Source organism: Aeromonas aquatilis (assembly GCF_054052405.1).
This window is the reverse complement of record NZ_JBSTYP010000001.1, coordinates 114,576-157,945: the sequence shown is the minus strand read 5'-3', so window position 1 is coordinate 157,945 and position 43,370 is coordinate 114,576. Positions and strand designations below refer to the sequence as shown.

45 protein-coding genes (1 of these 45 only partly in view) are annotated in these 43,370 nt (G+C 60.8%); 19 read left to right on the top strand and 26 right to left on the bottom strand.

Annotated features, from left to right (window positions below; all coding sequences use genetic code 11):
• The coding region (locus ACW5W8_RS00785) for a transposase (RefSeq protein ID WP_498625964.1) at positions 1 to 584 on the top strand (584 nt) is incomplete at its 5' end.
• Between the two features lie 116 nt (positions 585 to 700).
• On the opposite strand, the gene ACW5W8_RS00780 is transcribed toward ACW5W8_RS00785, so the two are convergent.
• The 3 genes from ACW5W8_RS00780 to fldB form a co-directional block, all read right to left on the bottom strand.
• Positions 701 to 2,041, bottom strand: a complete 1,341-nt coding sequence (locus ACW5W8_RS00780; protein ID WP_498625963.1) for a TldD/PmbA family protein — start codon at positions 2,039 to 2,041, stop codon at positions 701 to 703.
• A gap of 58 nt (positions 2,042 to 2,099) precedes the next feature.
• Positions 2,100 to 3,500, bottom strand: a complete 1,401-nt coding sequence (locus ACW5W8_RS00775; protein WP_498625961.1) for a TldD/PmbA family protein — start codon at positions 3,498 to 3,500, stop codon at positions 2,100 to 2,102.
• A 202-nt stretch (positions 3,501 to 3,702) separates the two neighbouring features.
• Positions 3,703 to 4,221, bottom strand: a complete 519-nt coding sequence (gene fldB / locus ACW5W8_RS00770) for a flavodoxin FldB (RefSeq protein WP_498625960.1) — start codon at positions 4,219 to 4,221, stop codon at positions 3,703 to 3,705.
• Positions 4,222 to 4,471: 250 nt separating this feature from the next.
• On the opposite strand from fldB, the gene xerD reads away from it, so the two are divergent.
• Complete coding sequence (xerD, locus tag ACW5W8_RS00765; protein WP_498625959.1) at positions 4,472 to 5,371, top strand: site-specific tyrosine recombinase XerD; 900 nt, start codon at positions 4,472 to 4,474, stop codon at positions 5,369 to 5,371.
• A gap of 71 nt (positions 5,372 to 5,442) precedes the next feature.
• On the opposite strand, the gene mscL is transcribed toward xerD, so the two are convergent.
• A complete protein-coding gene (gene mscL / locus ACW5W8_RS00760; RefSeq protein WP_498625958.1) occupies positions 5,443 to 5,853 on the bottom strand; it encodes a large-conductance mechanosensitive channel protein MscL in 411 nt (136 codons plus the stop codon).
• A 316-nt stretch (positions 5,854 to 6,169) separates the two neighbouring features.
• Here mscL and ACW5W8_RS00755 point away from each other — a divergent pair, with 316 nt between their 5' ends.
• From ACW5W8_RS00755 to nqrE, 4 genes are all read left to right on the top strand, one after another.
• Positions 6,170 to 6,817 (top strand): disulfide isomerase DsbC N-terminal domain-containing protein, encoded by a 648-nt coding sequence (locus ACW5W8_RS00755; protein ID WP_498625957.1) that lies wholly within the window; start codon positions 6,170 to 6,172, stop codon positions 6,815 to 6,817.
• Complete coding sequence (gene recJ / locus ACW5W8_RS00750) at positions 6,783 to 8,513, top strand: single-stranded-DNA-specific exonuclease RecJ (RefSeq protein WP_498625956.1); 1,731 nt, start codon at positions 6,783 to 6,785, stop codon at positions 8,511 to 8,513. Before ACW5W8_RS00755 ends, recJ begins: the two co-directional genes overlap by 35 nt.
• Before the next feature lie 256 nt (positions 8,514 to 8,769).
• Positions 8,770 to 9,162 carry a hypothetical protein gene (locus tag ACW5W8_RS00745; RefSeq protein ID WP_498625955.1) on the top strand — a complete coding sequence of 131 codons (393 nt, stop codon included), beginning with the start codon at positions 8,770 to 8,772 and terminating at the stop codon, positions 9,160 to 9,162.
• Between the two features lie 199 nt (positions 9,163 to 9,361).
• A complete protein-coding gene (nqrE, locus tag ACW5W8_RS00740) occupies positions 9,362 to 9,961 on the top strand; it encodes an NADH:ubiquinone reductase (Na(+)-transporting) subunit E (protein WP_043822505.1) in 600 nt (199 codons plus the stop codon).
• 64 nt (positions 9,962 to 10,025) lie between these two features.
• Here nqrE and lnt read toward each other — a convergent pair whose 3' ends face one another.
• The 5 genes from lnt to miaB form a co-directional block, all read right to left on the bottom strand.
• Positions 10,026 to 11,570, bottom strand: a complete 1,545-nt coding sequence (lnt, locus tag ACW5W8_RS00735) for an apolipoprotein N-acyltransferase (protein ID WP_498625954.1) — start codon at positions 11,568 to 11,570, stop codon at positions 10,026 to 10,028.
• A 148-nt stretch (positions 11,571 to 11,718) separates the two neighbouring features.
• Entirely contained in the window at positions 11,719 to 12,603 is an 885-nt protein-coding gene (gene corC, locus ACW5W8_RS00730) for a CNNM family magnesium/cobalt transport protein CorC (protein ID WP_005354092.1), read from the bottom strand.
• A 95-nt stretch (positions 12,604 to 12,698) separates the two neighbouring features.
• A complete protein-coding gene (gene ybeY / locus ACW5W8_RS00725; RefSeq protein ID WP_498625952.1) occupies positions 12,699 to 13,163 on the bottom strand; it encodes an rRNA maturation RNase YbeY in 465 nt (154 codons plus the stop codon).
• On the bottom strand, positions 13,160 to 14,203 hold the full coding sequence (locus ACW5W8_RS00720; protein WP_201946311.1) for a PhoH family protein: 1,044 nt from the start codon (positions 14,201 to 14,203) through the stop codon (positions 13,160 to 13,162). Before ACW5W8_RS00720 ends, ybeY begins: the two co-directional genes overlap by 4 nt.
• A 54-nt stretch (positions 14,204 to 14,257) precedes the next feature.
• Positions 14,258 to 15,691, bottom strand: a complete 1,434-nt coding sequence (gene miaB / locus ACW5W8_RS00715) for a tRNA (N6-isopentenyl adenosine(37)-C2)-methylthiotransferase MiaB (RefSeq protein WP_139494107.1) — start codon at positions 15,689 to 15,691, stop codon at positions 14,258 to 14,260.
• Between the two features lie 265 nt (positions 15,692 to 15,956).
• On the opposite strand from miaB, the gene ACW5W8_RS00710 reads away from it, so the two are divergent.
• The 4 genes from ACW5W8_RS00710 to ACW5W8_RS00695 all read left to right on the top strand — a co-directional run bounded on the left by ACW5W8_RS00710 (position 15,957) and on the right by ACW5W8_RS00695 (position 19,606).
• Positions 15,957 to 17,120: an FAD-dependent oxidoreductase gene (locus ACW5W8_RS00710; RefSeq protein WP_498625950.1), complete on the top strand. Its 1,164-nt coding sequence runs from the start codon at positions 15,957 to 15,959 to the stop codon at positions 17,118 to 17,120.
• Between the two features lie 49 nt (positions 17,121 to 17,169).
• The gene (locus ACW5W8_RS00705; RefSeq protein ID WP_498625948.1) at positions 17,170 to 17,736 is read left to right on the top strand and encodes a cysteine hydrolase family protein; all 567 of its coding nucleotides are present in this window, start codon (positions 17,170 to 17,172) and stop codon (positions 17,734 to 17,736) included.
• Between the two features lie 132 nt (positions 17,737 to 17,868).
• Complete coding sequence (locus ACW5W8_RS00700; RefSeq protein WP_498625973.1) at positions 17,869 to 18,549, top strand: excalibur calcium-binding domain-containing protein; 681 nt, start codon at positions 17,869 to 17,871, stop codon at positions 18,547 to 18,549.
• A gap of 199 nt (positions 18,550 to 18,748) precedes the next feature.
• Complete coding sequence (locus ACW5W8_RS00695) at positions 18,749 to 19,606, top strand: sensor domain-containing diguanylate cyclase (protein ID WP_498625947.1); 858 nt, start codon at positions 18,749 to 18,751, stop codon at positions 19,604 to 19,606.
• A 91-nt stretch (positions 19,607 to 19,697) separates the two neighbouring features.
• On the opposite strand, the gene ACW5W8_RS00690 is transcribed toward ACW5W8_RS00695, so the two are convergent.
• Positions 19,698 to 20,606, bottom strand: coding sequence for a LysR family transcriptional regulator (locus tag ACW5W8_RS00690; RefSeq protein WP_498625946.1), 909 nt, complete (start codon positions 20,604 to 20,606; stop codon positions 19,698 to 19,700).
• 116 nt (positions 20,607 to 20,722) lie between these two features.
• Here ACW5W8_RS00690 and ACW5W8_RS00685 point away from each other — a divergent pair, with 116 nt between their 5' ends.
• Both ACW5W8_RS00685 and ACW5W8_RS00680 read left to right on the top strand, forming a co-directional pair.
• Positions 20,723 to 20,968 carry a hypothetical protein gene (locus tag ACW5W8_RS00685; RefSeq protein ID WP_064340815.1) on the top strand — a complete coding sequence of 82 codons (246 nt, stop codon included), beginning with the start codon at positions 20,723 to 20,725 and terminating at the stop codon, positions 20,966 to 20,968.
• 20 nt (positions 20,969 to 20,988) lie between these two features.
• Positions 20,989 to 21,636 carry an HAD-IA family hydrolase gene (locus ACW5W8_RS00680; protein ID WP_498625972.1) on the top strand — a complete coding sequence of 216 codons (648 nt, stop codon included), beginning with the start codon at positions 20,989 to 20,991 and terminating at the stop codon, positions 21,634 to 21,636.
• Between the two features lie 107 nt (positions 21,637 to 21,743).
• Here the strand turns inward: ACW5W8_RS00680 and ACW5W8_RS00675 are convergent, their stop codons facing one another.
• Positions 21,744 to 22,346 (bottom strand): nitroreductase family protein, encoded by a 603-nt coding sequence (locus ACW5W8_RS00675; RefSeq protein ID WP_498625945.1) that lies wholly within the window; start codon positions 22,344 to 22,346, stop codon positions 21,744 to 21,746.
• Between the two features lie 487 nt (positions 22,347 to 22,833).
• On the opposite strand from ACW5W8_RS00675, the gene ACW5W8_RS00670 reads away from it, so the two are divergent.
• A complete protein-coding gene (locus ACW5W8_RS00670) occupies positions 22,834 to 23,310 on the top strand; it encodes a YMGG-like glycine zipper-containing protein (RefSeq protein ID WP_071913044.1) in 477 nt (158 codons plus the stop codon).
• Positions 23,311 to 23,376: 66 nt separating this feature from the next.
• Here ACW5W8_RS00670 and ACW5W8_RS00665 read toward each other — a convergent pair whose 3' ends face one another.
• The 5 genes from ACW5W8_RS00665 to ACW5W8_RS00645 form a co-directional block, all read right to left on the bottom strand.
• Positions 23,377 to 24,333, bottom strand: a complete 957-nt coding sequence (locus ACW5W8_RS00665; protein ID WP_042029806.1) for a D-2-hydroxyacid dehydrogenase — start codon at positions 24,331 to 24,333, stop codon at positions 23,377 to 23,379.
• A gap of 132 nt (positions 24,334 to 24,465) precedes the next feature.
• A complete protein-coding gene (locus ACW5W8_RS00660) occupies positions 24,466 to 25,230 on the bottom strand; it encodes a DUF3530 family protein (RefSeq protein ID WP_236763800.1) in 765 nt (254 codons plus the stop codon).
• 134 nt (positions 25,231 to 25,364) lie between these two features.
• Positions 25,365 to 25,931, bottom strand: a complete 567-nt coding sequence (gene efp, locus ACW5W8_RS00655) for an elongation factor P (protein WP_005335100.1) — start codon at positions 25,929 to 25,931, stop codon at positions 25,365 to 25,367.
• A 45-nt stretch (positions 25,932 to 25,976) separates the two neighbouring features.
• Entirely contained in the window at positions 25,977 to 27,185 is a 1,209-nt protein-coding gene (earP, locus tag ACW5W8_RS00650) for an elongation factor P maturation arginine rhamnosyltransferase EarP (RefSeq protein WP_498625944.1), read from the bottom strand.
• Between the two features lie 95 nt (positions 27,186 to 27,280).
• Positions 27,281 to 28,324: a GMP reductase gene (locus ACW5W8_RS00645; protein ID WP_498625943.1), complete on the bottom strand. Its 1,044-nt coding sequence runs from the start codon at positions 28,322 to 28,324 to the stop codon at positions 27,281 to 27,283.
• 381 nt (positions 28,325 to 28,705) lie between these two features.
• Here ACW5W8_RS00645 and rloA3 point away from each other — a divergent pair, with 381 nt between their 5' ends.
• The 3 genes from rloA3 to ACW5W8_RS00630 all read left to right on the top strand — a co-directional run bounded on the left by rloA3 (position 28,706) and on the right by ACW5W8_RS00630 (position 31,141).
• On the top strand, positions 28,706 to 29,200 hold the full coding sequence (rloA3, locus tag ACW5W8_RS00640) for a retropepsin-like aspartic peptidase RloA3 (protein ID WP_498625942.1): 495 nt from the start codon (positions 28,706 to 28,708) through the stop codon (positions 29,198 to 29,200).
• Between the two features lie 138 nt (positions 29,201 to 29,338).
• Positions 29,339 to 29,815, top strand: a complete 477-nt coding sequence (locus ACW5W8_RS00635) for a CesT family type III secretion system chaperone (RefSeq protein WP_498625940.1) — start codon at positions 29,339 to 29,341, stop codon at positions 29,813 to 29,815.
• Between the two features lie 33 nt (positions 29,816 to 29,848).
• Positions 29,849 to 31,141: a Tle-like phospholipase domain-containing protein gene (locus ACW5W8_RS00630; RefSeq protein ID WP_498625939.1), complete on the top strand. Its 1,293-nt coding sequence runs from the start codon at positions 29,849 to 29,851 to the stop codon at positions 31,139 to 31,141.
• 94 nt (positions 31,142 to 31,235) lie between these two features.
• On the opposite strand, the gene ACW5W8_RS00625 is transcribed toward ACW5W8_RS00630, so the two are convergent.
• The 7 genes from ACW5W8_RS00625 to ACW5W8_RS00595 form a co-directional block, all read right to left on the bottom strand.
• A complete protein-coding gene (locus ACW5W8_RS00625) occupies positions 31,236 to 32,678 on the bottom strand; it encodes an ATP-binding protein (RefSeq protein WP_498625938.1) in 1,443 nt (480 codons plus the stop codon).
• Positions 32,675 to 33,361: a response regulator gene (locus ACW5W8_RS00620; RefSeq protein WP_005335091.1), complete on the bottom strand. Its 687-nt coding sequence runs from the start codon at positions 33,359 to 33,361 to the stop codon at positions 32,675 to 32,677. Before ACW5W8_RS00620 ends, ACW5W8_RS00625 begins: the two co-directional genes overlap by 4 nt.
• Before the next feature lie 130 nt (positions 33,362 to 33,491).
• Positions 33,492 to 34,124, bottom strand: a complete 633-nt coding sequence (locus ACW5W8_RS00615; protein WP_498625937.1) for a tetratricopeptide repeat protein — start codon at positions 34,122 to 34,124, stop codon at positions 33,492 to 33,494.
• 1 nt (position 34,125) lies between these two features.
• The gene (locus tag ACW5W8_RS00610; protein ID WP_498625936.1) at positions 34,126 to 34,995 is read right to left on the bottom strand and encodes an SDR family oxidoreductase; all 870 of its coding nucleotides are present in this window, start codon (positions 34,993 to 34,995) and stop codon (positions 34,126 to 34,128) included.
• Between the two features lie 42 nt (positions 34,996 to 35,037).
• Entirely contained in the window at positions 35,038 to 35,691 is a 654-nt protein-coding gene (locus ACW5W8_RS00605; protein WP_005362310.1) for an iron-containing redox enzyme family protein, read from the bottom strand.
• On the bottom strand, positions 35,688 to 37,199 hold the full coding sequence (locus tag ACW5W8_RS00600) for an AMP-dependent synthetase/ligase (protein WP_498625935.1): 1,512 nt from the start codon (positions 37,197 to 37,199) through the stop codon (positions 35,688 to 35,690). The genes ACW5W8_RS00605 and ACW5W8_RS00600 overlap by 4 nt, the downstream gene beginning before the upstream one ends.
• Positions 37,196 to 37,870 carry a thermostable hemolysin gene (locus ACW5W8_RS00595; protein WP_421298835.1) on the bottom strand — a complete coding sequence of 225 codons (675 nt, stop codon included), beginning with the start codon at positions 37,868 to 37,870 and terminating at the stop codon, positions 37,196 to 37,198. The genes ACW5W8_RS00600 and ACW5W8_RS00595 overlap by 4 nt, the downstream gene beginning before the upstream one ends.
• A gap of 144 nt (positions 37,871 to 38,014) precedes the next feature.
• Between ACW5W8_RS00595 and ACW5W8_RS00590 the strand changes: the two genes are divergently transcribed.
• A complete protein-coding gene (locus ACW5W8_RS00590) occupies positions 38,015 to 38,662 on the top strand; it encodes a class I SAM-dependent methyltransferase (protein WP_498625933.1) in 648 nt (215 codons plus the stop codon).
• 39 nt (positions 38,663 to 38,701) lie between these two features.
• Here the strand turns inward: ACW5W8_RS00590 and ACW5W8_RS00585 are convergent, their stop codons facing one another.
• Together ACW5W8_RS00585 and ACW5W8_RS00580 are read right to left on the bottom strand one after the other, a co-directional pair.
• The gene (locus ACW5W8_RS00585) at positions 38,702 to 40,090 is read right to left on the bottom strand and encodes an NAD(P)/FAD-dependent oxidoreductase (RefSeq protein ID WP_498625932.1); all 1,389 of its coding nucleotides are present in this window, start codon (positions 40,088 to 40,090) and stop codon (positions 38,702 to 38,704) included.
• Between the two features lie 28 nt (positions 40,091 to 40,118).
• Positions 40,119 to 41,042 carry an ABC transporter six-transmembrane domain-containing protein gene (locus ACW5W8_RS00580; RefSeq protein WP_139433304.1) on the bottom strand — a complete coding sequence of 308 codons (924 nt, stop codon included), beginning with the start codon at positions 41,040 to 41,042 and terminating at the stop codon, positions 40,119 to 40,121.
• Positions 41,043 to 41,149: 107 nt separating this feature from the next.
• Here ACW5W8_RS00580 and ACW5W8_RS00575 point away from each other — a divergent pair, with 107 nt between their 5' ends.
• Both ACW5W8_RS00575 and ACW5W8_RS00570 read left to right on the top strand, forming a co-directional pair.
• Positions 41,150 to 41,743 carry a TetR/AcrR family transcriptional regulator gene (locus tag ACW5W8_RS00575; protein ID WP_498625930.1) on the top strand — a complete coding sequence of 198 codons (594 nt, stop codon included), beginning with the start codon at positions 41,150 to 41,152 and terminating at the stop codon, positions 41,741 to 41,743.
• A gap of 107 nt (positions 41,744 to 41,850) precedes the next feature.
• Positions 41,851 to 43,056 (top strand): winged helix-turn-helix domain-containing protein, encoded by a 1,206-nt coding sequence (locus ACW5W8_RS00570; RefSeq protein WP_498625929.1) that lies wholly within the window; start codon positions 41,851 to 41,853, stop codon positions 43,054 to 43,056.
• Positions 43,057 to 43,205: 149 nt separating this feature from the next.
• On the opposite strand, the gene ACW5W8_RS00565 is transcribed toward ACW5W8_RS00570, so the two are convergent.
• Positions 43,206 to 43,370 carry the final stretch of a M20 family metallopeptidase gene (locus ACW5W8_RS00565; protein ID WP_498625927.1) on the bottom strand. Its footprint extends 960 nt past the window's final position, so only the last 165 of its 1,125 coding nucleotides appear in the window; its start codon lies off the right edge, out of view; its stop codon occupies positions 43,206 to 43,208.

Below are 43,370 nucleotides of genomic sequence, written 5' to 3'. Positions count from 1 at the left end.
GCGTCATTGGCTACTGCCGCCCCTCGAAAAGGAAGGGCATGCTGGCCAAACGTGAATATCGCTACGATGCGCAGCAAGACTGCTACCACTGTCCGCAAAACGAAATCTTGCGCTACCAGACCACCAACAGAGAGGGTTACCGGCTGTATGCCAGCGACCCGGACAAGTGCCGGGAATGCCCGCTACGCGCGCAATGCACGCGCAGTAAAAAGGGCATCAAGCAATTAAGCCGGCATGTCTGGCAGGAAGACCGGGAACGGATAGCCCAGAACCGGCTGAGCGAAGTGGGCAAACAGATTTACAAGGGACGGCAAGAGACGGTGGAGCGCAGTTTTGCGGATGCGAAACAGCATCACGGGCACCGGTATGCGCGTTATCGGGGGCTGGGCAAAGTGCAGATGCAAGGACTGCTGGCCGCCGCGTGTCAGAACATGAAGAAGATAGCGTTGGTGCAGAGCAGGAAGGGGAGTAAGGGCCCGAATTCGCCCACACCTTCACCAGAGGGGCTTTTTGGGGCGATAGCGCGGTCTCTGATGCCTTTTTCGTGGCGAAGATGGCCAATATGGCGGCTTGTCAGTCAGTGAGTGGCCCCCTGGTGCCGAGCTAAAAAAGAACCCCCTCTTTGAAAAAGAGGGGGTTCTTCAGCAATCTGAGGCGCCATCAGGCGCCTTTTTCTTACTTGCAGGTTTCGTCGGGACGTTTACTTGCCCGCGACTGAGAGGCCACCAAAACGGATCTGCGGGGCGTAGAAGCCCTTGCCGTCGTTGTGGTGCAGAGTATCGCCGACCGCTTCCAGCTCGCCCAGCAGGCGATAGAAGTTGCCTGCTACCGTGATGCCGCGCACCGGTTGCAGGCGAACTCCATCGTGACAGAGAAACCCTGATGCGCCAAAGGAGAAGTCGCCGCTCACCGCATCGGCACCGGAGTGCAGGCCGTCCAGCTTGACCAGCTCCAGATAGTCGCCGCTCTGCACCTCCGCTTCACAGTGAGGGCCCGCGCCAAACACCAGATGGCGAGCAGTCACATCGAGGGCGCTGCGGGCGCCGCGGGAGGCCGAGCCGTTGCTGGCGACGCCAAAGTGGCGGGCTGTGGCGCTGTTGTGGAGCAGGGTTTTCAGCTCACCGTCGCCAATCAGCAGCAGATCCGAGCTGGCCGCCCCCTCACCATCAAATGCCTTGATGTTCATGCCGCCCGGCATGTAGACCCGGCTCTCCAGAGTGAGCCAGCGTGACGCCACGCTTTGGCCGACCTTGCTGCGCCAGGGGTTGATCCCCTGCTGGGCCCACTTGCCCGACAGCACCCCCTGAAAGCAGCCAAACAGGCTGGCGAAGCAGTTGGTGCTGAAGATGACGCTGTAGCGACCGCTCGGCACTGTTTCACCGGGCAGCAGGCCATCGGCGATGGCGTAGATCTGCTCGATCAGGGCCTGGCTATCCAGCTCGTCGAAGCGACGGCCATACTGCCCCTGCGAGTGCATCGACTGGCGGCCATCCCGTTCCACCAGCGCCGAGGTGTAGCAGCCGACGCTGAACTCGCCGTGCTGGCAAAGGGTACCCTGACTGTTGGCGAGCCAGAGCTGGCTCCCCCCTTCAAAGAAGCTGTTGTAGGGGGCGCCGCTCACATCGGGCATGGCCAGCATGTCAGATTCGAGGCGCAGGGCCAGGGCGATCTTCTCCTCAACCGGCGTGGTATCGGGCTGGTTGATCTCGGCGCAATCTGTGGTGATCCGGCTATTGGCCACCGAGATGCGCTGATCCGGATCCACCTTGGCAAAGCGGCTGGCATCGAGGGCATCTTGCAGCATGGCATCCAGCGCCAGCTCATCGAGGGATTCCGAGTAGGCGATGCCGACCCGACCCTCTTTGATCAGGCGAATGCCGAGCTGCTGGCTGCTGGTGACCTTGTATTCACCCAGCTCGCCCTTGTCTGCCTTGAGGGAGAAGGCCTTCTCCTGATTGGCGATGATGTCTGCCTCGGCGCCGAGGTCGGCCACTTTATTCAGCAGGCGGGTGAGCAGTTGATTCATGTCGATGGTGCTCATCAGGCGTTCCCCCCGATCAGCATAAGGTCCACTTTCAGGAGCTTAAGGGTGTCATTCATCAGGAATTACCTCCCACCAGGATATTGTCCACTTTCAGCGCCGGCTGGCCCACCGAAGTGGGGACCGAGCCCGAGACCGAGCCGCACATGCCGGCGGCCAGCGCCAGATTGCGGCCCACCATGGAGATCTCTTTCAGCACCTGCGGGCCGGTGCCGATCAGGGTGGCCGACTTGAGCGGTTTGGTTACCTTGCCGTGCTCGATGAGGTAGGCCTCCTGCACGTTGAAGTTGAACTCGCCGGTGCCGGGCTGTACCGAGCCGCCCCCCATCTTCTTGGCATAGATGCCGTGTTCGACGGTGGCCAGCATGTCGTCGAGGCTATGGTTGCCTGGTTCGATATAGGTGTTGCGCATGCGTGAAGTGGGGGCGTACTTGTAGGATTCGCGCCGCCCGGAGCCGGTGCGGGCGTAGCCCGTTTTGAGGGCGCCCATTCTGTCCACCAGAAAGCCGGTCAGAACGCCGTCCTTGATGAGCTGGGTATGCTGGGTCGCCATTCCCTCGTCATCGACGTTGATGGAGCCCCAGGCGTTGCCTTGCAGTCCCTCGTCCACCGCATTGACCACCGGATTAGCGATAAGCTGGCCCATCTTGTCGTGGAACACCGAGGCCTTTTTGGCCACCGAGGTGGTCTCCAGCAGATGGCCGCACGCCTCGTGGAAGATGACGCCGCCAAAGCCGTTCTCCATGATGACCGGCAGGGTGCCGCTCGGGCAGGGGGCAGCCCCCAGTTTCACCAGTGCCTGACGGGTGGCGGTGAGGGCTAGCTCGCGCGGATCGATGCGATCGGCATGCTCCCAGCCCATCAGGGCGCCGGGGGCCTCGTAACCGACGCTCTGCTCGCTCCCTTCCATGGCGATGGTCTGGGCCATGATGCGGTTGTAGTGGCGGCGATCGGCGACTTGCAGCCCTTCGCTGTTGAAGATCTCCACCTCCTGCTCCCAGCCCAGCACGTTGCCGGAGAACTGGCTCACCTTGTCGCTCTCGGCGCGGGCCGCCGCATCCATGGCGTGCAGATAGGCGATCTTCTGCTCCAGCAGCTTGTCTGCCGACAGAGGCAGCGCGACCGGGTTGCGATCACTCAGGCGGGTGAAATCGAAGGCGGTGGCGGTCACCACAGGGTCGCGGCGGTCTTTGGCCACCAGCAGGGTGACGATGCGCAGCAGCTCGTCGCGGCTGGCTTGGTTGGTGTAGCCGTAGAGCACCTTGTGGCCGTAACAGAGGCGCACACCGATGCCGAAATCGAGGCCACCGCTGATGTTCTCTATCTGGCTGGAGAGCAGGCTGAGCTGGCTGCGACGCTTGCGCTCGACAAACAGCTCGGCGAAATCGGCACCCAGCGCCAGCGCGTGATCGAGCACGTCACGGGCAATGGCGGGGGCCAACAGGGAGAATGGAGTCATAGAATATCCTTTTCTGGTCTGTCCGTTTGCTTCCGACATCCGGCTCTGATTGTTATGGGATGTCGAGTCCATTGTTGCAGACCAGCACAAAAAAGTCGCTATAGCGTCATGCGATGATACCGATTGAGAAAATCGGTGCGATAACTGCGCCCGGGCGGCCACATCCACGGGGGAGTGGCCGCCTTGAGATGAGTGAGAAAGATCAGAGCAGGGCGTGGATTTCGCTCAGGATCTGCTCGACCCACTGCTCGATGCGCGGATCGGTCTGGTCATATTGATTGGCATCGTCCAGCGCCAGCCCGACGAAGTGACGGCCATCGTCGATCAGTGCCTTGGAGGCATCGAATTCGTACCCTTCGTTGGGCCAGTAGCCCACCAGCTTGAGCCCTTTTGGCACCAGCTGATCGTGCAGCATGCCGAGGGCGTCCTGGAACCATTCGCCATAACCGAGCTGATCGCCGAGGCCAAACAGGGCCACGATGCGTCCCTCTAGGTGGAGATCGGCGATATCTTCCCAGCTGGACTCCCAGTCCTCCTGCAGTTCGCCAAAATCCCAGGTGGAGATACCGAGGATCAGGATCTCGTAATCCTCCATCCGGCGCAGGGAGACATCCTTGATATTGTGAATATCCACCAGCTCGGGGCCGATGAGGGCGCGGATCTTCTCGGCAGCCATCTCGGTGTAGCAGGTGGTGGAACCGTAAAACAGACCAATCTTCATCGCTCTTCTCTCTGTTGGCGCTTTCTCGCTTGCTTTTGGCGCGTTCTCGCATGCTCGTGTGGGCTGCGCCATGTTGGCAACACGATGGGTAACGTAAGGGGAGGGCGCCAGTCTAGCAGATTGCCATTCGGCCTTCACCGCCCGGCAAGGGGCGTGGCAAACGAGCCTTATCTTTCCAATGAAAGTGCCTTGTCTTTCCAAGGAGTTGGCGCGTTACAATGGGCCATCTTTCCCCTGATTGCAGCGCACCATGAGCAAGCCCGACCCCCATCCCCTGATTGAACCCTTTCTCGACGCCCTCTGGCTGGAGCGGGGATTGTCTGACAACACGGTCAGCTCCTATCGCAGCGATCTGGAAAAGTTCTGCCTCTGGCTCGACGAGCAGGGAAGCTCGCTGCTGCTGGCGGGGATGGACGAGATCCAGCACTACCTCGCCTGGCGGGTCGATCACCAGTTTGCGGCCAGCAGCACCGCCCGCTTTCTGTCGGCCCTGCGCCGTTTTTACCAGTATCTCAACCGCGAGAAGCTGCGCAGCGATGATCCGACCGTGCTGCTGGAGGGGCCCAAGCTGCCGAAAAAACTCCCCTCCGATTTAAGCGAAACTGAGGTGGATGCGTTGCTGAGTGCGCCGCTGGTGGATGACCCGCTGGAGCTGCGGGACAAGGCGATGCTGGAGCTGCTCTACGCTACCGGGCTGCGGGTCTCCGAGTTGGTGGGGCTCACCGCCGAGCATGTCAGTCTGCGTCAGGGGCTGGTGCGTGTGGTGGGCAAGGGCAACAAGGAGCGGTTGGTGCCAATGGGCGAGGAGGCGATGCACTGGCTGGAGCGTTACTACCGGGAGGCCCGTACCCTGCTGCTGGGGGGGGCCAGCTCGGATGTGGTGTTTCCCTCCAAGCAGGCCCGTATGATGACTCGCCAGACCTTCTGGCATCGCATCAAACTCTATGCCCTGCGGGCCGGGATCAACGGCGAGCTATCCCCTCACACTTTGCGCCACGCCTTTGCTACCCATCTGCTCAATCACGGCGCCGACCTGCGAGTGGTACAGATGCTGCTGGGCCACGCGGATCTCTCCACCACCCAGATCTACACCCATGTGGCCAACGAGCGACTCAAGGCGCTGCACGGTGAGCACCATCCAAGAGCCTGATCGTTATACTTCCCAAAACAAAAAACCGCCAGCAGGCGGTTTTTTTGGCATTACACGACAGGAAGTGGCGTTTATTTCTCCTGCCGGGATTTCAGCAGATCACGGATCTCGGTCAGCAGCTCCTGATCCTTGGTCGGGCCTGCCGGTGCGGCGGCTTCCTCTTCCTGCTTCTTCTTGAGGGTGTTGATGGCCTTCAGTCCCATGAAGATGGCAAAAGAAATGATCAGAAAGTCGATGATGGTCTGGATGAACTTGCCGTAGGCGATGACCACGGCAGGGGTGTTGCCTTCGGCGGCCTTCAGGGTGACCGCCAGGTCGCTGAAGTCCACGCCGCCCAGGATCAGGCCGATGGGCGGCATGATCACGTCACCGACAAAAGAGGAGACAATTTTGCCGAAGGCGGCACCGATGATGATACCGACGGCCATGTCGATGACGTTGCCGCGGGCGGCAAAGGCTTTGAACTCTTGAATCAGACTCATTATTTCCTCCGAAATTAAACAAGATAGCGCGTTGATGCCCCTTGCCAAAGGGCGAACTCTTGTCAGGAAAAACAGAGGCGAAGCCGCGTTATTCCTGTCGTCCTGACTAGCTTGCGGGCGTTATGAGTCCTTGGCAATCGGAGGTAATCATTTTTTTGGTACAAAGTGATATTAATTTTTTGATAAGTAGTTGGTTGAATGATGAGCGGTGCTGCTGTAGTTTGCTGGGTCGATTCATTCATACCACGTGAGTAAACAAGTGAAGTATTTACTACTGGGAATGATGCTTTTGTGCACATGTGCTGCCAGAGCGGGGATGGATACCCAAGCCTTGAAACAGACCATCACGGCCCGGCTGGGGGTCCCCGTCTATCTGGTTGAACCGACCCCGATTGCGGGGTTGTATATGCTGGGGACCTCGCAGGGGGTGCTCTACAGCGATGCCAAGGGGGATTATGTGGTGCAGGGGGTCATGCTGGATATGACCCGTGATATGAAGAACCTGACCATCTCGGGCATGCGTGAGCAGCGCCGACTTGGTCTGGCTCAGGTGGCTCATGCCCCTATCGTGCTCAAGGCCCGGAATGAGCGTCACCGGGTCGCACTGTTTCTCGGCGAGCAGGACGCCAAGCGCCGTCAGCTCTCCGGCACCTTGCAACACCTGCAGGCATCCGGGGTGAGCGTAGAGCTCTATCCGGTGATTGAGCACGCCGAACGGGCCGCCGACTGGTGCAGCGATCCCCTGCTGCAAAATGATCCGTTAAAAGCCTATTTGCCTCAAACGGCATGTAGTGAGACCCTTATCCAAAATATTGGCCTGAGCCAATGGTTGGGGGTCAAGGTACTGCCTGCCTGGGTCTCCTATCAAGGGGATCTGGTGCGCGGGTATCAGAGCCCTGAACAGCTGCTCAAGATACTGGAATACAAAGATGTCTCTGCAAATCCGTCGCCGTCCCAGAGTTGATGATTCTCATCTGCCTGCTACGTTGCACCCGCTGCTTCGTCAAATCTTCGTCAGCCGAGGTGTAGCCGATCCCGCCCTGCTGGAGCGCAGTGCCAGCCAGCTGTTGCCACCCCAGCGCCTGTTTGGTATGGCGCAGGCGGTGCCGCTGCTGGCGGATGCTCTGATTGCGAACAAACGGATCCTTGTCGTCGGCGACTTTGATTGCGATGGTGCCACCAGCTCGGCACTGTGTGTGCTGGCGCTGCGCGCCATGGGGGGGCGCCATGTCGATTTTCTGGTGCCAAACCGCTTTGAGTTTGGCTACGGCCTCACCCCGGAGATCGTCGAGTTGGCGGTAGCCCGTGGCGCCGAGTTTCTGATCACGGTGGATAACGGCATCTCCAGCATCGCTGGCGTGGCGGCGGCCAAGGCGGCTGGCATGCAGGTACTGGTTACCGATCACCATTTGCCGGGTCAGGAGCTGCCTGATGCAGATGCTATCGTCAACCCGAACCAGCGCGGCTGCGATTTCCCCTCCAAGTCGCTGGCCGGGGTGGGGGTGGCTTTTTACCTGATGGCGGCCCTCAACACCCATCTGCGTCAGCTCGGCTGGTACGAACGGCAAGGGTTGCGCGCCCCCAATGTGGCGGATTACCTCGATTTGGTGGCCCTCGGCACGGTCGCCGACGTGGTGGCGCTCGATGGCAACAACCGCATTCTGGTCCATCAGGGCTTGCAGCGGATCCGGGCCGGGCGCTGTCGCCCCGGCATTCAGGCGCTGGTGGATGTGTCGGGCCGCGATGGTCGCCGCCTCACCGCCGCCGACCTCGGTTTTGCACTGGGGCCACGCCTCAATGCGGTAGGGCGCCTCGATGACATGTCCCTCGGGGTCGCCTGTCTGCTCTGCGATGATCTCAATCTGGCGCGCCAGCTTGCGGCCGAGATGGACAGCCTCAATCAGGAGCGCAAGGAGATCGAGCAGGGGATGCAGCAGGAGGCGCTCGCTACGCTGGAGCAGGTCCGGTTTCGCGATGGCGAAGTGCCCTCCGGCATAGTGCTGCACCGCAACGAGTGGCATCAGGGGGTGGTGGGGCTGGTGGCCTCCAAGGTGAAGGAGAAGTACTACCGCCCGGTCATCGCGTTTGCCGAGAGCAGCGAGACTGAGCTCAAGGGCTCCGGCCGCTCTATCCCCGGCGTGCATCTGCGCGATGCGCTGGAACTGCTCGATACCCGCCATCCCGGTCTGATGGGCAAGTTTGGCGGCCACGCCATGGCGGCGGGGCTGACCCTGCCCAAGACCAATATCGAGGCGTTCGGTCGGGCCTTTGAGGCGGTCATCAGCGAGCTGGTGACCCCCGAGCTTTTGACCGGTATGTTGCTCACCGATGGCGAGCTGCTGCCGGACGAGCTCACTCTCGAGCTGGCGGAGCTTATTCGCGCCTCCGGCCCCTGGGGTCAGGCCTTCCCCGAGCCACTGTTTGACGGCGAATTCGTGCTGGTGCAGCAGCGGCTGGTGGGGGAGAAGCACCTCAAGATGATGCTGACAACTGATTCCGGTCACGTGGTGGATGCCATCGCCTTTGGCGTCGATCTCAAGCGCTGGCCCGATGCCTCGGTGAAGCGGGTGCGGCTTGTCTACCGGCTTGACGTCAATGAGTGGCGCGGCAACCGCAGTGTGCAACTGCTGGTGGAGCATCTGGAGGCGGCCGGTCTCTAGTCTGATAGGGGGATAGTAGCGGTCACCCTATGGTGGCCGTTTTGTCGTGGTTCGGTGTGTGGCGCTCTCGTTCATAAGTGTTAGTCTTTTATCTTTTAATATGCAAAATTATTGGTTTTAAGTATTGAAATTTGTTTGTTTTTATTATTTAAAATTCAAATAAAGTTCAGATTGTGATACGTTCATCTTCTTGAATCCTGTTATCGGAACGGAACTGAACACTTTGCCGACCTCTGGCCGACTAACGACCTGGGCAATGGCCTTCGCCATTGCCAGCCTGTTGTGGCTTGCTGCTTTTGCTGCGGCAGGGATCACGACAACCACTTATCAGGCGTCGGTTGGGCAGGGGATGGCGATGCAGTTGCATGAGTCATCCGATCCGGGACTGGCCAACAGTGCCAGCCTCCCCCCAGCCTCTCAGTGGCGATTCGGCTTCGAACAGGGGCGGCGGCTGGAAGGGGACACTCATTCCGGTCGCTATCAGATGCTGCGGGCCTGGTTCCAGCACGATATCCTCGGTCTGCTCAGTGGCCTGCTGTCCTTTGTGCCGCTGATCTATGTCAGACAAGCTTGTGGCCACGTTGGCTATCTGCATAAACGGCAACTCTGCGGCCACCATCTGCAATTTCGCTTCTGTCACGGCGACTAGCTCACCCGGCTGGCGGACGCTCATCCACGTTTTCACACTGCTTTTAACGCTCCCGATTGACTGACGGGGCAGGCTGACACCTGCTGCCTGCGCTCTATCGTCCGGTGTTGCGTCTGCGCTTTCTGTTGTTTCGTCCATGCTGCTGGCCATTGGCCAGAGGCAGACTTTCTCTTTGCGCAAACACCTGGTGAGCACACCTATGGACTACTACCTCAACCTGTTTATTCACTCAATCTTTGTCGAAAACCTCGCCCTGGCCTTCTTTCTGGGGATGTGTACTTTTCTGGCCGTCTCGAAGAATATCAACACCGCCTTTGGCCTTGGCATGACGATCCTGGTGGTGATGGTGATCGCCATTCCCCTCAACAACTTGATTTACCGCCATATCTTGCGGGCAGGCAGTACCTTTTTCGGGGAATTCGATCTGGGATTTCTCGATTACATCATCTACATCGGGGTGTTGGCGGCGCTGGTGCAGGTGATGGAGATGGTGCTCGACAAGTACGTTCCGGCGCTCTATCAGGCGCTCGGCATCTATCTGCCGCTGTTGACGGTGCACTGCGCCATCTTCGGCGGGGTGATGTTTATGGCGCAGCGGGATTACGATTTTGTCGAGTCACTGGTCTACAGCGCTGGCTCGGGGCTTGGCTGGCTGCTGGCCATTGTCGCCATGGCCGGACTGCGCCAGAAGCTGAAGTACGCCGATGTCCCCGAGGGGCTGCGGGGCATCGGTATCACCTTTATCGTGGCAGGGCTGATGTCCCTCGGCTTTATGTCCTTCTCCGGCATATCGCTATGAGGGGATGACAAAAAACGAGGCGCCTGCGGGCGCCTCGTTGTTTATCAGGGATTGCGGATGGCCATTACAGCTCGCGGGCCCAGGGGTGAGCCTTGGGGCGCAGCGCCAGCGCCAGACCCAGCAGTAGTACGGTCAGACCGTAGAGGGGCCAGCTGCCAAAGCGCATATAGGGGGTCTCGCCGTGGGCGGGACGCACCTCGCTGCGCAGCACACCCGCTTCAAACTGCGGGATCTGGCCGATGATGCTGCCATCAGTCTCGGTGACGATAGTGATGCCGGTGTTGGTGTCGCGCAGCAGCGGACGAGCCAGCTCCAGCGCGCGCATCCGGGCGATCTCCATATGTTGCCAGGGGCCGATACTGGTGCCGAACCAGGCGTCATTGGAAACGGTCAGCAGGAAGTCGGTATCGGCATTGACGTTGCGGCGCACCTCCTCCGGGAAGATGATCTCGTAGCAGATGGCGGCGGCGAATTTGAGCCCCTTGGCGATCAGATTTGGCTGCACTGCGTCGCCTCGGCTGAAAGAGGACATCGGCAGGTTGAAGAAGGGGGCGATGGGGCGCAGCAGATCTTCAAACGGCACGAACTCGCCGATGGGCAGCAGGTGGTACTTGTTGTAGCGGTTGGAGTGGTTGTAGAAGTAGGACTCCTTGCCATCCGCATCCTGCACCCCCATGCCGAGCACGGTATTGTAGAAACGCTGTTGCTGCTCGTCGTAGTGGATGATCCCCGCCAGCAGGCCGGTATCGTTCACCTTCATCGCCTTGTCCAGATTCTCCAGATAGGGGCCCATAGCCTTCTCGATGGCCGGGATCGCCGACTCCGGCCAGATGATGATGTCGGCATCCTGATTCTCGCGGCTCAAGTCCTGATAGGTGCGCACAGTGGGGGCCAGCGCCTCCGGATCCCACTTGAGGGACTGGGCGATATTGCCCTGCACCAGTGCCACCTTGACCGGCTCGCCACGGGTCACCCAGTTGAGCTGCATCAGACCGTGGGCACCGGCCACCAGCAGGGCGGGCACCGCCAGCCAGAGCGGGGAGCGTGACTTCCACACCAACCAGATGGCGGAAGCGGAGAACAACAGCGCCAGCGTGATGCCCTGCACCCCGAGAATGGGGGCGAAGCCCTTGAGGGGGCCGTCGATCTGGCTGTAGCCAAACCAGAGCCAGGGGAAGCCGGTCATCACCCAGCCGCGCAGCCAGTCAGCCACCAACCACAGGGCCGGGAAGGCGAGCAGCCAGCGGCTCCAGTGACGGCCGCCAAAGAAGCGGGCAAAGATCCAGCAGGCGAGCGTCGGGTAGAGGGCCAGATAGGCGGAGAGCCCGGCCAGCAGCACAAAGGCGACCGGCAGCGGGATGCCACCAAACTCGGTCATGCTGACGTGGATCCACCACAGCCCCGGCAAAAAGAGTCCCATGGCGTAGCCAAAACCCCGCCAGGCAGCCTGTTTCGGCGTGGCTTTGTCCAGCAGGGCGTAGAGGCCAAGCAGGGAGGGGATCACCAGCGGCCAGTAGCCGAAGGGGGAGAAGGCCAGCACGGCGATGGCGCCAGAGGCCAGCGCGCTAAGGCTCAACAGAATTCTTGATGTTACGGGAGATGATTTCACGGGCGATGGTGCTCGTCTTGGTGTGCAACTGGGGTCGAATGGCCGGTATCTTAACCTGTAAGCGTGGCAACGGCGAGCCTCGATGCCGGTGGCAGAGAGCACAACGCCCCGAGGTCGGGGCGTTGTTTCACACATCGAGCGGATCTGCTTATTGCGGCTCGGATTGCGCCGCCGCGTGGTGCTCGGGGATCTTCACCTGCAGTTGCTGCAGACGGCGCCGGTCGGCATGCATCACCTTGAACAGGTAGCCATCCAGCTCGATCTCCTCGCCCTTCTTTGGCAGGTGGCTGAAGGCGTGCATCACCAGACCGCCCACCGTATCCACCTCTTCATCGCTGAATTTGGTGCCAAAGAAGTCGTTGAAATCCTCGATCTCGGTCAGGGCGCTGATGGAGAAGACCCGCTTGCTGAGGCGGCGGATTTCGTCCGGTTCATCCTCGATGTCGTCAAACTCGTCGTCGATCTCGCCAACGATCAGTTCCAGTATGTCTTCGATGGTCACCAGACCGGAGACGCCACCAAATTCGTCGACCACGATGGCCATATGGTAGCGCTCTTCACGGAACTCCTTGAGCAGACGGTCAACCCGTTTGCTTTCCGGCACGATCACCGTGGGGCGCAAGATTTTCTCGAGTTGCAGCGGCTCGCTGGCGTGATGGCCGCCAAACCCGAAGGGGAGCAGATCCTTGGCGAGCAGAATGCCCTCCACATGATCCTTGTCTTCGTTGATCACCGGGAAGCGGGAGTGGCCGGACTCGATGATCACCGGCAGGATTGCGTCCACCGGTTGGGACTTCTCGATGGTCACCATCTGGGAGCGGGGGATCATGATATCGCGCACGCGAAGATCGGCGATCTCCAGCACCCCCTCGATCATGTCCTTGGTGTCCTGATCGATGAGGTCGCGCTCTTCGGCATCGGCTATCACGTCTACCAAATCATTGCGGTCTTTTGGCTCGCCCTGGAAGAGTTGGCTGAGTTTGTCGAGCCAGGTTTTCTTCGGCGAGCCGGTACTAGGGTGATCGTCGGTCATTTTCTCTCTTGGTTACTCGTATGAACACACTTGAAATAGTTCGGGTTATATAAGGATGGCCATCTGCTGTTTCAAGACGATGACCATCCGGTTCTTTACTCTTCGTCGTTCAGATAAGGATCGGCAAAACCGAGCTCCTGCATGATGTCGCGCTCAAGCGCTTCCATCTCTTCGGCTTCCTCATCCTCGATATGGTCATAACCTAGCAGATGCAGACTGCCGTGCACAACCATGTGGGCCCAGTGGGCCATCAGGGGCTTGCCCTGCTCCTGTGCCTCGCGCTCTACCACCTGACGGCAGATCACCAGATCGCCGAGCAGCGGTAGCTCCAGACCGGGCGGCGCCTCGAACGGGAAGGAGAGCACGTTGGTGGGCTTGTTCTTGCCGCGATAGGTGAGGTTGAGCTCGTTGCTCTCCGCCTCGTCGACGATACGCACCGTCACTTCTGCCTCCTGCTGGAAGCCGAGAATGGTGCCGTCGAGCCAGCCTTGCAGCTGGGCTTGGGTGGGCAGGCCGTCAGTGCTGGCACTGGCCAGCTGCAGATCCAGGGTTACGCTCATTGCTCGCTCTCTTTACCAGAATGGGGTGCTGCTTTTTCAGCCGCCTGTTTGGCATCGAATGCCTCGTAGGCCTGCACGATGCGGGCCACCACGGGGTGGCGCACCACGTCTTTGGACTCGAAGAAGTTGAACGACAGACCATCGACCCCTGGCAGCACTTCCAGCGCGTGGCGAAGGCCGGATTTGGCGTTGCGCGGCAGGTCTACCTGGGTGATGTCGCCGGTGACCACCGCCTTGGAGTTGAAGCCGATCCGGGTGAGGAACATCTTCATCTGCTCGGTGGTGGTGTTCTGGGCCTCATCGAGAATGATAAAGGCGTCATTGAGGGTTCTTCCGCGCATATAGGCGAGCGGCGCCACCTCGATGATGTTGCGCTCCATCAGCTTCTCGACCCGCTCAAAACCCAGCATCTCGAACAGGGCGTCGTAGAGCGGGCGCAGGTAGGGATCGACCTTCTGGGAGAGATCGCCGGGCAGGAAGCCCAGCTTCTCGCCTGCTTCCACCGCCGGACGGGTCAGCAGAATGCGGCGGATCTCCTGACGCTCCAGCGCATCCACTGCCGCGGCGACCGCCAGATAGGTCTTGCCGGTACCGGCCGGGCCGATGCCGAAGCAGATGTCGTGGCGCACGATATTGGCGATGTACTGGGCCTGATTGGGGCTGCGTGGCTTGATGAGACCGCGCTTGGTCTTGACCGTCACCTCCTTGCCATAGGGGATGCTCGGCGCCGGTTCGTCATCCTGCTCCAGCACCCGCGACTCCTGAATGGCCAGATGGACCATGTCGGGAGTGATGTCGGTCACCTTGCCACCCTTGAGGGGCTGGGTTTCCACATAGAGGTGTTTGAGGATGACGGCGGCGGCATCCAGCTGGGCCGGCTTGCCCACCAGCTGGAAGTGGCTGTCACGGTAGCTGATCTCGACGCCGAGGCGGCGCTCCAGCTGCTTGATATTGTCATCGAAGGGGCCGCACAGGCTGGCAAGGCGCTGGTTGTCGGCGGGCTCCAGATGCAGATTCAGGGTCGAGATGTGTCGGCTCAAAATATCCTCGTCTCAAGGCGCTCCCCATCCGCCGGGCGAATGGGGAGGAGGGGATTAATGGGGAGTGAAGGCGGCAACGCCCAGTTCGTCCGGCACATTGTCGGGACGACGGGCCAGAATGTCGCTCGGGGCGGTGGCGATCCGCAGGTTCATCTCGCTCTCGCCGCGGATGAACTTGCCGCGCAGGGAGTTGGGGCGCACCTCGGTGATCTCCACGTCGGCAAAGCCGCCGATCAGGGTGTGCTGGCCTTCGAAGTTGACCACCCGATTGTTCTCGGTGCGACCACACAGCTGCATCGGGTCGAGCTTGGAGGGCCCTTCCACCAGGATGCGCTGGGTGGTGCCCAGCATGGCACGGCCAATCTGCATCGCCTGGTTGTTGATGACGTGCTGCAGGCGGGCCAGACGGGCTTTCTTCACTTCCATGTCGACATCGTCGGGCATGTCGGCGGCCGGGGTGCCCGGGCGCGGACTGAAGATGAAGCTGAAGCTCATGTCGAAACCCACATCCTCGATCAGCTTCATGGTCGCTTCAAAGTCTTCGTCCGTTTCATTCGGGAAGCCAACGATGAAGTCGGAGCTGATGGTGATGTCGGGACGGGCGGCACGCAGGCGACGGATCTTGGATTTGTACTCCAGGATGGTGTGCGGGCGCTTCATCATGGTCAGAATACGGTCGGAGCCACTCTGCACCGGCAGGTGCAGGAAGCTGACCACTTCCGGGGTGTCTTTGTAGACTTCGATGATGTCGTCGGTGAACTCGATCGGGTGGCTGGTGGTGTAGCGAATGCGATCGATACCGTCGATGGCGGCCACCAGACGCAGCAACTCGGCGAAGGTGCAGATGCCGCCATCAAAGGTCGGACCGCGGTAGGCATTGACATTCTGGCCGAGCAGGTTCACTTCGCGCACGCCCTGCTGGGCGAGCTGGGCGATTTCGTAGAGCACGTCGTCCAGCGGTCGGCTCACCTCTTCACCGCGGGTGTAGGGCACCACGCAGTAAGTACAGTATTTGGAGCACCCTTCCATGATGGAGACGAACGCGGTGGCCCCTTCGGCGCGCGGTTCGGGCAGGCTGTCGAATTTTTCGATCTCGGGGAAGGCGATATCAACCTGGGCACCACGGCCCTCCTGCACTTCCTTGATCATGGCGGGCAGGCGATGCAGGGTCTGCGGGCCGAACACGATATCCACATAGGGAGCGCGCTGGCGAATCGCATCGCCCTCCTGAGAGGCAACGCAGCCACCCACGCCGATCACCAGACCGGGCTTGTTGGCCTTGAGCTTTTTCCAGCGTCCCAGCTGGTGGAACACCTTCTCCTGCGCTTTTTCGCGGATGGAGCAGGTATTCAGCAGCAAGACATCTGCCTCTTCGGGCTCCTCGGTAAGGGTGTAGCCATTGCTGGCATCCAACAGGTCGGCCATTTTGGACGAGTCATACTCGTTCATCTGGCAACCCCAGGTTTTAATGTGAAGTTTCTTGCTCATTGCTTCTCTTGACTTGTGTTGAAATCGGCATGGTCAAAGGACCGCGCATTTTACTCCGCAATCTGGATACTGCCTAGCTAATATCCAGCTGGCAATGGTGCTCACCCGATACCTGTTGCCAGCAAGCTCAATAAGCTTTCTCCTTGATTTGACGCAGCAATTCCCCGTTTGTCTCACTGTTTATCAGCCGCCCTTGCGCTATCATGCAGCCATCCGGTTCACGTCCGGGCGCTGTCGCCGGACGCACCCTTTCAGGAATAAATGTATGGAACAGTGTGATATCGCCATCGTCGGCGCTGGCATGGTGGGCGCCGCCACCGCCTGTCTGCTGGCGGCTCAGGGTCTCTCGGTGCGGGTCATCGAGACCCAACTGCCGGCGCATTACGCGCCGGAGCAGCCGCTGGATCTGCGGGTCTCCGCCATCAGTCAGGCCTCGGTGGCGCTGCTGGAGCAGGCCGGTGCCTGGCACCATCTGCAGCAGATGCGGCTCTGCCCCTACCGCCGACTGGAGACCTGGGAGCTGGACGGTTTTGCCACCCGCTTCAATGCCGCCGATCTTGGCCTGCCCCAGCTCGGCTACATCATCGAAAACCGGGTGGTGCAGCTCGCCCTGCTCAAGCGGATGGAGGATTTTCCCACCATCCAGACCCACACCCCGGCGGCGGTGACCAGCCTGCGCCAGAGTGCGGATGAAGCTGTGCTGACTCTGGACGACGGCACCGAGCTGGCCGCGCGCTGGGTGCTGGCCTGCGACGGTGCCGAATCCCACACCCGCAAGCTGGCGGGTATCGGCGTATCGCGCTTCGAGTACCGCCAGCACTGCATGCTGATCAATATCGACACCGACTTTGCGCAGGAAGATATCACCTGGCAGCAGTTCACCCCGAGCGGCCCGCGCGCCTTCCTGCCGCTGCCGGGCCAGCACGGCTCTCTGGTGTGGTATGACAGCCCGGCCCGGATCCGGGCGCTGGCGGCCATGAGCAACGAAGGGCTTGCCGCCGAGGTGCGCCACCACTTCCCGAATCGGCTCGGCGGATTTACCGTCACCGGCAAAGGGAGTTTCCCGCTGGTGCGTCGCCACGCCAACGACTATCACGTCGGTCGGGTGGTGCTGCTTGGCGATGCTGCCCACACCATCAATCCGCTGGCGGGGCAGGGGGTCAACCTTGGCTTCAAGGATGTGGCCTGCTGGACTGATCTGCTGCAAGGCGCTGGCGCCGACTGGCATCAGCTGGCGCTGGCCGAGCGTTACGAGCGGCGCCGTCGTCCCGACAACCTGTTGATGCAGTCGGGGATGGATCTCTTCTACGGGGTGTTCAGCAACGAGATTGGTCCCCTCAAGCTGGCCCGCAATCTGGCCCTCAATCTGGCGGACAAAGCGGGCCCGCTCAAGGAGATGGCGCTGCGCTATGCACTGGGGCTGGTTTGACAGGTAGAAACCAGGTAACACGGGCTGAATGCGCGAAGGAGCAAAGGTGATGAACAGGGCACTGCTGGTGATCGATTTTATCAACGATATTGCCCATCCCGACGGGCGCATTGCCGCCTCCGCAGCCCACGTGGTGGAGCAGGATGCCATTGCGCATGCCAATCAGGCGCTGGCCCATGCCCGCACCCATGGCTGGCTGGTGGTGCTGATCAAGGTGGGCTTTGACGGCTGCTATCAGATGCAACCCAAGGGCTCCCCCATGTTTGGTCGGGCTCACCAGTTGGGGGCGCTGTCGCTTAGCGACCCAGGCACCGACTTTCACCCGGATCTGGATGTGCAACCCGGTGATCTGGTGCTGACCAAGCCCAGAGTGAGCCCCTTCTATGGCACGGCGCTGGAGCCTGCGCTGCGGGCCAACCACATCGACCACCTCTATCTGTGCGGGGTGAGCACTAGCTGGGCCATTCAGGCGGCAGCGCGGGATGGTCACGATCGCGACTACGCCATCACCATTCTGGATGATGCCTGCGCCGCCGCAGATGCCACCGAGCATCACACCTCGCTGCGGATGCTGGGTCGCATCGCCGAGATCATCAAGGTGTCCCAGCTGGCTTGATCCTTAACGCAGGTTGCGCCCGATCACCGTGTTGAGATTGACTCTGCGGCTCCCTGTCGGGCCGCAGCGCTTTTGGGCAACATGATTGTCAGGCAAGATAGTGCTCACATGGATAACAACAAGGATGGACAGATGCGTTATCAGGGACGGATCGCGAGCTGGAACGAGGCGCGCGGCTTTGGATTTATTACGCCGGAGCAAAATGGCGCCGAGCAGACAACCAATGGGTCACGCAGTGCAGGGCTGTTTGTGCATGTTACGGCGCTGCAATCAGATGGCCGCGTGCCAGAGCCGGGGGAGCGTGTCACCTATCTGATCGGCAGTGGTCAGGATGGCAAGCCAAGGGCGTTGCAGGTCTTTTTCCCCGATCGCCCGCTCACGTTGGCGGATGCCGTGCCGTCGTCCGCAATATCAGCCACAAGGTCAGCCGCACCATCAGCGGCGCCATCGTTTCGGGCGGCAAGTCAGCCGCCACGACCCACCTCGACCAGAGAGCGAAGTAACCCCTATCGACGTCGCAAGAGCAGCTGGAGTGGCAAACTGATCCCCCTGCTGGTGCTCGTCGGCCTCTTTTCCATCTATTCCCGTTTCTCGGCCGAGTCGATGGCGCCATTGTCGGTCTCCTCTTTCAATCAGGAGGAGGTCAGCACAACACAGGCAACGACCTTTATTCGTCAGTGTGATGGTCGGCAGCATTGCTCCCAGATGACCTCCTGCGAGGAGGCAACCTGGTTTTTACAAAACTGCCCTGGTACCAAGATGGATGGGGAAGGAGATGGCATCCCCTGCGAAAATCTGTGGTGTGGTCATTAAATGTGACTGATCAGATACATATGCTCATGATGTGCTCTTGTTATCCGGAACAGGGAAACTGGCCTGAAACCTTGCCGGATAGTGTTCGATGGTGAAATTTGGTCTCAGTTGGCTAAGTGGGAATGGGGTGCTTTACTCTATCTGCTGACTTAATTGTTAATAGATGGCGGTATGCCACTTTTGCCACAGGATGGCCACCATGGCGGATGATATACAGAAGCGGCAGAGCCACTTCGCCGAGCGAGCCCATCATCTGGCTGCGCTGCTGGATTCGCTGGAAGACCAGATATCGGTGATAGATCGGGATGGCGTGATCCATTACACCAATCTCGCCTGGGATCTGTTTGCCGAGCAGAACGGCATGCCCAGGGGATATAACTGGATTGGGGTCAATTACATGGGGGCTTGTGGCGATGAATCTGAGCCCTCTGGATTGGCTGCCGTTGAGGGGATCCTCCGGGTTATCCGTCATCAGCAGGAGAAGTTCTATCTGGAATACCCCTGCCACAGCCCCGACACCCAGCGCTGGTTTATGATGCGTGTAGCGCCGGTCCCCGGTCTTGATGCCGAATATTTTTCCATCGCCCATATCAATATCACCGAGCGCAAGCTGCTGGAGCTGGAAGTAGAAAGCCTCTCCCTCCACGATCCTTTGACCGGACTGGCTAATCGGCGGCTGTTCAATAGTTTTTTGCATAACGAGTGGCGGCGCAGCATGCGGGAACATACCCCGCTCTCCCTCATCATGCTGGATCTGGATAACTTCAAGGCGTGCAATGACCATCTTGGTCATCAGATGGGGGATGGCTCGCTCCAGCTGGTGGGCCATCTTCTGCAATCTTTCTGCCAGCGGATTGCGGAGGAGATCCGCCAGGCCATCAACGATCTCGACATCGTGGTGGCAAATAATATTCAGCTTAGCGCCAGCATTGGCATTGCCACCTACACCGCAGATCAACCGCTGGAGGGGGAAGGGGCGTTGCTGGCTGCGGCCGATGCGGCACTTTATTGCGCCAAGGGGGCGGGTAAAAACCGTAGCCACTGCGCCAGCTGTTGAGCAGCATTGCCGCTTTTGTCCTGCATGCGCCCCCTTGATGGGGCGCACTGTTTTGGCTGGCCAGGGTGCTAGCCACCAGCAAGCGTTGGCATCAGCGCTCGGGCGTGGCCGACACCGACAGGGGATGGCTGGCGATCACCTGCCTGACGAAGTGATCCCGGATGGGGTCGGCAAAGTCCGGATTCCATACCATGCTGATCTCCCACTCGGAGCTGGGACCAGAGAGGGGATAGAGGGTGACATCGGGCCCTGCGATAAAGCTGACGCTGCGTGGCAGGATAGCGTTGCCTATGCCCGCCGCGACCAGCGCCACCAGTGTCTGGATATCCTCGGCCTCCTGGACCATGCCGGTCAGCCGATTGGCGCCGAGAAAACCGGCGATCTGCTGGCTGAGCCCGGGGCAGCGGTGGCCCACCATCTGCAACAGGGGTTGACTGGTCAGTGCCTGTTGGACGTCGAATGCGGCCGGGTCTGGTTCGGTCATTCGTGTCGGCACCGCCAGCACCAGCCGGTCGATCAGCAGTCTGTGCTCCTGCAACTGGGGCGTCTGAGGTCTGCGCATAAAGCCAAGCTGCAACTGGCCGGAGAGCAGCTGTTCCTGCTGGATGGCGGAGGGCATATCCTGCAGATGGACCATCACGTCCGTGACTTGCTGCTTGAAGCGGGCCACCAGCGTAGGGGCCAGTGCGAAACTCGACAGACCGAAGCCAATTTTGAGTCGACCGGCCACGCCGCTCGCCACCGCCAGCGCATGGCTTTCGAACTCCCGACCGTGCTCGACCAGCGCACTCGCCTGAGTGAGTAGCTGGGCACCGAGCGCTGTCAGCTCGGCGCCGTGGCGGCCCCGTTTGAACAGGGTGCAGCCCAGCGTCTGCTCCAGCCCCTGGATCTGCTTGGTGAGGGCCGGCTGGGTGATAAAGAGGCGGCTGGCCGCTTCCCGGTAGTTGGCGGTGTCGGCCAGCGTCACAAACGCCTGCAGTTGCCTCAAGTCAAATTTCATTCCAATTGGTTATCCAAAGTGGTGATTTATTGATTATAAATTATCTAATCGCCTTGTTCTAATGGCTCGGCAAGGGGGGGATCGCCCTCCTCTGAACCGGAACAAGGAGCCATATCATGTCTACTCAACGTTATCTTTTTTTGATCAAGGGCACGCTGGTGCTGGCCCAGCCATTGGCGGCCCCGGAGACGGGGGAGCTGCTCGCCAGCCTGCTGCAACAGGGTTTTGTGGTCGGCCCCTTGCAAGTGTGGGCAGGCAGTACCGAGCAGGCGCTGGCCTGTTATGAGCGTGCCGCCCAGCAGCAGGCCTTTGCCGATGCACTCTCTGGCTCTCTGCCCGAGCTGGCCGGAGTGCCTGTATGAGTGCCTGTATGAGTGCTGGCATGAACACGCTCACCCTGTCGGTATCCGCCCTGCTGCTCGATATGGATGGCACCCTGGTCTGCTCGACCGGCGATGTGGAGAAGGTGTGGCGGCTCTGGTGTCAGCATCATCAGCTTGCTTCAGAGCCGGTACTGGCGATGTGCCACGGTATGCGCTCACGTGAGGTGATCCGGGCGCTGGCCCCGCAACTGGATGTGGAGCGGGAGGCAGCGCGCCTCGACGATCTGGAGATGAAACATACCGGCGGCGATGCCATCGTTGGGGCTGGCGAGTTGCTGCGCCGCTTGCCGCCACAGCGCTGGGCCATCGTGACCTCCGCCAGTGAGCGGGTTGCCCGTCACCGCCTGCGTTGTGCCGGTTTGCCGCTGCCCAACCTGCTGGTGGGGGCCGAAGTTGTGGTCAATGGCAAACCCGATCCCGAGCCCTATCTGCTGGGGGCTGAACGGCTTGGTGTCTCGCCCGCTCGTTGTCTGGTGTTCGAGGATGCCCCGGCCGGTATCGAGAGCGCCCTGCGTGCAGGTTGCACTGTGGTGCAGGTAGGAGGCGATGCGCCGCTCAATCCGGCGGTGGTGGCGGTGATCCGCGACTGGTGCGAGGTGAAGGTGGAACTTGGAGAGACGTCCCTGCTGGTGACTCTGCCCGCCTGAGCGATGGAGATAAGGGGTTGTGGCTGCATATGCGCTATGAGCCATCCGCACTCTATGTTGCAATAAAAACGCCCCCGAGATGCGGGGGCGTTTTGCTTTCTCAACGGTTATTTGAAGACGCGGAAACGGGTGGCGTCGTCGATAAAGGCCTTGTCGCCGGCCGGTTGCTTGATACTGCCAAAGGGCATTTGGGCACGCAGCAGCCAGCTGGCGGGCAGGTTCCACTCCTTGCGTACCGCCTCGTCGATGAGGGGGTTGTAGTGCTGCAGGGAGGCTCCGACCTTCTCCTGCGCCAGCGTCGTCCAGACCGCAAACTGGGCGATGCCGGTGGCATGTTCCGACCAGATGGGGAAGTTGTCGGCATAGAGGGCGAATTTTTGCTGCAGATCCTTGATGACGTCGGTGTCCTCAAAGAACAGCACGGTACCGAAGCCTGCGCGGAAGCTGCCATCCACCTTGGCCTCACTCTGGGCGTAGGCCTCCGGTGGCACGATCTTTTTCAGCTCGGCTTTGACGATATCCCATAGCTTGTGGTGCTGGGCGCCAAACAGGATGACGGCGCGGGAGCTCTGGGAGTTGAAGGAGGAGGGGCTGTGTCTGATGGCATCCTGGATCAGGGCCGTCAGCTGCTCCGGCGTGTGGGGCACCTGGTCGCCCAGGGCATAGATGGTACGACGTGCTTTGATCTGTTCGATAAACGGACTGCTCATAACATCTCCTTTGCTTGATAGTCACCGGGCGCCAGCTTTGTGGCCAGCCATCCCCTGTTGTTCAAGCTATAGACTATACCACCCGATTATCTTCCGGGCGTTTACATGCAGTGGTGACACTTTCAACTGAGGGTTAACACCCCGCACATAGGCGATCCTGTTGCTCCCCAGTGAACGGGGTTGAGGCGCGCTGAACTGCCAGCCCAGCTGAGATTGCGCCACCCAACCCTGCGCAGGTGACAGGAGCTGTCCGATCGCCAGTAGTTGGGGTGGGGCTGCGACAGCCTCCCGCCCCTGCCTAGGGACACGCCATACCTGTGAAATAAAAAATTTCTTGTGGTTATTCAAGAGATTGAATTCGGGCTTGCCGGTCACGCCTATTGCCGGGTTTCAAGTGAAGATCTACTTGCCGCTAGTCACCCACTGGTTTGCTGCCTGCCGGTTTGTATAGTGCAGAGGAAATAAATCAGATTGGACAGGAGTACCCATGGAGATGAATTCGCGCGCGCTTCGCGCACTGGCCCTGTTGGGCGCCTTGCTCGCTGGCAGTACGACCGTGCACGCCTCCGAGACCCTCAATACCATTCTCGGTGGCGGCGCAGGCGGGGTAGCGGGCACCATGATCGGCAAGGAGCTGGGGGGCGATACCGGTGCGCTGGTTGGTGCGGCCATTGGCGGCGCAGCTGGTGGTGCGGCGACGGCCAACAAGGGCAACAAGAATGAAGCGGCCCTTGGCGGCGCGGTGGGGGCGCTGGGTGGTGCTGCTATCGGCAAGAGTGTCGGTGGTGATACTGGCCAGCTGATCGGCGCAGGGGTTGGCGGAGCAAGTGGCTCGGCCATCGGTGCCAAGACCGGCGATGGCCACCAGAGTCAGGATCGCTATTACGATGATGATGACCACCATCACAAGCACCACAAAAAGCACAAGAAGCACAAAAAACACAGATGGCATGACGACGATTGATCGCCATCTGTCGTGAGTGGTGGGGATGAAACAACGGGGCCAGTGGGCCCCGTTTTGCATGTTTGATCAGACCAGCCGGTGCTGGCGGCGACCGGCGGCAAAGGCGTTGATGTTGTCGATCAGCTGGTCGGCCAGCCGCTGCATCGACTCCTCGCTGGCCCACGCTACATGCGGGGTGAGGATGAAGTGGGGGTATTGCAGCGCCTTCATCAGGGGATGGTCGGGGGGCGGGGGTTCGACGCTCGCCACATCGAAACCGGCACCGCCGAGGCGGCCGTTGGCCAGCGCCCGCAGCAGCGCCTCTTCATCCACCAGACCGCCGCGGCCGACGTTGATCAGCAGGGCGCCCGGTTTCATCAATCCCAGCTCCCGCTCGCCAATCAGGTTGCGGGTATAGGGGGTGAGCGGGCAGTGCAGGCTGATCACATCCGAGCTTTGCAGCAGCTCGTCGAGCGGCAGGCGATCTTCGTCGTGGCTGCCACCGATCTGGCTCTGGGCGTAACGCACCGTCATCCCCATCCCCTTGGCCCGCTCGCCGAGCGCCTGACCCAGGGTTCCCTTACCGATGATGCCAAGCTGCTTGCCGTGCAGATCCATGATGTTGTGATCGAAGAAGCAGAACTGGCCGCTCTGTTGCCAGCGCCCCTCCAGCAGCGACTGGCGCCAGCAGAAGAGGTTGCGCGACAGGGCCAGCATCAGTGCCATGGCGTGTTCCGGCACCGAGGGGCCCGAGTAGTTGCGGATGTTGCATACCCCGACGTTGGCGGCGCGGCATGCCTCCAGATCCACGTTGTCGCTGCCGGTGGCGGCGAGCGCGATGAGTTTGAGCTCAGGTAGCTGGGCCAGTTCGGCGGCGCCGATGCGTACCTTGTTGATGATGGCGATGCTGGCATCTTTCAGCCGTTCTACCACCTGTTCCGGTGCCGTGCTGGGATAACTCTGCCAGTGGTGGGGAAAGTCGGGATGATGCAGGGTGATGCCCGCATCCAGGGTATCGCTGTCGAGAAACACAATCTGCTGCATGTACCTTCCTGCCATATTCGGGTTTGAACCGTCATGATGCCAAAAAGGGCGCCATCAGAGCCAGTATGCCGCGCCATGGCGGGTGGGCTTTCTCCGGCAGATGTGATGCTGCGCGCGCTTTGTGGCCCGAGGTCAGAGCCAGCCCAGATGGTTGAGCCACCCTTGAATGCGGGTGGGGGTTTCGCCCAGTTCCATCAGGGCGTAGGGACGATAGTTGAGCTTGTGGCTGCGCCGGCTCTCGGTCTGGCGTGCCTCGGCCGCCAGCAGCGGCCAGCGGCCGCCATCCTCCTGATAGAGGTCCAGAGTAGGGATGGTGCCCTGCGCTATCTCTTTTGCAAGGATCTGGTTGCTCTGCTGGTCGGGGAAGAAGCCATCGAGCAGCACCAGCGCATCGGGGGCGGGCAGCTGTTCGCTGGCGATGAGGTTGGCTGTCCAGGCGGCGCCGGTGCCTTGCGCCAGGATCAGCTTGAAGCCCCCCTCCTGCAGCTTGGCATCGGCCAGCTTGCTGATCCGCTCGGCCAGTTGTTTGCGAAAGGCGTCACTCTCCTTGGCTTTTTTCTCGGCAGCGGGGTCTAGCTCGGTTTGCTGGGGAGAGGGGAGCAGCAGCAGGGTATCAAAGCCCAGCTGGCTGAGGGCACGGGTCAGTTGCCAGAGCTGACCGCTGCGCTGCCAGTCGGGCAGCAGGATGGCGAGACCCACATAGTTGTCGCTGTCATGCTTGGCAAACAGCACCGTCTGCTTGTCGATCTGGGTAGCTTCGGGTTGCCCTTTCCAGTCGCTTGCTTGCCAGTGATCGAGGGGGAGTGGCTCTGCGATGGGCGGTGCAACGTCGCTCGCCTGCGCGATATGGCCAGCCAGCATGGTCATTAACAGCAGTGATAAGGATAATCTGGCCATAGTGTGCTCCCCCGGTTATCTGGGTTAGCGGCGGCGGTGGGATTTTCTGAAGGAGGTCGGTGTTATAGCTGCAAACAGGCAATAAAAAAGCGAGCCGGAGGCTCGCTTTTTTGCAATCAATTCAACGTGGTCAATTAGTTGACGCGACGCTTGAATTCACCGGTGCGGGTATCGATTTCGATCTTGTCACCGATCTCTACGAAGGCGGCAACAGCCAGCTCGTAGGTAGTGCCTTTCAGACGGGCAGGCTTGGTCACTTTACCGGAGGTGTCGCCACGGGCAGCCGGCTCGGTGTACTCAACTTCGCGCACGATGGTGGTCGGCAGTTCTACGGAGATGGCTTTCTCGTTGTAGAAAGTCACTTCACACAGATCTTCCATGCCGTCTACCAGGTAGTTCAGCACGTCACCCAGGTTGTCTTTCTCTACGTCGTACTGGTTGTACTCGGTGTCCATAAAGACATACAGGGGGTCGGAGAAGTAGGAGTAGGTGCACTCTTTACGCTCCAGCTGAACAACGTCCAGCTTGTCGTCGGCCTTGAAGACAGTCTCGGTGGCGCTGCCGTTCAGCAGGCCTTTCAGCTTCATTTTGACCACGGCGGAGTTACGGCCGGATTTGTTGAATTCAGCCTTCTGGACCACCATCGGCTCGGTGCCGATCATGACTACGTTACCAGCGCGGATTTCCTGAGCGGTTTTCATGTAAAAAATTCCTGTTCGTGAAACGGACGGATAAAAACTGCCAGATTATATACGGCTTTCCAGAAATTTCACCAACCTCGTGACGAGATCCCCATCCCGGAGCAGCTTCTGTGACCAGAGTCGCCCATGTTGCTGCCAAATCGCGCTGTATTGCGGCCATTGGGCCCAGAGTGAGCGGCAATCTTCACCACGGTTGAGAGCCAGATTGAAGCGGCGCAGCCATTGGGCGTAATCGGCAGGCAGATCAGCAAGATAGTGGTCGAGGAACTGCTCCAGCTTGACCAGATGGGCCTCCTCCTCCTGTTGGTAGATATGCCAGAGGAAAGGACGAGCTGCCCACTGGGCCCGCACGAAGGAGTCCTCCCCGCGTACCAGATTGAGATCGCAGCTCCACAGCAGTCGATCGTAACCGGCCTGATCGGTCATCGGTAGCAGCTTGATGGTGAGGTTGCCCGAGTGGAGCTGCTCCCCCGCTTTGGCCGCAGGGATGGCATCTGCCAGACCGGCGCCGGTGAGCACATTGTTGAGAGAGCGCCCCAGCGGCAACAGCAGGGTGACGGGCGTGGTGCTCTGGCACCAGCTCTCGACCAGGCTTTGCAGCGCATCGCTCTCGTAGGTAAAGAGGCTGACCCGCAGCTCGTTCTCTTGTTTGGGCGGCAAACCGAGGCTGGCCCAGTAGGCTGCCAGCCCCGCATCATCTTGCTGCCACTGCTCCCGTTCGGTGATGAGGTCGTGCTCGCACAAAAGGCCGCCGGTTTTAGCGGTAAAGCCCGGGAAGAAGAAGTATTTGTTGAGGCTCTGGTTGCCAACTCGCTGTGGCGAGGCAAGGCCGTGGCAATCCTCGACCCAGCTCTCGGCCGAGAGGTACTCCAGATTGATCCAGCAGGGGGGCTTGGGTTGGCTCGCCATCAGTTCGGCCATTCGTTCAACGAAGGGGGCGGGCAGTTCGCAGGCAAAGGCCTCGATCACCACCCTGGCCGGAGTCATGTCGGTCGGCAGGGTCTCATGCCAGTGCTGGATATAGATGCCATCGACCCACTGACCATCCTGCTCCGGGTCGAGCCCGGGACAGATGCGGGCGAAACTTGCCAGATCGTCCACCCAGAGCCGCACCTGAACCTCATTGCCATGTGCCGCAATATTCCCCTCCCGCTTTAACTGGCGGGCAAGTCGCCAGGTGACACCGATGTCGCCGAAGTTGTCGACGACGCAGCAGAAGATGTCCCAGTCAAACGGGGGCAGGGGAGTGGTCATGGCTCGGGGTTCCAAATGCAAAAAAACCGGTGCGCAGGGTAGCACACCGGTTGACTGGCTTCTAACCGTCAGCGCGTGACGGTCGCTGCGGCAGGTTACTCCTTGCCGTAGACGTTGTTCTCTTGCTCGCGTACCCGGATAAAGGTGGTGCGTTTGGTGAGCTCTTTCAGCTGGCTGGCGCCCACGTAGGTGCAGGTGGAGCGCACGCCACCCAGAATGTCGCGCACTGCGTTCTCGACCGGGCCGCGGTATGGCAGCAGCACGGTTTTACCCTCGGAGGCGCGGTATTCGGCGACGCCGCCGGCGTGCTTGTCCATGGCGCTGGAGGAGCTCATGCCGTAGAACTTCATGAAGGGTTCGCCGTCTACATCGACGATCTCGCCACCGCACTCTTCGTGGGCTGCCAGCATGCCGCCCAGCATCACGAAGTCGGCACCGCCGCCGAAGGCTTTGGCGACGTCGCCCGGGCAGGTGCAGCCGCCGTCACCAACGATCTGGCCGCCGAGGCCGTGGGCCGCGTCGGCACACTCGATGATGGCGGAGAGTTGCGGGTAGCCGACGCCGGTCTTGACGCGAGTGGTGCAGACCGAGCCCGGGCCGATGCCGACCTTGACGATGTCGGCGCCGGAGAGGATCAGCTCTTCGACCATCTCGCCGGTCACCACGTTGCCCGCCAGAATGACGTGGTTGGGGCAGGCTTCACGAATTTTGCGCACGAACTCGACGAAGTGCTCTGAGTAGCCGTTGGCCACATCGACACAGATGAAACGCAGCGCTTCGGACATGGCGAGGATTTGGCGGGTCTTGGCGAAGTCATCCGGCGAGGTGCCGGTCGATACCATCACATGGCCCAGCAAGGCCGGATCGGTTTCGTTGACGAAGGTTTGCCACTGCTCAAGGTTGTAGTGCTTGTGTACCGCGGTCATCATCTCGAAGCCGGCCAGGGTTCTGGCCATGGCGAAGCTGCCGACGGTATCCATGTTGGCGGCGATAACGGGAACGCCTTGCCATTGAGTCTGGGTGTGCTTGAAGGTGAACTGACGGGTCAGGCTGACTTGGGAACGGCTCTTGAGAGTAGAGCGCTTGGGGCGGAACAGGACATCCTTGAAACCGAGCTTCAAGTCTTCTTCGATACGCATTACAAATTCCTTATTGAGCCTTGTTGAAAGTCACTTTTGCAGTGGCAAATTTTCGGCAGGAGCAAAAAAACCGGTGGTTTTCAGGGCCTCCGGTTTACAACAGTGTAGGCAAAAATCCCTCCAGAACAAGACTGATAATTCACTCATTGTTGTGGTAGCCTTTGGCGTCACAACCTGAGGTTCACCACCAGTTTCATCCAGCACCGTTCGCTGCCTTGCTCTCCTTCGATATTCCCGCCCGCTTGGGCCGCCGTTCGGCCACTCCTTGTCGTCTATCTTCTGACCCGCCAGATATTATCCAAGTAGCTGAAATAAATCGGATTGACCCACAATGGGACTGTGGTAGATCTGGGCGCAGGATTGACAAGGCAGGGCAGTAAAATGGGCAAGATGATGGTGGGGATCACCCTGATGCTGACACTGTGTGGCAGCGCACTGGCGGCAACACCGACCAGCTATGGCTGGATCGAGAAGGGACTTATTTTGCCTACCGGCGTGGCGGTGAAGATGAAACTCGACACCGGGGCGCTCACCTCTTCCCTTGATGCACGCTCTATCACCAGATTCAAACGGGATGGCAAACCCTGGGTGCGCTTCATGCTGGTGGTGACCGATGCCGACAGCGGCAAACTGGTCAAACAACAGTTCGAGCGGCGGGTCGATCGCAGCGTGACTGTGCGCGGAGCGGGCGGCATGGAGCAGAGACCAACGGTGACCATGTCCATCTGTCTGGGGGACAAGGTGTATGAGGAGTGGTTCACCCTGCGGGATCGCAGCAAGATGATCTATCCGGTGCTGCTGGGCCGCCGCCTGCTGGCGGAGCTGGGCCCGGTGGACTCCAGTCGAACCTTTACCGTACAGCCCGCCTGCCGTTAGGGGCAATTTCGGCGTGAATCTAAAAAACGCCGTTTCACAGCTAAATCCCCGCCCCTCTGCCAGAGGTAGCATCTCCACCATACCCTGAAGCGTGCGAGCTCGTTCGCCAGCAAGGGCTTGAGCGTGGAGTGCATCATAGTGAAACCCTATCAACAAATCGTATCTGAATGGCTATTGCTCGCGGGCGAACAGCAGGGCGTAGCCTTGAGTCTGGGCAGCGATGGCCACTGTCGTGTGCCATTCGGTCTGGATGGCGAGTGCCTGGTCGAAGTGCCCGATAACGATGAGCTGCAGGCATGCTACCTCTATATCCCCTTGCTGCGTCTGCCTGACGATGCGGCCAGTCAGTTGCAGCTGACCCGCTCGGCCCTTGAGCTGAACATGTTTGGTTTGGCCACGGGGGGAAGCCAGATCAGTCTGGACAGTCGTAGCAATCATCTGGTGCTGACCTTTTCCTCTCTCATCGAGATGCTCGATAAAACCCTGTTTATGCAAACCCTGGGTGAATTTCTTGATCTCGGCGTCACCTTGCAGACGCAGTTGCAGGCGTTGAGCGCCCGGCAGGAGACACCAGCCATTCTCTCCCCGTTATCTGGCGTCATGATCCCGTGTTGATGGATCGTCATTGGTATTAATCAGGAGCAGAAGATGTCTATTCAAAGCATTGGACAACCCCAGCGCACTACCGCTGTGGCCTCTCATGAGCATGGCGAGGTGCAATCCTCATCTCGCCAGCACTCGGTTCATCACAATCTGGCCTCTCACTATACCAGCCTCGGCTTCGGCTCCCGGGTTCAGCCGGGCAAGGTCTTGAATACCTCGCTCAAGTGGTTGACCCTCAGTGCCCCGGCTCGCAAGATTGGCATCGCCATCCAGGGCGGCCATGATTCCCATGCCCAGAGTGCCAAGGGCAAGGCCCGTTACTGGACGGGCGCCATCATCAAAGGGCTGGCCAATATCACCGGTGGTGTCAGCAGCGTGGCCAGCGGTGCGGTGACGGCCGGGGTGGCCGGGGTGAAAAACCTTGGCGAGTCAGCGGCGCGTCTGGTGGCCTCCGCCTCTCTGGGGTTAGCGGGTAGCGTGATGAAGGGGGCCTCCCATCTGCCGCTCGGTATGTCAGAGCGGTTGCAACAAGGCTCACAGCAGGCCTTGAGTGCCGCCAAGGGGATCATCAAACCGGCCTTCGTGGCGAAGGCGCAGCAGGAACCGCTGACTGCCGAGGGAGCGAGAGCGGTGATGGATGCGGCCCAGCTGGCGCGGGTCAGCTGCTCCAGCAGCTATCGGGAGATGCCGGCAGGCTACAGTCACGCCACGATGGCAGATATTCCCCCTTCGATATTGGCCCGCCGTGAAGATGGTTCCGGTGGCACCGGGAGTGCCCTGACACTTCATGTCACTCCGGGCAAGAACGAGAATGACCCCTTTATCCTGACAGGTGATGCCTGGTCTGCGCTCAAGGTCGCCGTTTACAAGCGTGGCGATACCATGGTGCTCTCGTTCGTGGGCACTCAGCCCGCCAAACGTCCCGGCACCCTGAAGAGCGACGCCGGTGCGGCCCTTGGCATCAAGGACAGCGCGTTTCAAGATGCCGACCGGCTGGTCAAGGCCTTTGCCCAGCAGTATGGTGGCAAGGTCGAGGTGCTGGGCCACTCGCTGGGGGGCGGTCTGGCGCAGTATGCAGGCATCAAGCACGGGCTCAAGGTCACGGCTTTCAACAGCATGGGGCTGCATGTCGGGTTGCGGGATCGCCTCGCTCACAAGCTGGACGATGCCAATGTCACCCACGTCAACACCAGCGGAGATCCGCTGAGCCAGAAGGTGGAGCACGGAGTGTTCGGGCTCGATGCCTCTTCCCAGGTGGGCAAGCGATATGTGATTGAGCACTCTGGCGGGCATCGTATGGAAGAGGTGACGGCGGGGCTGGATGCGCTGCTTGCCTGATTAGCCGGTGAGGGTGCGGCGACAAGTCGTGTAGCGCCAGCGTGCATACTATCAATGAACAACGCCTCCTGCTGGAGGCGTTGTCATTTTCGGATCAGGGCTGGGAGTGGGTGTGGGTCGGTAGCCAGACGCTCACCTCCAGCCCCGCTTCCGGCCGGTTGTGGACATCGAGATCGGCGCCGTGCAACTGGGCGATGCGCGAGACGATGGCCATGCCGAGACCCACTCCATCCCCCTGCTGGGGATTGACCCGAAAGAAGCGTTCATACAGCCGGGGCAAGGCGCTGGCGGGAATGCCGGGGCCGTTGTCACTCACATCCACCCTCACCCGGTTGCCCTCTCGCTGAACCCGCACCCTGATCTCGCCCTCCGGCTGGGTGTAGCGCAGCGCATTGTCGATGAGATTACTGAACAGCAGTTCGAGCAGGGTGGCCTGCCCCATCACCAGCTGCGGCAATTCACACTCCAGCGACAGCTGCTGATCCTTCTTGAGGGCAATGGGAGCTAGGGTCGCCAGGGTGCCTTGCAGCAGGTGGCCCACCTCCAGTTCGGTCAATACCAGCCCCTGCTGGTTGTCGATACGGGCCTGGGTCAGCAGTTGGCGGATCAGCCGATCGCTGCGGTCGAGGGCCTGCAGCATCTTGTGCAAGGACTGTTGGCGGCTGGTGTCATCATCGGCAGCCAGGGCATTTTCACTGTGGATCCGCAGCACCGCCAGCGGGGTGCGCAGCTCGTGGGCCGCCTCGTTGGTGAACTGCTTCTCCCGCTCTATGGTCTCCGCCAGCGCCTGCATCAGCCGGTTGATCTCGTTGGTGAGGGGGGTCAGCTCCTGAGCGCTTATCTTGAGGCTGAGCGGGCTCAGGTTGGCGGGGTGACGTTCGCTGATGGCCTGGGCCAGCTGGCGCAGGGGGGCCAGCCCGCGGGTGATGAGCCACCAGAGCAGGGCCAGCAGGAAGGGCAGGGTGATCAGTAGCGGCAGCATTGTGAGGGTGGCCATCTTGCTGGCCAGTTCGCTGCGCTCGTCGTCCCGCTCGGCCACCACCAGCCAGGTCTGCTCCTGCTGGTTGTAGAGAGTGAAGGTGCGCCACTGGTGATTATCTTTTTCGACCGTGTCGAAACCGATAGCCAGGGTGACCAGCGGCTGATCAGGAGCGCTGGGGGCGCGCAGCAGCAAGCCGCCCTTTTCATCGAGCAGCTGGAAGTAGAGATTGCGTTCGAACTCGTGGCCGTAGGGGGTGAGCTCCCGATCCTCGCCGGTCAGGTTGAGGCCGGGATCTTTTTGCCACTCATCGGGGTTTTGCGCCTCCCACTCCTGATAGACGGTGCCGTTGGCGGGCAGTTGCCCCTGCTGGGCCATGTAGCGAACCAGCAGCTGATTGGTGATGCGGGCCGACTGGGCGAGGCGGGCATCAAACAGCTCCTCCATTTCGTGGCTCGCCTCCATGTAGCCGATAAAGGCGCTGATGGTGAGGCTCAGACTCACCAGCGTCAGGATACCGGTGAGCAGAAAGCGGCGAATGGAGCGGGGACGTTTCATCGTGCAGGTGTCCGGCTTGGCTGTTCGAGCTGGGGAATGATGTAGCCGACCCCGCGAATATTGCGGATGAGGTCGCTGTAGAACTTCTTGCGCAGATGGTGGATATGCACCTCTACCGCGTTGCTCTCGGCCCCTTCATCCCAGCCGTAGAGGCTCTGTTGCAGCTGATCCTTGCTCAACACCCGGCCGCTCTGGCTGATCAGCTCCTGCAGCAACTTGTATTCATGGGGGGTGAGTTTGACCGCCTCCCCCTGATAGGTGACCTGCTGGGATTCGGGATAGATGAGGATGTCGCCATACTCCAGTACCGCCTGAGCCTGCCCCTTGCTGCGGCGAACCAGGGCGCGCAGGCGGGCGTTGAGCTCCTGCAGGGCGAAGGGCTTGACCATGTAGTCGTCGGAGCCGGCATCGAGGCCGACCACCCGATCGTCCAGCGCATCGCGGGCGGTGAGGATCAGCACAGGCAGCTGGTGTCCTTCACGTCGCAACTTGCGCAGCAGGCTGAGGCCATCGATGTCGGGCAGATTGAGATCGAGGATCAGGGCGGCGAACTCGTCGCTCTTGAGGGCTGCCAGAGCGGGCAACCCCTGTTGCAGCCAGTCCACCGTATAGCCGCTATGGCGCAGTGCATCCTGCATACCATCCCCCAGCATCACATCATCTTCTACCAGCAGGATCCGCATTCTTTTCTCCCTGTTTGTTGGGTGTCGCGATCTGGCTCAGCGCCAGGGCGTGCCGTGGCATAAACAACCCTGCCCACCAGTATGCAAGCTGGTGGGCAGAGTTTAAATAGTTCTTTGATCCATCAGGGTTTTATAGCTTGGCCAGCCGATCGCGGATCTCCATTCTGCGCCCTTCGTCGGCCACTTCGCGACCCGGGCGGGCCGGGGCGGCCAGCGCCTTGTCGAGATAGGTTTTGGCCTCGGCCTTGCGACCCTGATCCAGTAGGAAGTCGCCATAGAAGAAGTTGGGGTCGATGCCATCCGGATTGATGGCCAGCGCCTGCTTGAGCAGCTGCTCTGCCTTTTCGTCATCGCCAAAGCCGACCGGCCAGCCGGGCACCTGATAGTAGAGGGAGCCCAGACTGGTGTAGGCAGAGCCGTCCAGTGCCTTGGGATCCTGCTTGAGCGCCAGCTCCAGCTTGGCCTTGGCCTCTTTCACCAGACTCAGTGCCCCCAGCCCCCCTTTGGCCCCCGCCCAGGTGCTCTTGACGATGGCAGACCAGATCAGCAGATCGGCGCGAAAGGGCTCCTTGGCGCTGGCCGCTTCGGCCTGGGTGCTCAGGGTTTCGAGGCAGCTCTCTTTCGCCTTGCCGGTCTGTTGATACTGGCAGACGGCCCACTGTTGCTGGATGGGGATGAGGGCATCACCCGCGGCCATGACCGAGGATGACCCCAGCAGGATGGCGATGGCACAAGAGGTCACGGATTGACGGAAAAAATTCATATTAATGCTCCTTCTTGGTCGGGATCGGGCGGGACAAGTCTGGTTGTGGCGCACTGTTTGCGCCGGCATCAGCCGTCCCTGGCTGAAGATGACGGGCATAACGTTTGATGATCGGCAGCTGTCTGGACAGCGCCTTGTCGACGATGCCGGGCAGCAGGGCATTGAGCCGCACGAACAGTTTTTCCGGCCAGCCGAGCCAGCTGCGGCGGGTTTCGTTGCACAGGGCGATGACCGCCTCTTCGGCCACCTCCTGCGGGCTGTCGGTCTGGGTGCCGAGCGCTGCATTCATCTCGTAGGCCGCTTCGGAATTGAGTTTGGTGCGGGTGGCGCGGGGGGCAAAGTGCAGCACCTTGATGCCGCTCCCCTCCAGCTCCCGTCCCAGCGCTTCGCTAAAGCCGCGCAGGGCAAATTTGCTGGCGCAGTAGACGCTGTAACCGGGGTAGCCGATGCTGCCCAGGCTCGAGCCCATGTTCATGATGATCCCCGGCTTGCGCATGGTTGGCAGCAGGGCACGGGTGAGCTGGATGGGCGCCTCGATATTGAGCAGCAGTTGGCGCTCCACCTGCTCGAAGCTCTGATCTTCCAGCCAGGCAAACTGGTTGCAGCCGGCGTTGTTGATCAGGATGTCGATCCCGTCCTCCAGCGCCGGGTGTTGCAACAGCTTGGTGCGCTCCTGCGCAGAGCCGAGGTCGACGAGCACCACCTGATGGCGCTCGGGATGAGGCAGTGACTTGCACAGCCGCTCCAGTGCCGGGCCGCGACGTCCGTGCAGCAGCAGGTGGGCCCCTTGGGCGGCCAGCTCCTGCGCCAGCTCTTCACCTATGCCACCGCTGGCGCCGGTGAGCAGCACGAGTTTCCCTTCAAGGTTCATTGTGTGGGTTCCCTTTTTGCTGTCTGCTGATCCGCTGCCGACTTACGGTGTGGCGGTGAGGTTGTAGAGCATCTCGCCATAGAGGCGGTAGACCACCTTGGCCCCGTGGATGATGGCGGCCTGATCCGCCGGACTCTCGACCCGATCCATCAAGGATTCAAAGAACTTGAGGTGCTCCTGATCCAGGGCGCCGTGGGAACTCAGGTAGCTCATCGCCTGGGGTGGCAGGCCGAGACCCTTTTTCAGCTGGTCGGCGACGGTGAGGGCGATGGCCACGCTGGTGCCTTCCAGCACCTGTACCATGCCGAAGAAGCCCATGGGGTTGCCGCGCTGGATCTGGTCGTAGAGAAAGGCAACCATCAGCTCGATGGGCAGCCCGGGCTGGCCGTGGCGCACTGCCTCGGCATCGCCGCCACAGGCGCGGATATCGTTGAGGATCCACTCCTGATGGCCATACTCCTCGTCGATGTATTCGGCAATGGCCCCGCGCACCCACTCGTACTCCTGACCCAGCTTGCCGCCGGTTGCCATCAAGAGCGGAACTGTGTGGCGCACGTGGTAGTAAGCCTGCGCCAGAAAGGCGAGATAGGTGTCACGGCTGATATCGCCACGGCGGCAGGCTTCGATAATGGGGGCGTTGAACAGATGCTCACGCTCACTGGCAGTGGCTTGTTGCAGAGTCTGGTAGAAGCTCATGACGATTCTCCTGTAAGGCATTGGCTGATTTGCCGGGAAAAGTGTTGGTAAATCTCGTTGCGACGGGGGCGCCCGTTGGCGGTCAGCAGGCCGGGATGCTGATCCAGCGCCACCGGCAACCAGTGGTGCAGGCGGGCATAATCGGGCAGCCGCTGGTTCAGACCGGCGATCTGGCGTGGCAGATCCGCCTCTTTGCCCGGTAGGGGCTGGATCAGCGCCACGTTGGCGGGCTGACCATCGCCAAATACCACGATGCGGGCGATGGCGGGGCAGAGCTGGGCTTCGGCTTCCACCCACTCTGGCGAGAAGTTGCGGCCAAAGGCGGTGATCTGGACATTCTTCTTGCGCCCGGTGATATGGAGGTAGCCCTCATCATCCAGATGACCCAGATCGCCTGTGGCGATCTGCATGGCAGAAGGTTCGCCAGTGGCAATCTGTTCGGGAGTCGGTTCGTTGCTGCCGAGATAGCCCAGCATGGTACTGCCGCTCACCATAATTTCGCCGTCGCTGGCGATGGTGACCTGACAGTGGGGCAGGGGGCGGCCGACGCTGCCGGGCTTGTCAGCATCCAGGCTGTTGAGCGCCACAACGGAGCCGCACTCCGAGAGGCCATATCCCTCATAGACCGGTAGGCCGAGCTGGCGGGCGTGTTTGATCAGGTCGGGGACCACCTTGCCGCCACCGACGGCAATAAAGCGCAGGCTCTTAAGCTGCTGGGCCAGCACTGGGGTGCTGGTGCAGAGCGCCAGCAGCAGGCGCAGCAGTTCGGGCACCAACACCAGACTATGGCTCGACCAGCGCAGCAGGGCTTCTCCCAGCATGGCAGGGGTGAGCGAGCTGGAGCCGGTGAAACCGAGCTCACCGAGGGACGGAATGCGGCTGCAGGCACCGGTCAGCAGCGGCACATAGAGGCCGGTGATGTTCTCAAGCAGGGTCGCCAGTGGCAGCAGGGTCAGGTGTTTTTCCACCTTGGCTGGCGCGACCCGCTCGGCCAGCGCATGGCTCACCGCCATCATGCTGGCCAGCGAGAGGCAGACCCCTTTGGGCTGGCCCGTGGTGCCGGAGGTGTAGGTGATCTTGGCGGTGCCCTTGGGCAGCGCCGGTCGATTGGCCGGGGTATGGCGCCAGAGCGGCACTGTTTGTGCAACATCAGGGCCGGTGATCAGCGAGAGCGGCTCGGCGGCATGCCACCCCTGATGATGTGGGCCCACCAGCGCATCGGCACCGCTGCTCTCCAGCAACCAGGCCTGCTGGGCTTGACTGAAGAAGTGTGGCACCGGGATCACCACGATACCGGCGCGGGTGCAGGCGAGATCCAGCAGCGCCCAGGGCAGGCCGTTGTCCAGTTGCAGCGCCAGACGGCTGATGTCGAGCTGTTGCAGCTGGCTGGCCAGACGCTGGATCTGTTGCCACAGGGTCTGGTAATCGAGGCGCTGCTGGCTGCTCAGCAACGCAGGAGATTGCGGATCCTTGTGGGCATGCTTGGCGATGGCGTCGAACAGGCTCATTGGGCGCACCTTTTTTGATGGGGCTGGTTATCACTGCTCTTGCCGGCATCCTCAAACAGGGTCGGCATGGGGGCCAGCAGATTGAGCAGCAGGCTGCTCTGGGCCAGCACCTCGCGCCCCTGATTGATGTCGCCCACCATCACCTTGGGTTGGCAGCGGTAGTACTCACCCCAGGCATCGGCGTCGGCCCCCACCTGATGGGCCTGTGCGGGGGCCAGCTCCACCGGATTGAGTTGCAGCCGGGCAAAGCTGTTGCGCAGCTTGGCCGTGCCGGTAAAGACCACGTAGTCGAGGGCGTTTTCACACAGCAGACGACACAGAGCCGCGAACATCAGGCGGGCATTGCCCGGTTCGCTGCAGGCCAGATTGCCCACTTCGATAATGCGGTTGCGTGCCGGATAGACCCCGAGGCGGGTATTGATGGCGGCCTCGATGGGCTGCTCCAGATACTGTTCCAGATAGAGAGGCCCCTCACTGGCATGATTGAGACCACAGGCACCGACCAGCGTCCCGTCCGCCCGATAGAGCCCCAGCAGACAGGGAAGAAAATGGGGGATGCGGGCGTTGAACTCGAGGGTGTAGGCGGCCTGGATATAGGTTTGCAGCGCCATGACCTGCTGCGGGGACTTGGCTAGCAGCAATCGGTAGGGGGCCTGGATCTCGATGGTCATGGGTGACTCCTTCTCTTGCGATGGTTTGAGAGTAAAAGGGCAAACTTAAGAAACCCTTAAGGAGCAAAAAAAGTTGTCAGCGAGGCTGCGGGCAGGCAATCTGCGCCGCTGTTATCCAACAGGAAGCCCCCAAGAGGAACCGCCATGTCATCCACCGTCAGCTGCCCCCTGTGTGCCAGCCATCGCAGTTATCCCCTGCCGGTGGCGGGCAAGAGCTATCATCGCTGCCTCGCGTGCGAGCTGGTCTGGCTGGATGAGGCCGATCATCTGGATGAGGCGGCGGAGAAGGCGGTCTATGACGGTCACGACAATCGGGTGGATGATCCCCGTTATCGCAGCTTTCTGATGCGGGCCTTTGGCGAGGTGCTGAGTCGGGTGCCAACTCCTGCCTGCGGCCTCGATTTTGGCTGTGGCCCGGGGCCGGCGCTGGTGGCGATGGGGCGCGAGGCGGGTTACCAGATGGCGGGGTATGACAAGTTCTACGCCGATGTTCCCGAATTGTTGGCGCGCCAGTACGACTTCATCACCAGTACCGAGGTGATCGAGCATATCGCCGAGCCGCGCACGGTGCTGGCGCAGTTGTGGGATTGCCTCAAGCCCGGTGGCCTGCTGGTGTTGCAGACCCAGCGGGTGCTCAGTGACGAGCGGTTTAAAAACTGGCGCTATCGCCACGACCCGACCCACATCGTCTTCTTTGCCGAGGCATCGTTTCAGGTGTTGGCCGCCAGCTGGCAGGCCGAACTCAGCTTCCCCCATGCCGATGTGGCGGTATTGCAGAAAGGCACGCCCTGAGGCGTGCCTTCATCTGTTACTCGTCGGGTTCGCCCGGCGCTACTCCTTGTAGCCCTTGTCCTGCCACTGGTAGTACATCAGGGCAGATTTGACGCCGATTGACTTGAACGGCTCTGGCGGCAGCCACATCGGCAGACTCTGCTCCGCGTGGTTGAACCAGGGGTGATCCTTGCCCTGGTAGAGGCTGGCCACGATGTCGCCAAACAGGAAGGAGAGGTTGATGCCGTGGCCGTTGTAGCCGAGGGCGTAGTAGATGTTCTTGTGATCCCCCATTACCCCCACCGCTTCGGTGCTGTCGCCGGTCATGCCAAGAACCCCGTCCCACACCTGCTCAAATTTGATCCCCTTGAGGGCCGGATAGAGGGTCACCAGCTCGGTCATCATCATTTCGCTGACCCGGTTGAGATCGCCCTTGTAGTTGAGGCCGTCGTTGAAGACGTACTCGGCATTGCCGCCACCGATGACGATCCGGTTATCCGGGGTCAACACCAGATGGAACAGGATGTTGCGGGTGTCGTAGTAGGGCACCCGGCTCTGCCACTGGATGGCGGCCAGCTGTTTTTTGGTAAGCGGCTCGGTGACGGCGCTCTGGGCGTGCACCGGAAATACTCGCCCGCTGAAGTAGCCAAGTTTTGAGGTATAGCCGTTGGTCGCCAGCATTATGCTGTCGGCGGTCACCTTGTACTTGTCGGCTACATTGAGCTCGATCTGCTTGCCCTCCTTGATCCCCATTACCGGGCTCTGCTCGTAGATGGTGACGCCCGCCTGCTCCACCGCCTTGCGCAGGGCATTGACCAGTTTCATGGCGTGTACCTGACCGCCATTGGGGTCGTAGACCGCCCCCACGTAGCGATCGGTGCCGAGTTTTTCCTCTGTGGTATCGGCGTTCCAGTACTGGAGCTGGATGCCGAGGCGATTGGCGGTTTTCACATAGTCGCGGTACTCGGCGATATCCTCCTCATCGAGGATCGCCTCCACATAGCCATCGAGCTTGAGGTCGGCCTCGACGCCGGTTGAGGCGACCAGCGCCTGCAGCTTGCGCATGCTGGCGACGGTGAGATCGTAGTGGCGCTTGCTCGCTTCCCCCTCTTCGTAGAGGTCCATCACCTCGGAGCCCGGCAACACCATGCCGCCGTTGCGGCCCGAGGCACCACTGCCCACCTGTCTGGCTTCGAAGATGGCGAGCTTGAGCGACGGGTTGGCCTTGGCCAGATGCCAGGCGCTGGAGAGTCCGCTGTAGCCGCCACCTATGATGGCGATATCCACCTTCATGTTTTGCGCCAGCGGGGCGCTCTCCTCTGCCGGTTTCTCCTTGAACCAGTAGCTGGTGTTGGGCTCAAAGTCGCTCATCTTGGGGCCGCAGGCGGCGAGGAAGAAACAGCTGATGCACATGGTCAACGCTCGTTGGCAAAGGGTGGTCGGATTCATCTTCTACTCCGGTTACAGATACAAAATATCAAATCATTTCATCGGGTTGGGCGGTGTTGACCCGGCGACCTATGTCTCTCAGCCGGGCCAGCTGATCGGCAAGACCGGGCCCCTCATCCAGGCTGGTGACAAAGTTCCAGAGGTAGGTCATCACAGCATAGACATGGCCTGCGGAGACCTGGGGTTGGGCCATCAGCATGGTGATGGCCAGCAGGAACAGCAGGGAGGCGCTGATGCCGACCGCCAGAAAGGCGAGTGCCTCCCGATCCGAAATCCGGATCCGCAGCCAGGCCAGCGCGCGGTAGTGGCGGGAGAGGCTGGCTGACTGGGCATGGGTGACCAGCTTGACCTCGTGCTCCAGCCGATCGTTGAGCCGCTCGTGCAGCAGCTGGTTCTTGCGCGAAAAGCCGGGCAGCAGCAGGCCGAACAGCAGCAATACCCCCATGCAGGCGATGCCGACCCAGAACTCGATCACCATCAGCATCACGGCCGCCCCGACGATGGAGATCAGGCTGGTGGCCAGGATCGGGATATGTTTCTCGAAGAAGTCGACAAACTCCCGCGCCAGGGTAACCCGCGCCACTATGGTGGATTGCCCCTCCTGCTGCTGTCGCTGGGTCAGGATCACCGGCACCGCCAGTGCCGCATAGATATGGGTAAAGGTGCGGGTATCGACCGCCCGGCGCAGGGCGCCGATCAGCCAGAACAGCAGCACGATGAGGGCATAGCTCGAGGCTTGCCACCACTGTCCCTTGACGATGGCGTCGATGGCAAAGCCGGCGAACAGGGGATAGACCACCAGCAGGATGTTTTCGAGGGCCACCAGCGAGAAGGTGCCCGCCAGCTTGAGGGGATTGGCCCGTGCAATCGCCCCCAGCGAACGACCGGCCGAGTGTGGCAACGGCGTGGCCTGCTCGTCGCAACTGGCTGCCGAAGTGGTTGGTGTTGTCATGGGTTATCTCCTAAGATGTCGGAAACGCTAATTTTGAGCGAGTGCTCAAAGCCTGTTTGAGCGACTGCTCAAAGTCAAGCAGATCGATGGATATCCCAGGAGGTCAGATGGCACGCCCATCAGCAGAACAGCGCAAAGAGATGATCATCGAGGCCGTACTGGCCCTGTTTCGAGAGAAGGGGATGGCGGCATCGTCCACCCGTAATATTGCCGAGCGCACCGGTCTGGCGCGCAGCCACGTCTACCACTACTTCAAGGATTGGAAGGAGCTCTGCCTCTGCGCCGTGGAGCGCTTCACCAGTCAGGAGATCGCCGAGCAGCGGGAGTGGCTGTTGCCGCTGCCTGCCCGCGAAGCGTTGCCACTGTTCGTGCGGGACAACCTGCCGACCAGTCAGGATGCCTCCTGGGCCATCTACCTCGATGCTTGGAACGAGTCACTGCGCGACCCGGTATTTGCCGAGAGTTACCGCAAGACCCTTCAGGCGTGGCGTGAGGTGCTGGAGCAGATCCTGCAAAAGGGGATCGACAGCGGCGAGTTTGTAGCGGGCGATGCCCGGCGACTGGCGCGCCAGATCACCTCGCTTATCAACGGCTATGCCGATGACCTTATTCTGGAGCCAACCCCCGAGGCGGTAGAGGCCACTTATCAAGAGATCATGCTGGTGGTCAATCAGCTGGTCTTGCCTCCGTCCCACTCATAGCGGCGCAGGCAAAAAAGGGTGGGGAGGTATGCCAGCGTGGTGTCTCCCCCGGTTTTGTTGGCCATCCACCGGGCGCGCGATGGTCAGATACCAGGGAGCGGTTGTTGATGTCGATTACCCATTTGTCACTGCAAGATGCCCGTCATCTGCAACTGGCGGCGCAGGGGCTGCTTGCCCCCCGTCGCAGCAAAGCGACCCCGGCCGATTTGCTGGCGACCATTCGCCGCATGGCGCTGCTGCAGATCGATACCATCTCGGTGGTGGCGCGCAGCCCCTATCTGGTGCTCTTTAGCCGGCTTGGCCAGTACGAACCGTGTTGGCTGGAGCAGCTGCTGGCCGACGGCGAGATCTTCGAATATTGGGCCCACGAGGCCTGCTTTGTGCCCCGCGAGGATTACCGGCTGTTGCGCCACAGGATGCTTGATCCTGCCGCCATGGGCTGGAAGTTTTCGGCCAACTGGCTCGCCACCCATCAGCAGGAGATCGGCCAGCTTATCGAGCGCATTCGCCACCATGGCCCGGTGCGGGCGGCTGACTTTGAACGCACAACCGACAAGGGGAATGGCTGGTGGGACTGGAAACCGGAGAAGCGCCATCTGGAGGTGTTGTTTACCACCGGTCAGCTGATGGTGCGTGAGCGGCGCAACTTTCAGCGAGTCTATGACCTGGCCGAACGGGTGCTCCCCGAGTGGTGCGATCAGCGGGATCTGCCAAGCGTCGAGCAGGCGCAGCGGGATATGGTGCGCGCCAGCTGCCGGGGTCTGGGGCTGGTCAAAACTGGCTGGGTGGCGGACTACTACCGGCTGCGGCGCGGCAAGTATGATGCCTTGCTGCATCAGCTGGCGGACGAGGGGGAGCTGCTGCCGGTGCGGGTGGAGGGATGGCAGCACGGCGCTTTTGTGCATGCCTCGCTGGCCGATGAGCTGGTGCAAGCCAAGGAGGGTCATCTCAAGGCAACCCATACTACCGTCTTGTCGCCGTTCGATCCGCTGGTATGGGATCGCAAGCGAGCCAAGGATCTGTTCAACTTCGACTATCGTATCGAGTGCTATACCCCGGCCCCCAAGCGTCAGTACGGTTACTTCGTGTTGCCGCTGCTGCATCGTGGCAAGCTGGTGGGCAGAATGGATGCCAAGGCCCATCGCCAGCAGGGGATCTTCGAGATCAAGAGCCTCTATCTGGAGGCCGGGGTTAGAGTGACCCGTACGCTTGCACAGGATCTGGCGAAAGCCCTGCAAAAGCTGGCTGACTGGCACCAAACCCCGCAGCTCCGTTATGGTGCCATTCCGGCCAATTTGCTGGCGTTGTGGTGAGACTTGGTCTCAGGCGCAGGCGAGTTCTGTTTCCATCGATGGCCTTATTGTTCAGGGGCGCGATGGGTCAGTGAGGACAGATGAAAAGAGGGCCAGTCGGTGCAAACCGGCTGGCCCTCTTGGTTACAGGTCTTTAGCGAGGTGGGCCGTCAGGCAGCCAGACGGGTCAGTACATTCACCAGCAGCTCGATGCGCGGGGCAATGCTGGCCAGATCCAGATACTCCTCGTCACTGTGGAAACCGGCACCGATGGGGCCGAGACCATCCAGAGTGGGGATGCCGAGGGCGGCGGTCAGGTTGGCATCAGAGCCGCC

Bases quoted from the DNA above. Each gene is read 5' to 3' on its own strand.
- ACW5W8_RS00755 (WP_498625957.1), top strand. From the start codon at position 6,170: ATGGATACCCAAGCCTTGAAACAGACCATCACGGCCCGGCTGGGGGTC.
- corC (WP_005354092.1), bottom strand. From the start codon at position 12,603: ATGACCGACGATCACCCTAGTACCGGCTCGCCGAAGAAAACCTGGCTC.
- ACW5W8_RS00700 (WP_498625973.1), top strand. From the start codon at position 17,869: ATGCGTTATCAGGGACGGATCGCGAGCTGGAACGAGGCGCGCGGCTTT.
- ACW5W8_RS00705 (WP_498625948.1), top strand. From the start codon at position 17,170: ATGAACAGGGCACTGCTGGTGATCGATTTTATCAACGATATTGCCCAT.
- ACW5W8_RS00630 (WP_498625939.1), top strand. From the start codon at position 29,849: ATGTCTATTCAAAGCATTGGACAACCCCAGCGCACTACCGCTGTGGCC.
- ACW5W8_RS00665 (WP_042029806.1), bottom strand. From the start codon at position 24,333: ATGCAGCAGATTGTGTTTCTCGACAGCGATACCCTGGATGCGGGCATC.
- rloA3 (WP_498625942.1), top strand. From the start codon at position 28,706: ATGGGCAAGATGATGGTGGGGATCACCCTGATGCTGACACTGTGTGGC.
- nqrE (WP_043822505.1), top strand. From the start codon at position 9,362: ATGGACTACTACCTCAACCTGTTTATTCACTCAATCTTTGTCGAAAAC.
- xerD (WP_498625959.1), top strand. From the start codon at position 4,472: ATGAGCAAGCCCGACCCCCATCCCCTGATTGAACCCTTTCTCGACGCC.
- ACW5W8_RS00745 (WP_498625955.1), top strand. From the start codon at position 8,770: ATGGCCTTCGCCATTGCCAGCCTGTTGTGGCTTGCTGCTTTTGCTGCG.
- ACW5W8_RS00605 (WP_005362310.1), bottom strand. From the start codon at position 35,691: ATGAGCTTCTACCAGACTCTGCAACAAGCCACTGCCAGTGAGCGTGAG.
- ACW5W8_RS00600 (WP_498625935.1), bottom strand. From the start codon at position 37,199: ATGAGCCTGTTCGACGCCATCGCCAAGCATGCCCACAAGGATCCGCAA.
- ACW5W8_RS00660 (WP_236763800.1), bottom strand. From the start codon at position 25,230: ATGGCCAGATTATCCTTATCACTGCTGTTAATGACCATGCTGGCTGGC.
- ACW5W8_RS00670 (WP_071913044.1), top strand. From the start codon at position 22,834: ATGGAGATGAATTCGCGCGCGCTTCGCGCACTGGCCCTGTTGGGCGCC.
- ACW5W8_RS00675 (WP_498625945.1), bottom strand. From the start codon at position 22,346: ATGAGCAGTCCGTTTATCGAACAGATCAAAGCACGTCGTACCATCTAT.
- ACW5W8_RS00685 (WP_064340815.1), top strand. From the start codon at position 20,723: ATGTCTACTCAACGTTATCTTTTTTTGATCAAGGGCACGCTGGTGCTG.
- earP (WP_498625944.1), bottom strand. From the start codon at position 27,185: ATGACCACTCCCCTGCCCCCGTTTGACTGGGACATCTTCTGCTGCGTC.
- ACW5W8_RS00710 (WP_498625950.1), top strand. From the start codon at position 15,957: ATGGAACAGTGTGATATCGCCATCGTCGGCGCTGGCATGGTGGGCGCC.
- ACW5W8_RS00645 (WP_498625943.1), bottom strand. From the start codon at position 28,324: ATGCGTATCGAAGAAGACTTGAAGCTCGGTTTCAAGGATGTCCTGTTC.
- ACW5W8_RS00695 (WP_498625947.1), top strand. From the start codon at position 18,749: ATGGCGGATGATATACAGAAGCGGCAGAGCCACTTCGCCGAGCGAGCC.
- ACW5W8_RS00780 (WP_498625963.1), bottom strand. From the start codon at position 2,041: ATGAGCACCATCGACATGAATCAACTGCTCACCCGCCTGCTGAATAAA.
- ybeY (WP_498625952.1), bottom strand. From the start codon at position 13,163: ATGAGCGTAACCCTGGATCTGCAGCTGGCCAGTGCCAGCACTGACGGC.
- ACW5W8_RS00625 (WP_498625938.1), bottom strand. From the start codon at position 32,678: ATGAAACGTCCCCGCTCCATTCGCCGCTTTCTGCTCACCGGTATCCTG.
- efp (WP_005335100.1), bottom strand. From the start codon at position 25,931: ATGAAAACCGCTCAGGAAATCCGCGCTGGTAACGTAGTCATGATCGGC.
- fldB (WP_498625960.1), bottom strand. From the start codon at position 4,221: ATGAAGATTGGTCTGTTTTACGGTTCCACCACCTGCTACACCGAGATG.
- ACW5W8_RS00595 (WP_421298835.1), bottom strand. From the start codon at position 37,870: ATGACCATCGAGATCCAGGCCCCCTACCGATTGCTGCTAGCCAAGTCC.
- ACW5W8_RS00585 (WP_498625932.1), bottom strand. From the start codon at position 40,090: ATGAATCCGACCACCCTTTGCCAACGAGCGTTGACCATGTGCATCAGC.
- ACW5W8_RS00570 (WP_498625929.1), top strand. From the start codon at position 41,851: ATGTCGATTACCCATTTGTCACTGCAAGATGCCCGTCATCTGCAACTG.
- recJ (WP_498625956.1), top strand. From the start codon at position 6,783: ATGTCTCTGCAAATCCGTCGCCGTCCCAGAGTTGATGATTCTCATCTG.
- ACW5W8_RS00680 (WP_498625972.1), top strand. From the start codon at position 20,989: ATGAACACGCTCACCCTGTCGGTATCCGCCCTGCTGCTCGATATGGAT.
- ACW5W8_RS00690 (WP_498625946.1), bottom strand. From the start codon at position 20,606: ATGAAATTTGACTTGAGGCAACTGCAGGCGTTTGTGACGCTGGCCGAC.
- ACW5W8_RS00575 (WP_498625930.1), top strand. From the start codon at position 41,150: ATGGCACGCCCATCAGCAGAACAGCGCAAAGAGATGATCATCGAGGCC.
- ACW5W8_RS00775 (WP_498625961.1), bottom strand. From the start codon at position 3,500: ATGACTCCATTCTCCCTGTTGGCCCCCGCCATTGCCCGTGACGTGCTC.
- ACW5W8_RS00580 (WP_139433304.1), bottom strand. From the start codon at position 41,042: ATGACAACACCAACCACTTCGGCAGCCAGTTGCGACGAGCAGGCCACG.
- ACW5W8_RS00590 (WP_498625933.1), top strand. From the start codon at position 38,015: ATGTCATCCACCGTCAGCTGCCCCCTGTGTGCCAGCCATCGCAGTTAT.
- mscL (WP_498625958.1), bottom strand. From the start codon at position 5,853: ATGAGTCTGATTCAAGAGTTCAAAGCCTTTGCCGCCCGCGGCAACGTC.
- miaB (WP_139494107.1), bottom strand. From the start codon at position 15,691: ATGAGCAAGAAACTTCACATTAAAACCTGGGGTTGCCAGATGAACGAG.
- ACW5W8_RS00620 (WP_005335091.1), bottom strand. From the start codon at position 33,361: ATGCGGATCCTGCTGGTAGAAGATGATGTGATGCTGGGGGATGGTATG.
- ACW5W8_RS00610 (WP_498625936.1), bottom strand. From the start codon at position 34,995: ATGAACCTTGAAGGGAAACTCGTGCTGCTCACCGGCGCCAGCGGTGGC.
- ACW5W8_RS00615 (WP_498625937.1), bottom strand. From the start codon at position 34,124: ATGAATTTTTTCCGTCAATCCGTGACCTCTTGTGCCATCGCCATCCTG.